This is a genomic window from Aeribacillus sp. FSL K6-3256 (assembly GCF_037965805.1).
In the GTDB taxonomy this organism is placed as follows: Bacteria; Bacillota; Bacilli; order Bacillales; family Aeribacillaceae; genus Aeribacillus; species Aeribacillus composti.
On the sequence record NZ_CP150188.1, the window covers coordinates 1,946,045 to 2,003,715 of the forward strand.

General features: G+C 37.1%; 46 protein-coding genes, 4 pseudogenes and 2 CRISPR repeat arrays (1 of these 52 cut by a window edge). Of the genes and pseudogenes, 15 read left to right on the plus strand and 35 right to left on the minus strand.

What is annotated here, in order from left to right:
* Window positions 1–68 precede the first annotated feature (68 nt).
* Window positions 69–455, minus strand: coding sequence for a hypothetical protein (locus NSQ84_RS09325; protein ID WP_117017335.1), 387 nt, complete (start codon window positions 453–455; stop codon window positions 69–71).
* 167 nt (window positions 456–622) lie between these two features.
* On the opposite strand from NSQ84_RS09325, the gene NSQ84_RS09330 reads away from it, so the two are divergent.
* The 5 genes from NSQ84_RS09330 to NSQ84_RS09350 all read left to right on the plus strand — a co-directional run bounded on the left by NSQ84_RS09330 (window position 623) and on the right by NSQ84_RS09350 (window position 4,109).
* On the plus strand, window positions 623–964 hold the full coding sequence (locus tag NSQ84_RS09330; protein ID WP_063387809.1) for a hypothetical protein: 342 nt from the start codon (window positions 623–625) through the stop codon (window positions 962–964).
* A gap of 15 nt (window positions 965–979) precedes the next feature.
* Complete coding sequence (locus NSQ84_RS09335) at window positions 980–1,624, plus strand: PspA/IM30 family protein (RefSeq protein WP_063387808.1); 645 nt, start codon at window positions 980–982, stop codon at window positions 1,622–1,624.
* An 82-nt stretch (window positions 1,625–1,706) separates the two neighbouring features.
* A complete protein-coding gene (gene liaF, locus NSQ84_RS09340) occupies window positions 1,707–2,441 on the plus strand; it encodes a cell wall-active antibiotics response protein LiaF (protein WP_242513859.1) in 735 nt (244 codons plus the stop codon).
* Window positions 2,438–3,484, plus strand: coding sequence for a sensor histidine kinase (locus NSQ84_RS09345; RefSeq protein ID WP_063387806.1), 1,047 nt, complete (start codon window positions 2,438–2,440; stop codon window positions 3,482–3,484). The genes liaF and NSQ84_RS09345 overlap by 4 nt, the downstream gene beginning before the upstream one ends.
* The gene (locus NSQ84_RS09350) at window positions 3,477–4,109 is read left to right on the plus strand and encodes a response regulator transcription factor (RefSeq protein WP_063387805.1); all 633 of its coding nucleotides are present in this window, start codon (window positions 3,477–3,479) and stop codon (window positions 4,107–4,109) included. Before NSQ84_RS09345 ends, NSQ84_RS09350 begins: the two co-directional genes overlap by 8 nt.
* A gap of 552 nt (window positions 4,110–4,661) precedes the next feature.
* Here the strand turns inward: NSQ84_RS09350 and NSQ84_RS09355 are convergent.
* The 3 genes from NSQ84_RS09355 to NSQ84_RS09365 all read right to left on the minus strand — a co-directional run bounded on the left by NSQ84_RS09355 (window position 4,662) and on the right by NSQ84_RS09365 (window position 9,453).
* On the minus strand, window positions 4,662–5,906 hold the full coding sequence (locus NSQ84_RS09355; protein ID WP_327863228.1) for a TIGR01459 family HAD-type hydrolase: 1,245 nt from the start codon (window positions 5,904–5,906) through the stop codon (window positions 4,662–4,664).
* Between the two features lie 687 nt (window positions 5,907–6,593).
* Window positions 6,594–8,342 (minus strand): methyl-accepting chemotaxis protein, encoded by a 1,749-nt coding sequence (locus NSQ84_RS09360; protein ID WP_327873817.1) that lies wholly within the window; start codon window positions 8,340–8,342, stop codon window positions 6,594–6,596.
* Between the two features lie 388 nt (window positions 8,343–8,730).
* Window positions 8,731–9,453, minus strand: a complete 723-nt coding sequence (locus NSQ84_RS09365; RefSeq protein ID WP_082829624.1) for an EAL domain-containing protein — start codon at window positions 9,451–9,453, stop codon at window positions 8,731–8,733.
* A 174-nt stretch (window positions 9,454–9,627) separates the two neighbouring features.
* On the opposite strand from NSQ84_RS09365, the gene NSQ84_RS09370 reads away from it, so the two are divergent.
* Complete coding sequence (locus NSQ84_RS09370) at window positions 9,628–9,966, plus strand: helix-turn-helix transcriptional regulator (protein ID WP_063387802.1); 339 nt, start codon at window positions 9,628–9,630, stop codon at window positions 9,964–9,966.
* 52 nt (window positions 9,967–10,018) lie between these two features.
* On the opposite strand, the gene NSQ84_RS09375 is transcribed toward NSQ84_RS09370, so the two are convergent.
* The 5 genes from NSQ84_RS09375 to NSQ84_RS09395 form a co-directional block, all read right to left on the minus strand.
* Window positions 10,019–11,266: a restriction endonuclease subunit S gene (locus NSQ84_RS09375; protein ID WP_327874193.1), complete on the minus strand. Its 1,248-nt coding sequence runs from the start codon at window positions 11,264–11,266 to the stop codon at window positions 10,019–10,021.
* Between the two features lie 301 nt (window positions 11,267–11,567).
* Entirely contained in the window at window positions 11,568–12,110 is a 543-nt protein-coding gene (locus NSQ84_RS09380; RefSeq protein WP_117017341.1) for a helix-turn-helix domain-containing protein, read from the minus strand.
* Window positions 12,107–13,063: an alpha/beta fold hydrolase gene (locus NSQ84_RS09385; protein WP_327873789.1), complete on the minus strand. Its 957-nt coding sequence runs from the start codon at window positions 13,061–13,063 to the stop codon at window positions 12,107–12,109. The genes NSQ84_RS09380 and NSQ84_RS09385 overlap by 4 nt, the downstream gene beginning before the upstream one ends.
* A 295-nt stretch (window positions 13,064–13,358) precedes the next feature.
* On the minus strand, window positions 13,359–13,637 hold the full coding sequence (locus tag NSQ84_RS09390; protein WP_066251612.1) for a YciI family protein: 279 nt from the start codon (window positions 13,635–13,637) through the stop codon (window positions 13,359–13,361).
* Window positions 13,638–13,729: 92 nt separating this feature from the next.
* Window positions 13,730–14,875, minus strand: a complete 1,146-nt coding sequence (locus NSQ84_RS09395) for an AbrB family transcriptional regulator (protein ID WP_327873788.1) — start codon at window positions 14,873–14,875, stop codon at window positions 13,730–13,732.
* Between the two features lie 144 nt (window positions 14,876–15,019).
* On the opposite strand from NSQ84_RS09395, the gene NSQ84_RS09400 reads away from it, so the two are divergent.
* Window positions 15,020–15,892 carry a LysR family transcriptional regulator gene (locus NSQ84_RS09400; RefSeq protein ID WP_327873787.1) on the plus strand — a complete coding sequence of 291 codons (873 nt, stop codon included), beginning with the start codon at window positions 15,020–15,022 and terminating at the stop codon, window positions 15,890–15,892.
* Between the two features lie 79 nt (window positions 15,893–15,971).
* Here the strand turns inward: NSQ84_RS09400 and NSQ84_RS09405 are convergent, their stop codons facing one another.
* The 5 genes from NSQ84_RS09405 to NSQ84_RS09425 all read right to left on the minus strand — a co-directional run bounded on the left by NSQ84_RS09405 (window position 15,972) and on the right by NSQ84_RS09425 (window position 21,260).
* Window positions 15,972–16,499 carry a nitroreductase family protein gene (locus NSQ84_RS09405; protein ID WP_327873786.1) on the minus strand — a complete coding sequence of 176 codons (528 nt, stop codon included), beginning with the start codon at window positions 16,497–16,499 and terminating at the stop codon, window positions 15,972–15,974.
* Window positions 16,500–16,793: 294 nt separating this feature from the next.
* Window positions 16,794–17,006 (minus strand): hypothetical protein, encoded by a 213-nt coding sequence (locus tag NSQ84_RS09410; protein ID WP_066251603.1) that lies wholly within the window; start codon window positions 17,004–17,006, stop codon window positions 16,794–16,796.
* 525 nt (window positions 17,007–17,531) lie between these two features.
* Window positions 17,532–18,992 (minus strand): aldehyde dehydrogenase family protein, encoded by a 1,461-nt coding sequence (locus NSQ84_RS09415; RefSeq protein WP_094245888.1) that lies wholly within the window; start codon window positions 18,990–18,992, stop codon window positions 17,532–17,534.
* 223 nt (window positions 18,993–19,215) lie between these two features.
* The gene (locus NSQ84_RS09420; RefSeq protein ID WP_327873785.1) at window positions 19,216–19,887 is read right to left on the minus strand and encodes a response regulator transcription factor; all 672 of its coding nucleotides are present in this window, start codon (window positions 19,885–19,887) and stop codon (window positions 19,216–19,218) included.
* 2 nt (window positions 19,888–19,889) lie between these two features.
* On the minus strand, window positions 19,890–21,260 hold the full coding sequence (locus tag NSQ84_RS09425; RefSeq protein ID WP_327856336.1) for an ATP-binding protein: 1,371 nt from the start codon (window positions 21,258–21,260) through the stop codon (window positions 19,890–19,892).
* A 300-nt stretch (window positions 21,261–21,560) separates the two neighbouring features.
* Here NSQ84_RS09425 and NSQ84_RS09430 point away from each other — a divergent pair, with 300 nt between their 5' ends.
* Together NSQ84_RS09430 and NSQ84_RS09435 are read left to right on the plus strand one after the other, a co-directional pair.
* Window positions 21,561–22,868 (plus strand): cell wall-binding repeat-containing protein, encoded by a 1,308-nt coding sequence (locus NSQ84_RS09430; protein WP_327856335.1) that lies wholly within the window; start codon window positions 21,561–21,563, stop codon window positions 22,866–22,868.
* 464 nt (window positions 22,869–23,332) lie between these two features.
* A pseudogene (locus NSQ84_RS09435) lies at window positions 23,333–23,512 on the plus strand (energy-coupling factor ABC transporter permease); the annotation flags it as partial.
* A 185-nt stretch (window positions 23,513–23,697) separates the two neighbouring features.
* Here NSQ84_RS09435 and NSQ84_RS09440 read toward each other — a convergent pair.
* From NSQ84_RS09440 to NSQ84_RS09455, 4 genes are all read right to left on the minus strand, one after another.
* Window positions 23,698–24,519 carry a hypothetical protein gene (locus tag NSQ84_RS09440; RefSeq protein WP_327873784.1) on the minus strand — a complete coding sequence of 274 codons (822 nt, stop codon included), beginning with the start codon at window positions 24,517–24,519 and terminating at the stop codon, window positions 23,698–23,700.
* 308 nt (window positions 24,520–24,827) lie between these two features.
* Complete coding sequence (locus NSQ84_RS09445; protein ID WP_327856334.1) at window positions 24,828–26,027, minus strand: CoA transferase; 1,200 nt, start codon at window positions 26,025–26,027, stop codon at window positions 24,828–24,830.
* A 1-nt stretch (window position 26,028) separates the two neighbouring features.
* Entirely contained in the window at window positions 26,029–26,826 is a 798-nt protein-coding gene (locus NSQ84_RS09450) for an enoyl-CoA hydratase-related protein (RefSeq protein ID WP_130158631.1), read from the minus strand.
* A gap of 351 nt (window positions 26,827–27,177) precedes the next feature.
* Entirely contained in the window at window positions 27,178–27,843 is a 666-nt protein-coding gene (locus NSQ84_RS09455; RefSeq protein WP_063387781.1) for a GntR family transcriptional regulator, read from the minus strand.
* Between the two features lie 750 nt (window positions 27,844–28,593).
* Between NSQ84_RS09455 and NSQ84_RS09460 the strand changes: the two genes are divergently transcribed.
* Window positions 28,594–29,877, plus strand: coding sequence for an SLC13 family permease (locus NSQ84_RS09460; protein WP_327856332.1), 1,284 nt, complete (start codon window positions 28,594–28,596; stop codon window positions 29,875–29,877).
* A 261-nt stretch (window positions 29,878–30,138) separates the two neighbouring features.
* Here NSQ84_RS09460 and NSQ84_RS09465 read toward each other — a convergent pair whose 3' ends face one another.
* Window positions 30,139–31,152: an iron ABC transporter permease gene (locus tag NSQ84_RS09465; RefSeq protein WP_327873783.1), complete on the minus strand. Its 1,014-nt coding sequence runs from the start codon at window positions 31,150–31,152 to the stop codon at window positions 30,139–30,141.
* A 1-nt stretch (window position 31,153) separates the two neighbouring features.
* Complete coding sequence (locus tag NSQ84_RS09470) at window positions 31,154–32,197, minus strand: iron ABC transporter permease (protein WP_327873782.1); 1,044 nt, start codon at window positions 32,195–32,197, stop codon at window positions 31,154–31,156.
* Between the two features lie 127 nt (window positions 32,198–32,324).
* Here NSQ84_RS09470 and NSQ84_RS09475 point away from each other — a divergent pair, with 127 nt between their 5' ends.
* Window positions 32,325–33,302, plus strand: coding sequence for an ABC transporter substrate-binding protein (locus NSQ84_RS09475; RefSeq protein ID WP_066251568.1), 978 nt, complete (start codon window positions 32,325–32,327; stop codon window positions 33,300–33,302).
* Window positions 33,303–34,414: 1,112 nt separating this feature from the next.
* Here NSQ84_RS09475 and NSQ84_RS09480 read toward each other — a convergent pair.
* Complete coding sequence (locus NSQ84_RS09480) at window positions 34,415–34,618, minus strand: Fur-regulated basic protein FbpA (RefSeq protein WP_339211839.1); 204 nt, start codon at window positions 34,616–34,618, stop codon at window positions 34,415–34,417.
* A gap of 1,155 nt (window positions 34,619–35,773) precedes the next feature.
* Between NSQ84_RS09480 and NSQ84_RS09485 the strand changes: the two genes are divergently transcribed.
* Window positions 35,774–35,971 carry a hypothetical protein gene (locus NSQ84_RS09485; protein ID WP_082829623.1) on the plus strand — a complete coding sequence of 66 codons (198 nt, stop codon included), beginning with the start codon at window positions 35,774–35,776 and terminating at the stop codon, window positions 35,969–35,971.
* A gap of 925 nt (window positions 35,972–36,896) precedes the next feature.
* Here NSQ84_RS09485 and NSQ84_RS09490 read toward each other — a convergent pair.
* Both NSQ84_RS09490 and NSQ84_RS09495 read right to left on the minus strand, forming a co-directional pair.
* Window positions 36,897–37,172, minus strand: coding sequence for a 2TM domain-containing protein (locus tag NSQ84_RS09490; RefSeq protein WP_094245893.1), 276 nt, complete (start codon window positions 37,170–37,172; stop codon window positions 36,897–36,899).
* A 472-nt stretch (window positions 37,173–37,644) separates the two neighbouring features.
* A pseudogene (locus tag NSQ84_RS09495) lies at window positions 37,645–37,728 on the minus strand (hypothetical protein); the annotation flags it as partial.
* Between the two features lie 311 nt (window positions 37,729–38,039).
* Window positions 38,040–38,394: a CRISPR direct-repeat array (repeat unit 30 nt; unit sequence GTTTCAATTCCTTATAGTTAAGATAAAAAC).
* A 715-nt stretch (window positions 38,395–39,109) separates the two neighbouring features.
* On the opposite strand from NSQ84_RS09495, the gene NSQ84_RS09500 reads away from it, so the two are divergent.
* Entirely contained in the window at window positions 39,110–40,912 is a 1,803-nt protein-coding gene (locus NSQ84_RS09500) for an IS1182 family transposase (RefSeq protein ID WP_339211841.1), read from the plus strand.
* Between the two features lie 7 nt (window positions 40,913–40,919).
* Here NSQ84_RS09500 and NSQ84_RS09505 read toward each other — a convergent pair whose 3' ends face one another.
* From NSQ84_RS09505 to NSQ84_RS09520, 4 genes and pseudogenes are all read right to left on the minus strand, one after another.
* A complete protein-coding gene (locus NSQ84_RS09505; protein ID WP_339211843.1) occupies window positions 40,920–42,038 on the minus strand; it encodes a hypothetical protein in 1,119 nt (372 codons plus the stop codon).
* Complete coding sequence (locus tag NSQ84_RS09510; protein ID WP_339211844.1) at window positions 42,032–42,718, minus strand: ABC transporter ATP-binding protein; 687 nt, start codon at window positions 42,716–42,718, stop codon at window positions 42,032–42,034. Before NSQ84_RS09510 ends, NSQ84_RS09505 begins: the two co-directional genes overlap by 7 nt.
* On the minus strand, window positions 42,699–44,168 hold the full coding sequence (locus NSQ84_RS09515; RefSeq protein ID WP_339211845.1) for a hypothetical protein: 1,470 nt from the start codon (window positions 44,166–44,168) through the stop codon (window positions 42,699–42,701). The genes NSQ84_RS09510 and NSQ84_RS09515 overlap by 20 nt, the downstream gene beginning before the upstream one ends.
* Before the next feature lie 1,092 nt (window positions 44,169–45,260).
* Window positions 45,261–46,007: direct repeats of the CRISPR family, unit length 16 nt; unit sequence TAGTTAAGATAAAAAC.
* A gap of 743 nt (window positions 46,008–46,750) precedes the next feature.
* Window positions 46,751–47,086, minus strand: a pseudogene (locus tag NSQ84_RS09520) (PTS sugar transporter subunit IIA); the annotation flags it as partial.
* Window positions 47,087–47,228: 142 nt separating this feature from the next.
* Here NSQ84_RS09520 and istA point away from each other — a divergent pair.
* Together istA and istB are read left to right on the plus strand one after the other, a co-directional pair.
* Window positions 47,229–48,728, plus strand: a complete 1,500-nt coding sequence (gene istA / locus NSQ84_RS09525) for an IS21 family transposase (protein WP_327848831.1) — start codon at window positions 47,229–47,231, stop codon at window positions 48,726–48,728.
* A 2-nt stretch (window positions 48,729–48,730) separates the two neighbouring features.
* Window positions 48,731–49,468 (plus strand): IS21-like element helper ATPase IstB, encoded by a 738-nt coding sequence (gene istB, locus NSQ84_RS09530; RefSeq protein ID WP_327848832.1) that lies wholly within the window; start codon window positions 48,731–48,733, stop codon window positions 49,466–49,468.
* Between the two features lie 23 nt (window positions 49,469–49,491).
* Here istB and NSQ84_RS09535 read toward each other — a convergent pair whose 3' ends face one another.
* The 8 genes and pseudogenes from NSQ84_RS09535 to NSQ84_RS09570 all read right to left on the minus strand — a co-directional run.
* Window positions 49,492–49,644: a hypothetical protein gene (locus NSQ84_RS09535; protein WP_339211848.1), complete on the minus strand. Its 153-nt coding sequence runs from the start codon at window positions 49,642–49,644 to the stop codon at window positions 49,492–49,494.
* Between the two features lie 533 nt (window positions 49,645–50,177).
* Window positions 50,178–53,057 (minus strand): nuclease domain-containing protein, encoded by a 2,880-nt coding sequence (locus NSQ84_RS09540; RefSeq protein ID WP_339211850.1) that lies wholly within the window; start codon window positions 53,055–53,057, stop codon window positions 50,178–50,180.
* Between the two features lie 5 nt (window positions 53,058–53,062).
* A complete protein-coding gene (locus NSQ84_RS09545; RefSeq protein WP_339211852.1) occupies window positions 53,063–54,934 on the minus strand; it encodes an AAA family ATPase in 1,872 nt (623 codons plus the stop codon).
* A gap of 386 nt (window positions 54,935–55,320) precedes the next feature.
* Window positions 55,321–55,562: pseudogene (locus tag NSQ84_RS09550) on the minus strand (hypothetical protein); the annotation flags it as partial.
* Window positions 55,563–55,982: 420 nt separating this feature from the next.
* Window positions 55,983–56,255: a hypothetical protein gene (locus NSQ84_RS09555; protein WP_327874074.1), complete on the minus strand. Its 273-nt coding sequence runs from the start codon at window positions 56,253–56,255 to the stop codon at window positions 55,983–55,985.
* Complete coding sequence (locus NSQ84_RS09560; protein ID WP_339211854.1) at window positions 56,201–56,425, minus strand: hypothetical protein; 225 nt, start codon at window positions 56,423–56,425, stop codon at window positions 56,201–56,203. The genes NSQ84_RS09555 and NSQ84_RS09560 overlap by 55 nt, the downstream gene beginning before the upstream one ends.
* Window positions 56,426–56,466: 41 nt before the next feature.
* Complete coding sequence (locus NSQ84_RS09565) at window positions 56,467–56,814, minus strand: Rpn family recombination-promoting nuclease/putative transposase (protein ID WP_327874070.1); 348 nt, start codon at window positions 56,812–56,814, stop codon at window positions 56,467–56,469.
* A gap of 293 nt (window positions 56,815–57,107) precedes the next feature.
* Window positions 57,108–57,671 carry the 3' portion of a hypothetical protein gene (locus tag NSQ84_RS09570; protein ID WP_327874068.1) on the minus strand. The gene runs 228 nt beyond the window's last position, so the window shows 564 of its 792 coding nt (coding positions 229–792); the start codon falls outside the window, past its right edge; the stop codon is at window positions 57,108–57,110.

Consider the following 57,671-nt stretch of genomic DNA (forward strand, 5'->3'; position numbering starts at 1 on the left):
TTGCATAGCAATGAAAATCCTTAAAATTGGAGTGTTATTTCCCCAAACCGCTTTTTAAAACAATTTTCCTACTCCGTTAATTTTCTTCTTATCAGCAAGCTTGCGATCACGATGCTCAAAATATTTGCTGCATAAACAAACGCTTCATTTCCGTCAACCATCGAGTTGAATTTGTAAAAAAAGTGCGGCCATGGTATAAGTTCGCCGTTTGTCACGTATTCGACAACCGTATAAATGGCAATGAATCCGAACGCCATTTCTACATTTTTGACCAATAAAATCAATAACGCACCAATCAGCAAAAAATTCAACCCGAGCAGCAAGGCGAATAAAATTAAATGCCAAGGCACATCCGCTAGATTACGGAAGAAAAACAACAAGATCATTAACAGATTCATCACGGTGTAATATCGCATTAAATCAATAACGGCGTGCTTTTTATACAGATTGATCAATGTTTCCCATGCCCCGTCCTCCCTTCTAACCATGATCCGAAGCAGAACATAATCATTGAAAGGAAATCGAAATACGCCTCAAGTCGTAGTTCAAAATATGCCTCAGGTTCGTTATGAGCAGCGACGACAAAAGGTAAGATGAAAATTGAAAGGAGGTCATTCAAATTATGAAAAAAATCGGTTTGTTCATCGCAGGTGCAATAGCCGCAATAGTTTTAATCGCCAATCTCGGCTCAATCGTCGGACTTCTTATCAGTTTGCTTGTTCTATACTTTTCGTTTAAACAATTTGTGAAATCCGACAAAAAATCAAAAAAATGGTTTTGGGGGATTGTCGGGCTGATTGCACTATCTGTTTCAGCTGCAAATGTCCCAGCTATTCTCGGTTTAATCGCCGCATATGTGCTTTATCTCATATTTAATAATTGGAAAAAATCGAATGATCCGTATGTGTCAGACGATCCATTCACCAATTTTGAAAAACAATGGGAATCACTAAAACGACAATAAATGGAGGGGAAAAAAATGAGCATATTTACGAGATTAAAAAATGTGATTATGGCCGATTTACATGATTTATTGAATGAACAGGAACAAAGGAATCCAATTGCGCTATTAAATGAATATTTGCGCCAATGTGAAAAGGAAGTTGAAAAGGTTCAAAAACTAATCGAACGCCAACGATTATTAAAACAAGAGCTGTTAAGAGAATACAACCATGCTGAACACTTAAAAGAAAAAAGAAAATATCAAGCCGAAATTGCGTTGAAAGCGCAAGAAGAAGAATTGCATCAATTTGCCATCAACGAGCAGCAGCAGTATGAGGAGCGTGCATCAAAATTAAAACAAGCGCTTGAACAAGCAACGAAACAGCTCATTGACTTAGAACATAAATATGAAGAAATGAAACATAAATTAAAAGATATGCATATAAAGCGCATGGAGCTGATGGGACGAGAAAATATTGCACGCGCCTACTCCCGGATCAACCAAGTTCTTGAGCAGCATAATTCCGAAAAGAACCATTTTGTTCGCTTTGCTGAAATAGAGAATTACCTTGATGAACTGGAAAATCGAATCAACAACAGATACGATACATTAACATTTGATGCAAGAATCGCAAAGCTTGAAAAAGAATTAAAAAATCAAGAAACGGATTCAAATTCTTAACGTAAATTGTTATGCTATAAGGGCGTAGTTCTCTACGCCTTTCCATATTTATGTTCACACTAATAGGAAGGAGAGGAGCCTCGTGTTTCATCAATCGAAAATAGATTTTACAAAATGGATTTTCGTCATTGGCATCATCTTATTCATCGCAGAGCTTTTATTTTTCAATGGTGAGGCCCTTTTCTTCCTAATGATGATGATTTTTTGCGTATATATTGGAAGAAAAAGAATGCCGAAAAAATCAGGATTATTGTTATTTTGGATCGGAATAATTGGCGGCGTTCTATCTTTTTTCAATATGTTTACATTCCGACTGCTTCTATTTGCTGTTTTCATTTACTTTATTTTTCACTATGTTCAAAACAAGCAGGTAGCTGCTAAAAAGTCTCCTAAAATTGAAGAAGCAGATCCAATCCTCTCGCAAGAAGAGAAATTTTCCAAAACGCCTCTTTTTCAAAACAGATTGTTCGGAACGCAGCGAACCGAAGAACAAATATACAAATGGAACGATGTCAACATTCAAACAGGCATCGGCGATACAGTAATAGATTTAAACTATACGATTCTTCCGAAAGGTGAAGCGGTGATTGTCATCCGAAAGCTTATCGGCAATATCGAAATAATTGTTCCTTACGAGCTGGAAGTGTCCGTCCACCATTCCGGTTTCATCGGCTCCTACTCCATTTTTGATTATAGTGAACCGAATGTATGGAACGAAACAATTCGATATGAGTCCAAAAACTATCATGAATCTGCCCAAAAAGTGAAAATCATCACCTCTATAACCTTTGGCAGAATAGAGGTGAAAAGAACATGAATGTATTGCAAAGACAAATTATTATCTGCTTAGTAACATCAGTAGTCACTTTTTTATTTTTCACTGTTTCGCTTTTGCTTACGTTCCTGTTTCCTAATTGGACATTATTATGGAAACAAAAAATTCTTGATATTCCGTTTATCCTCTTCACGTTCGTAATCAGCAGCGCCATCGGCTTGCTTTTCGGCATTCTATTCGGACTTCCTTTTAAAGATAAACTACACAAGATTGAAGACAAACTAAAAAAAATAACAAAAGGAGAAACGGTTGAACAAAATGAACATATAAACATTAAAGAATTAGATGAAATCAACCTTCGAATTGACCAAGTGCAGCATCATCTCATTGAACAGACGAAATTAACGCAAAAACTTGCAGGTGAAAACGCAAAAGAACAAGAAAAAAGATTGGAAGAAATCATTTCACAAGAAAGGCAAAGGCTGGCACGCGAGCTGCATGACTCTGTCAGTCAAAACTTGTTTGCAGCCTCGATGCTCATTTCTGCTGTTAAAGGAAACAAGGAAAAAATCGATGAAGGAACGAGCAAACAAATCCATTTAGTTGAAGAAATTATTCAGCAGTCCCAGCTTGAAATGCGCGCTCTTCTTTTGCATTTGCGGCCTGTCCCTTTAAAAGGTAAATCTTTGCAAACTGGAATTGAAGAACTGCTCACAGAGCTGCGGCAAAAGGTGCCGATGAACATCCAATGGAAGACAGAGCAATTTCCTCTAGATAAAGGGATTGAAGACCATTTATTCCGCATTTTGCAAGAATCGGTGTCAAACACTCTTCGCCACGCCAAAGCGAATACACTTGAAGTATTGCTGATCAAACGGAAAAATATGGCCATTTTACGGATTGTCGACGATGGTGTAGGATTTGATGTTCAATCGGCAAAATCAGGAGCATATGGTTTGCAAAACATGTATGAACGTGCAGCCGAAATCGGCGGAACATTGCAAATTGTCAGTGTCCCTCATGAAGGAACTAGATTGGAAATAAAAGTACCGTTGTTAACAGATGAAGGTGATAAAAATGATTAAAGTATTACTAGTTGATGATCATGAAATGGTAAGAATCGGCGTTTCGGCTTTTTTATCGTCCCAGCCTGACATAGAAATCGTCGGCGAGGCTGATAATGGCAAAAAATGCATTGAACTAGCTTTACAATTAAAGCCTGATATTATTTTAATGGACCTCGTCATGCCGGAAATGGACGGGATTGAAGCGACAAAAGAAATACTTCATCAATGGCCAGAGGCAAAAATCATTATTGTCACAAGCTTTCTCGATGATGAAAAAGTCTACCCTGCCCTTGAAGCCGGTGCTGTCAGCTATATGTTAAAAACTTCAAAAGCAGACGAAATCGCCGATGCGATCCGTTCAACATATCAGGGACAATCTGTCTTAGAGCCTGAAGTGACAACGAAAATGATGGCAAGAATGAATAAAAAACAAAACCGCCATCCTCATGAAGAATTAACAAACCGAGAAATGGAAGTGCTGCTTTTAATGGCTCAAGGGAAATCAAATCAAGAAATTGCAGATGAGTTGTTCATTTCATTAAAAACCGTCAAAGTTCACGTCAGCAACATTTTAAGCAAACTGGGCGTTCAAGACCGCACCCAAGCCGTCATTTATGCGTTCAAGCATTCGCTAATCAAGTAAAATTGGCAATAAGCGAAGAAAAGAGAAAGTGGAATGGTTTTTCACCGAAGCACAAATACAGGAAATTTCATTCGAAATTTATTTATCATTTTACATATATAATCAAAACAAAAAAATTGCTAGTTTTCCCAACCTAATAGAAGATCACATACGTAAGCGATGTTATTCATCTCCCAAATGGATGCATATTCGTCGACAAAAGCAAATATAAACATGTTAACGCTTGATAAAATCGGCTAAAAATAACTCAAAAATCTCAAGCGAAACGATGGCGGAAATCGAAATAATCGGTAAAATCGGTAAAAGAAATCAGAAATCCTCCTATTCGTTTTCCGCCAAAAACTAGTTTTCTCTTTAAAAAACAATAGATGAACAAAAGTCCTAGCATGACTATCTAGGCTGCCGAAAAATAGCAACCTTTCCTTGCAGATAGCACATCTAATAAGCCTTTTGTTTCTAGCTTTAGGAACAGTGTAAAATGAAATTCATAATAAGGTTCTTCTGCTCGAAACTTGAAAAAGACGTAATTTTCCCCCAACAGTATTCCGGCTTTTATCGTATATATGGAGCATGCTCTTTTTCCAATGCATCCTGCAGCCATCTCGGATGCATCGTTAAAAGGTTTTCCGGCAGATCGTTTGGAGCGAAAAACCGTGCATCAAGCGTTTCATCTGTTTTTTGACGCAGCGTGCCTCCAATGATTTTGCACTCAAAGCAGGTTGTAATAAAGTGGCTGATTTCGCCATTTGGGTATAAAAAAATTTGTGAATCCGGATCTGAGTAAATGCCGATCAACCGGGTTACCTTCACTTCAAGACCTGTTTCTTCATAAATTTCTCTTATAATTGCTTCTTCCACCTTTTCTCCCGGCTCTACATGCCCTGATGGAATGCCCCATAGTCCGTTATCCGACCGTTTTAATAGGAGAACTTGCTGCTGTTCATTAAAAATAATTCCCGCCACTCCTGCTTCGATCCGCTCCGGCCATGCAAAATCACGCGTATTCCATTGTTTAATTTTGACACGATCATCAAATAAAGACTGCAAATTGCCGATCACCGCATCCGGATTGCGGTAATCCCCGGGAGATGGAAACGGTGCATTCTTCCCGTTGGAAATTAAAATCGCTTGAATCCCTGCTTGATGAGCACCTAATATATCAGTTAACGGGTTATCGCCGATCATAACCACTTTTGCTTTAGACGAAATCGATTCAATCGCTTTCTGGAACATAAATGGATTCGGTTTGCCAACAATGTACGGTTTTTTCCCGGTTGATGCTCGTATCATTTCAGCAACAGCTCCTGTTGCAGGCAAAGGACCTTTCGAAGTAGGGAAACTCATATCGGCATTCGTTGCAATAAACTTCGCACCATTATGTATTTGTTTTACCGCTTCCTGAATATCGTACAAAGATACATTGCCGCTCCAGCCGACAACAACGGCTTCTGCCTCCTCTTCACCCTTTACAACCATTACTCCTGCTTGACTGCACTCGTGCTTTAAATGATCGTCCCCCAGCACATAGGCACTGCGAATATTTTGTTTTCGCAAATATTGAGCTGTCAACCAAGCGGATGTAATGATTTCCTCTGGACTTGCTGTAATCCCCATTCGCTTGAGCCGTCCGGCAATTTTTTCTCTCGTTGTACAAGGATCATTTGTAAGAAACCGAATCATTTTCTTTTCTTGACGCAAGCGCCGCAAAGATTCAACTGCCCCAGGAAGCGGATTTTCTCCTATGTAAATCACTCCGTCCAGGTCAAATAAAAACACGTCAAATTCATCTATGATCATGAAATCATCCTTCCTTAGTGAACCATTTTCGCATGAAACAAACTGATTGAAAAAACCTCCTCATCACCAAGCTAATTCAAATTAAAGTGATCGTTTTCTCGAAAAGATTTGAACTTATTTAAAGTACCTCAAAACTAACTCGTGTTAAAACAATCGTTTTCTCAATTAACCATTTCTTAAACTGGCGCAAAACTTTTAGAAAGTTTTTTGTTAAACCAAAAGATGTTTCAATGAAACGATTTGCCTTGCTTGAAAGTTTGCATGAGCTTGTATGAGGAGAATCTTCTCTCTTTATTTCCACTTCTACATATGATTATAATAGATTTATCGTTCACGCAGCAAAAAGGCGGTTTAAATGAAGAAAATGTGATGTGGAATATTGGGAATTTGAGCAATAAGACAAAAGTTTTTTCAAAAAGACTGTGCAATTCGTGCACACTAAGAACTAATCTCTAATCAAATGTATGCTTTTACGACTGATCTCCTTTCTAATAAAGAAAGGTCTGTATTTGATCTGACATTTATGCAAGTTGTCTTCCCCCTCTAAATGCCAGCAATACTGAACATTTATCCCCCTTTTTGCAGGGAGCTGGTCTATGTATCGCTCAAAAGTTTAAGGTGAGGACATTTATCCCCACCCAAATACATCTTCTGATATCAAAAAAATCAAACACATTCTTCTATTTTCTAAAGCTTAAATTGCCGTACAAATTCATTCAGCTCTTCGGCTAGCTTCGCTAGTTGTTCGGAGCTGTTCGCCACTTCTTCCATAGAACTGCTTGTTTGTTCGGCTGCCGCAGAGGTTTGCTCAATACCTGCTGCTGATTGCTCGGAGATCGAGGCTATTTCCTCGATGGAACGGTTCATTTCCCGGCTGTTGGAAGCGATTTCCGTCAAGTTGTTCGCAATCGTTTGAATATGATGAACCATGTCCGTAACAGCTTTGTTGATCGTTTGAAATGTTGCGCCTGTATTTTTAATTTGCTCTGTTCCTTGTTCAACCTCCTGATAGCCGCTCTTTAAAGCATCAACTACATTCTTTGATTCATTTTGGATATTGTCGACAATGCTTGTTATGTCTGAGATTGAGACGGAAACTTGTTCAGCGAGCTTTCTTACTTCATCTGCAACTACTGCAAAGCCTTTTCCGTTTTCGCCTGCTCTTGCCGCTTCAATCGCTGCGTTTAATGCTAGAAGATTCGTTTGGTCCGCAATTCCTTGTATGACTGATACGAGTTTTGTAATTTTTTGCAAATGTCCGTTTAAACCGAGCACTTTATCAACAGATTGTTGAAAAATTTCGTCAATTTTCGACATTTGTTCGATAGAAGACATCATTAGTTTATTTCCTTTGCCGGCAATTTCAAGCACCTCTCTGGAGACTGATTCAATATGCTCCCCTTTTTCGCTGGCATCTTGAACTTTTTCGACAAATACCTCCATCTTTGCTGCCATGTCGCTCGCGCTGCTTGCTTGCGTTTCAGCGCCTGATGCCAATTCCTGCATGGTGGTTGAAACCTGCTCTGATCCGGCCTTCACTTCATTTGCAGAGTGGGTCATCTCCTCGCTGTGGCTTGTCAGTACTTCAGAAGCATTCGAAATGTTTGTAATCATTTCTTTCAGTTTATTTTGTAGCTGATTTATGGCATGTGCCAGATTTTGTGTTTCATCTTTCGAACGGATTTTTATTTCACCTTGTGTTAAATCTCCATTAGCCAGCAAATGCATGCGCTCAGATACGGCGTGTATTGGTTTGGAAATGCTGTTTGAAAACAGCCATACGATGAAAAATCCAATCACAATCGTTGCGCCAATGACAATCATTAAAAAAACGAGAAGATCTTTAGCCGGCTGATTGAAATCCATTAAATACGTGCCCGCACATACAACCCATCCCCAATGAGGATCAGTTTTTGAATAGGCGACTTTTTTTTCAATTCGATTTTCGTTGTCAGGCAAAGCCCATTCGTAATAAGTTAAACCGCCACCTTCATTTCCGGTTTTAATCATTTTTTGATTGAATTTTACGCCTTTGGAATCTTCGTCATTCCAGCCTTGTCTGCCTTCTACAACTGGATGTGCAATAAGAGTTCCTTTTTGATCGATAATATACAGGTAGCCGTTTTCACCTAAATCAAAATTTTTATTAATTGGCCGTTTGCCGTCAGCATTCTTTTCCCCCAATATCGCAACTTTTACCTGTTCCTGCGCTTCTTCTAAAGACAATGTTCCCTTTTCAACCTCTTTATTTAACGCATCGATTAACTCAATGGTCATTTCGACGCTATTTTTTAAGTTCTTTTCCCCCAGCTTGTTTAAACTGGAAGTTGTTTTCTGATAGCTTAACAAGCCTAAAATGACTAACGGAATCGTTAATAATAGAAATGAAATGGTCATTAGCTTCATACGTATCGTGAATTGAAATTTCTTTTTCATGAAAATCATTACCCCTTTGTTATGCCATAATTTTTTTAAAGACTTAGTTCTTTCCTCTTAGAAAAGCGTTACGAACTCATTTCCATCCATTTTCACTCCCCAAATCCGAAATTGGTTGCTTGACATTTTAATTATCGGCCTCTAAACATACTTTTTTTAGTTAATTAATCATTTATTGTCAAATATGTATTTTTTTAGCTAACATCGAACGTATATGGTCAAAAATATAATGAACCGATAATCCTTTATTTAAGCGTTTTCATTAATTTTATCGTTCATTTAGTGCGGTTCTTTTACGTCAATGAAGCAAAAATAATCTGAAAATAGTCTATATGTTCGATCCGATAAAATTTATTTTTCTAATTCATTTACTATGAATAAGCAGCAATTATTTTTTTGTATTTTCCCTCATCGGCTTCGGCTCGCCTAATAAATATCCTTGAGCGTAATGAACCCCCAATGCTTTAGCCATGTCTAAATCTTCTTTTTTCTCAATTCCTTCTAAAACTAGTTTCATATTGGTACGTTCGCAAAGAAATAAAAGCTTTTTAATAACATCTTGATTTTTGCCCGAATTATATAAATTTTGGCCTAAAGAACGATCGACTTTAATATAATGCGGGTTTAAATCGACAATGGTTTCTAACGATATTTCACCTTTTCCGAAATCATCAACGGCAACTTTATACCCTTCATCTTTTAAAAATTGAATATTTTTTTTCAACAATTCAATATTTTCGATTTTTTCACTTTCATTTATTTCAAAAACTACTTTTTCGGTCGACTGAAAAAAAAGGTTTATTTTTTTTATAAATTGGGTAAAAGAATGATGAACAATCGTCGATGGAAATACGTTAATAAACAGCTTTTGCTGCAGGTCTCCCATCGATGTTATTGCATTGTGAATGGAGCAAGTATCCAGTTCATATAAAAAACCGCATTCACGGGCGATTTGAAACAAAATTTCCGGATCGGAAAAATATTTGCAGCGAAGCAAAGCTTCGTATCCATATATTTTTGATTCTTTTAATTCATAAATAGGTTGAAAAAAATGACAAAATGATTTGTTATCTATAATTTCTTTTATCCTTCTAATTTCCCATTTAACCAATGGAAGAACCTCCTAGACGTCTATCTATAGACCTATTTCGGATAATGTCTAATGTTATATTTCATATTTTTAGTATATATTTTAATACTTTTAATATCAATAGTCTCTTGGGGGCTTAACTCTCATAGTAGATTGTAAAAAGGAATCACTATTATCCCCAAGGAGTGACGGTTCATGACTAAAATACAGCAAATAATCGGAGAAAGAATCCGAAATTTTCGCAAGCAGAAAGGGTGGAGTCAAGAAGAATTAGCAGATATAGCAAATCTACATGCTACTTATATTGGACAATTAGAAAGAGGTGAAAAAAACGCAACATTGGAAAGCATTAACAAAATCGCAACGGCGCTTGAGGTTTCTTTAGAGGAATTATTTAAATCTATTCAACCAAATTCAAAAAAACCAGATTATACTTTGTCGCAAATTATTACAAAACTTCAGGCAAGGCCGGTTGAAGATCAAAAATTCATACTAAACATGCTGGATCTCCTATTGAACTGGAAAGATAAGTAGCAGTATTCCAAAAGGGGGAACAATCCCCCTCTTTTGGAACTTATTTATCATTTTACAGCATGTTAGCAACATGCTTTTCAGCATCTAAAACATCCATCTCCCCTGATAAAAGCCGGGGCAGCAAAGCGTTTTGCAATTTTTTGAGCCGGTCATTTTCATTGGCATTATGTATCATCATCGCATAATAATTGCTGGTGAAACGTATAAATTTTTTTAAAATATCATCCGGCGGAAGCACAATTTTCATTTTTTTTATCTCATCCGCGCTGACATTCGGCTGTGCAGATCCAGTAGACCGATCTAAAATTTTTTGGCGGAAATCCGGCAATTTAGTTATGGCATAGACAAATGGCAATGTGTTCATTTCGTGCACGCTAGAATAAAATTTGCCGACACGTTGATTTAATAATGCGGGTTCTTCAAAATAGTAAATGCCGCATTTCCCGATTTCAGCGCCTGTTAGCCCAATGAGCAGATCTCCTTGTGTAATTTTGAAACGATCTAATCGATGGAATAAAGATGGATCTACATATGCTGCATCTTCTTTGTTGATGAAAGGCGGGACAATATTTTTTATTTTTATTACTGGTATGCCTTCACATTTCCATTCCTTGCTTTTAAAAGCATATCCATTTTGTAATTCTATAACTTCACCTAATGTTCCTGCCTTCCATCCTTTCGGAATCATTCCCAATTCAGAAACTTCGAATCCTCTATCTTTAAAAGGCCCAAACTCTATGAACCAGTATTTGTAAAGTGTCATGATCGTTTCATCGATCGTTTTATTTATCTTGATATTCAGTTCAATTTTATCATCAATTGTTCCTAATATGTCCGCAATCTTCTCTTGCGTCCGCATGTCCGGCAGCAATACGAGCGCATTTTTAATAGAATCCATGCTGACAGCCGGATACGCAGCTCCCTGTTCCTGAGAAACTAAATAATCTGTAAAAGATTGATTGGAAATAAGGTAATACACATACCTCGGATGAATATGCTCCGTAGGCCGAAGAACCGCAAAACCGGTCGATACAACTTGATTTTCTTTCGGATTTTTTAAAAACAAAAAGGATCTTCGATTAGGACGGACGGTCGAAAGAATTGTATCGCCTGCTCGAACCAGCCTTTTTGCTCTGCTGGGCGCTTCATGAATCAAATATTGCGATGTCTCCCTCAGTTCGCCTGTTCCAACAGACGAAATATCGATGTAATCGATCATTTGAAAGGGAAATTGTTTCGTTAATGATTCAGGATTTATTTGAACAATCTCACCAAGCCGAACTTTCTTCCAGCTCGCCACATAAATTCCTCCACATGCATTAATTTTGAAACTTTATGGGGCAGTCTAATAAGTCGATTTTCCGGCTTATAGACGCCCCTTTAATGTTTTAGAAACGTTGATCCGTTGATATATCAATGCTTATGATGTTTCGTTTTCAGTGGATTTTGACTTTCTGGACAGCCCCATGACAATTCCGAAGCAACAATCAGATCGCTTCCCCAATTTTTCTAGTTATAGCTCGTTCAGAACATAATCCTCCTGTTTTGATCCATATTGATTAGCTTTTCATTTTCAATCAAAGCGGATAAAAAAGACTGCACTATTTTAATTTTTCTTCTGCTTCCGGCATGATGATAGATGTAAAAATTCTTTTTTTTCGGTTAGGAGCAGGCTGGTTTTCCATTAGCTTTTTCATCGCCCGGTTGACAGTTTCAGCAAATTGAAAAAACTCTTCGTCGCTTGCATAAAAGCGAACCTGCCGAAATCCCACCCCATCTTTTAGGAGATCGATTTGTTCTTGTCGTAAATATCTCTCATAATCCGCTAAAATATTGGCGATAAATCTCATAAATATGTTCAAATGTTCATCTCTGCTTATATGCTGCAAATCGCTGTCTTCGAGCCCAATCGTTTCATCCGGCAAGGCATAAACTTTTTCTATTGTTCCCCTTATCTTTCTTTTCTCAACGATTTCAATCAGCTTTGCTTCTTCAAGTTTTTTTAAATGTCTGTACAAGGATGCTTGCGGAACTTCCGGCAGAAACTCCATTATTTCCTGCACAGTCAAGCGTTTTCCGATCAATGTTTGAATGATCCGAATCCGTACCGGATGCAAGATTAAAGCAGCTTTTGATTCAATCATGAAAACACCTCATTGTACCGTTTGTTCAACCATTTTTGCAAATGGTCGCAAAGCTCTTCGTGAAGCGGTTGATCCGCATTTTTGATATAATTATTTTTCATTTTCAACATATTAATCTCATCTTCTTGTTTTTTCAATAAATGATCCATATTTTGAATCATATAATATTCCAACTCCCCTTTCACTATAGCGGGAAGGCGGTTGAGCTTTTCCGGATCAGCTTGAACGTCCTTGTCACCGGTAATGGCCAAAACAGGGCATTCTATTTTTTTTAAATCTTCGAGCACATCGTATTGCAAATGCTCCCGAAACCATTTAGCATTTATTTTTTGAAAACCAACTTTGATCACATCTTGATCAGATTGCATGATTTTTTCAAAAAGGGCATTCGCCTTTTTTTCGTTTTTTTGCTCGATGTTAAACATGCGGATCATTTTTCCTTTTAAACCTGTTACATTGCTTAAAGCTTCATACACAAGCTTTCTCTGTCTTGTTAAAGCTTCTTCCAGCCTCTCCCCTGCCCCTGAGAGAAGAATGAGCCCATCCATTTTCTCCAAGGTGTTTAAAGCAACTGCCAATGTTGTTCCTTCACTGTGCCCCAAGGCAATGATCCGATTTTCATCAACAAGCGGATGTTGTTTTAAAAATTGTACAGCGCTAGCTGCATCCCGGACGAAATCCCACATTCCTGCAGATAAATAATCGCCGCCGCTTTCACCAACTCCCCTTTTATCATATCGCAACACGATAAATCCTAAAGAAGTAAGAAATGATGCCAATTGCTTATATATATTCAACTGGAATTTTCCTTTTGCATCATTGCCGTCGCGATTCAACGGACCAGAACCGGAAAGAATGAGAATAGCCGGCTTTTTTTGGCTGTTCTGTAACACGGATAACGTTCCTTTTAACTCATATCCGCAGCTTTGAAAGCTGATAAATTGTTCAATCATGTTAATTTCTCCTTTATTTATGTTATTATTATCATTATCGATAATAATAACAAATAAGTCAAGAAAATTCTGATGATTGTTTTTTGCATATAAATGTTATCAGAATTGTGCCTTCAGCCCACAGCATATTGAAAGCAGCCGGCATCTGCGAACTGTTTTTTTGAGAAAAATCGTAAACATACAAAAGCCCTTAGAGAAAAACAGCTCTTTTTCTCTAAGGGCTTTATTTTAGAGACTAACGGACAGCACCGATTCAAATGTTCTATCATTCTACAACGGCTTTCCTATCAAAATCTTAATTTGGGAGCACTGCGTCGCTGACCATTTCCCATTCGTGAATCTCATACCCTCTAGCGCCAGTCACAACATATGGATCTTCTTTCGCAAGCTTTTCGGCCTCTTCAAAAGAGCCGGCGCGATAAATCACCATACCGCCTGTGCCGTCGGTAAATCTGCCTTTTGCAAATATTTTTCCTTCTTTTCCTTTCTGCTCTAAATAATTCAAGTGATCATTCCGAAACGCTTTGCTTTTTTCTTCATCTTTCATCGGCAATAATACGACAAAATATTTCATCTCAACCACTCTTTCTATTAGATTCATCGCTTACCATTTTACTTGAAGCTGTCAGTCTTGAAAAGCTTCATGTCTTAAGTTCCTAATGTCAATCAAATATTTCTTGCTGCATGCGAATGTGCTCTATTGCGCAATCTTCTTTGATGGAGCAGTTTGATCAACGGAGGTACTGCGATGCATACTAACACAATGCGCAGTACTTGAACGACCACAACAAATGTTGAATCTTCATGAAGTACAGCGGCTGTTGTAGCCATCTCCGTAATACCGCCCGGCGCAAATGCAAGAACTGCTGTGACAAAGGTTATTCCAGTCAGCTTTGAAACAATAAAAGCGCAAATAAACAAGGAAAGAATTAAACCAATCGTGCTGAATAAAGCAACCGCCATTGTTTTCCCTAGCCCTGTAAACATCTTTTTATGAAATTTCGAGCCGATGCTTGCAGCGATGAAAACTTGCGCCGCTATGATCAAAATGTTCGGCCACCATGGAGTCAAGTTGTGGCCTGCAAATGATGAGCCGGCTGCTTGAATACTAGCAGCACCAAGCATTCCGCCAACGAGCCAAGGTGCAGGGAACTTCAGCCGCTTTCCAATGTGATACCCTGCCAATGCCCCTAGTGCCAATACTGCCGTCCAAATCATTTCGTCCATTTCCAAGCTAGGAAACATGAACGCTGATTGGTTGTTCGAAACTTCAAGCTTCTCAGAATGGACCGCAAATGAAGAAACAAGAAACGGGATCACAAGCACTACTAAAAATACCCGCATCGTTTGTATAATGCTGACGACACCAATGTTGCCCCCGACTTCTTCTGCTATGCCTGGTATAACAGACAAGCCCCCGGGCACCGTTCCGAACAAACTAGTCAATAAATCTGTATGACTGAACTTCCACAAAACGAGTCCAGACAGCAGCGAGAAAACAATGGACAAGAGAAGCATTGTCATGATGGACATCCAATGATCTCTAAAAATATCTATAACCGTTAAATTGATTTTTTGCCCTAATTCAATCGCCAAAATAAATTGCCCAGCATTCATCCAAAATCGAGGCAAAACATACTTGTCATCGGACGATGTTGAATTGGTATGGCTCCAAAATGAAAAAGCCCCTGCCATCATCAATGTTCCGAGCATCCAGCCGATGGAAAGGCCTGTTAGAGATAAAAGCAATCCTCCAATACTGCTGAATAAAATAAACGAAACATTGCGCAAGAAACCTTTCGTTCGTATCATGTCAATCCTTCTTTCTAAACAAAATATCTTGCGGCATTCGAACTTGCTACAAACATATTGTATACTTTTTTTAGATATAAATAAAATATCAATAATCTATGCATGATTATAAAAATTATTGATGGAAAAAGAGAGGTAATGACGATGGATGATCGAGACTGGCTTATTTTGAAAGTTCTCTACAACGAAAAAAACATTACAAAAGCTGCAAAAAATTTATATATTTCTCAACCAGCTTTAACAAACCGGCTTCAGCAAATTGAAAAGGAATTCGGTGTACAGATTGTTCATCGAGGAAGGCGGGGAGTTGAATTTACCCCGCAAGGAGAATATTTAGCGAAATGTGCGAATCAAATGCTGCTGAAAATACAAAAAATAAAAGAAAATGTTGTGAACATGGAGAACCGAGTAACCGGCACATTAAGATTAGGGGTTTCCAATTACTTTACAGATTATAAACTCCCCGGTCTTTTAAAGCTTTTTAAAAACGAGTATCCCGACATTGAATTTAAGGTCCTGACAGGCTCGAGCAGCGAGATAGCCCATTTGATCCACAGCCACGAAGTCCATGTCGCTTTCGTAAAAGGAGCTTACAGCTGGAACGATCAAAAACGATTACTATTTGAGGAATCCATTTGTATTGCTTCTAAAGACAAAATAGATCTCCGGGAGCTTCCAAATTTGCCGAGAATTGATTACCGGACGGATCCCTTGCTAAAAACGGCAGTGGACAATTGGTGGTTTGAGAATTACTCCCAACCACCATTGATCAGCATCGAAGTCGATAAAGCAGATACGTGCAAAAACATGGTGTTGAACGGATTAGGTTACGCTATTTTGCCAAGCTTGATTTTAGATGATGCCGACGATATTTATAAAATCGATCTGAAATCGAAAAATGGGAAGCCCATTTTAAGAAAAACTTGGATGTTTTATCACAAGGAATCGATCCAACTGAAATTTGTGAAAGCGTTTGTCGAGTTTATGGAAAAGCTCGATTTTCAAAAAATTCCATAAAATGCTATGACACTCGTATAACCTTTTTCCTTACATATGTTGCTTGGAAAAAGGTTTTTCAAAATTTCCGCAAACGTAATTACGTTTGAAACCGTTCATAATGAATAATAGATTCCTTCCGAACCATTTCTTTTGCGGGCGGTTCCTTTTCAGGATAACCTAAACCTAATATTGCAACTACGCGGCGGTCTGATGGAATGTTTAAGGCTGTCCGGACAAAGTCTTCCCGTTTTTTTGATTCTGCTTGATCCTGTGAGTGATATATCGCACCAAAAGCAGCCCCTAAACCTAATTCAGTTGCAGTCAGCCATATAAAACCGCATGCGATCGAGGCGTCCTGCAGCCAATATTTGCTCACTTCCGGGCAGCCTGTAACGGCTATGGCCGCTTTCGCCTCTTTCAACCAAGAAACAAAAGGCGTGGCGTTTGCCAATTCATCAAGCTTTTCACGATTTGTTATAAGTATAAACTCCCTGGAAGGAAGATTGTTCCCAGAAGGGGCTAAATAAGCTGCTTCTAAAATTTGCTCCAACCGTTCATATGGTATAGGCTGATCTAGAAACTTTGTCATTTCACGTCTTTTCTGTATAGCTTCAAAAACGTTCATGCACCTTCATCCTTCTTTCTATTTTTTCGCCTATTTTGCTTTCGTATGAATGTACCTTTTCATAAACGATTTTTTCCCTCTCCTGTTCAATACATGATATGGAATCATTATATCGATTCATATGGATCCACAAAAGAATCATTTTAGCCAAAACTTAGGAAGTTTAATTCCGAAAAATTAAAATATAGGAATGGACGAACAGCGTTATTATTTAGATGCTGCTGTCTATAATGGCAGCTTTATGATACCGACAGAGCCATTCACTTTACTTTTTAATTATTTCACAGTTTGAAGTTAATTTTTTTTATTTATAAATAAAAATCCTAGTTTTGACACTAAATACAAGATAAAAAGAATTACTAAAGTTCTAGCAATTACATAACCATCAACAGCCAGCTTATATGCTTCAGGCACTAGTGAATTGGGTTCAATTAACAAATAAATTGAAATTATCAAAACAATAGAAATAAGTATATACCCTAAAGCTGAAACAGATTCTTTTGACATACATGTTTCTCCTTTTTATCCAATAATAACATTTTTTTGTTGGTACTGGAACATTAGAGATTTCTAAACAATGATAATTAAAATAATTGGAACAATACGCTAAAGCCGGATTGAAAGTGAAATCGGATAATAAGCAGCTAGTATTCACCCGTTATTATCCAATAGAGTATAAATGAAAATATTTAACGACAAGTTGGAAAGCTTCTTGAGTCGTAATCCATCGCTGCCTAAGAAAACGAGACACACGCTTCATCGTTTTTTGAAGCCGGATTGAATATTAAAAAGATGCAGAAATAGTGACAGTAAAACTATCTATGCTCATATCACGAGATTAGAAAAGATCATCCTGCTCATTTCTAGATTTTTAAAAATGCACAACATAAAAAAACTTTCCCAAAAATCGCGGGAAAGAGTTTGGAAACGTCATGATTATTTGCCAAGCAAAAATGATACACAAATTCATTTTCAGTTAACCATTAACTGTTCGTTCAAAAATCCCTTATTGTTTGGCAGGTCGGGATGTTGTTAAAAAGGATATTTTCGATATTCTTTTTGAATCGAAATCCATTTTGTCATCGTAAATTCTTCTACCACCCAAGGATTTCCAAATCTTCCCATTCCGCTCGACTTTGTTCCGCCAAACGGAATTGTCGGGCTGTCGTTGACTGTTTGATCATTGATATGAGTCATTCCGCTTTCAATTTGAAGTCCTAGTTGTTCACCTTCACTTAAATCCTCTGTAAAAATCGCAGAGCTTAAACCATATTCTGTATTATTCGCCATTTCAATGGCATGATCGTCTGATTCCGCTTTCATGATCGTAGCAATTGGTGAAAATAACTCAGTTTGAGCAAGCTTGCTGTTGTTATCAACATCCACAAATACTGTCGGAGTTAAAATATTTCCGATACGCTTCCCTTCCAACGCAATTTTTGCTCCTTCTTTTTTTGCTTCATTTATAATATTTAAAGCTTTTTCAATTTGTGTTTCGTTTATAAGCGGTCCAATAATTGTTTTCGGGTCAGACGGGTCTCCGTAAGGCAACGATTTGGCTTTTTCCACAAATTTTTGTACAAATTCATCATATTTATTTTTATGGACAATAATTCTGTTTACAATCATACAAATTTGACCTTGATGTATAAACTTTCCAAAAATAGCTGCATCAACAGCACGGTCTACATTTGCATCTGCCAGAACAATGAACGGGTTATTTCCGCCTAGTTCAAGGGCAACCCTTTTCAGCATGCTGCCGGCAATTTTTCCGATATGCTTGCCAACTGGCGTTGAACCAGTAAAGCTAATAAGCTGTGAATGCGGAGAAGTGAGCATGTCATCGCCAATTTCATCAATATCCGTTAAAATACATTGAAAAACACCTTTTGGCAGTCCTGCATATTCAAATGCCCTTGCAATGATTGATCCTCCTGTCAAGGCTGTTTGAATATCAGGTTTATGAACGACACTGTTTCCAAGTGCAATAGCAGGAGCAATTGTCCGAATGGATAAATTCATCGGAAAATTAAAAGGCGAGATGGATGTTATAACTCCTAAAGGAAGACGATAAACACGATTCACTTTCCCCTTTATATCGGCTTCAATTTCCCTCACTTCATCTAATTTCTTGGCCATTTTCACAGCTTCTTCCACAAGCCCTACCGTCAAGTCAAGTTCAACGTTAGCCTTTATGAAGCTTCCGCCTGTTTCACGAGAGATCACTTTTATGATTTCGTCGCGATTTTTTTTGAAAAATTCCGCTGCTTTCCGTAGCACTTCTTCTCGCTCACAAGAAGACGTTTTTCCCCATTCTTTTTGAGCTTCTTTTGCGTTTAAAAAAGCTTGTTCAAGTTGCTGTGAGGTCGCTAGCCGAATCGTTTGAATGACAGTTCCATCATAAGGATTCAAATTTTCATATGTTCTCTTACTTAATCCCTCGACCCATTCACCATTAATATAACTTTTGTTCAATTCCTCAAAGCGCTCCATATCGTTCCCCCTTTTACAATTTATTTATTTTAGTGTAGTTTTTTATAGTTCGCACAAAATTATTCTTGCTAAAGGCCGGAAAGCAAATGACAGATGAACTGTAAATTGGTTCCAAAAACAAAAAAAGAGCCGGACATAAGCTGGCTCTCATCTTCCTTTCAACAATATAAAAGATGCATACAATCCCGCTCAGCAGACATTGAAACCTAATCTGCTAATATAGCTATTTCCCCCATTTATACCCTACTCCCCAAACAGTGTGAAGAAATTGATCGATTGGAAAACCGGCTTGTCTCAGTTTTTCGCGAATATTTTTTATATGAGAGTCGATGGTTCGCTCTTCGGTCTCGGCATCGTATCCCCATAAGGACACAATGATTTCTTCCCTGCTGAACGCTCTGTTCGGGTGCTTTAAAAGCAGCCCTAAAATATCGAATTCTTTCGGCGTTAATAATATGTCTTCGTTTTGAAAATGGACTTTATGTTCTTCTTGATCCCACACCAATCCTTGAACATCAATAATTGAACGCTTTCCTGCGGAACGACGCAGCACCGCTTCGATGCGAGCAAGCAGTTCAGCTTCGTCAAACGGTTTTGTTATATAGTCGTCCGCACCGAGTTTGAGGCCTTTAACAATGTCGAATGTTTGGTCTCTTGCTGTTACCATTATAATAGGAACGTTTGAAAATTCTCTTATTTTCCGGCAGGTTTCCCAGCCATCCATTTCCACCATCATAATATCGAGCAGGACAAGTTCAGCTTTGTTGTTTTCTAAATATCGGATGGCTGATAATCCTGATTCGCACTTGACGCAATGATATCCTTGAGGGGAAAGATAAAGATCCAGCAAGTCCAACATTTTTCTTTCATCATCAACGAGCAAAATCGTGTACATCCTTATACCTCCGGCAGCGTGATAACAACGTTTGTTCCTTTTCCGTATTCACTGGCGGCGTAAACCGTTCCTCCGTGCGCTTCGACGATCTCCTTAACAATGGCCAATCCGAGACCAGTACCGCCGCTTGTTCTTGATCTTGATTTATCCACTCGGTAAAATCGTTCAAAAATATGATGCAAATCTTCCTCTGGAATTCCGATTCCATTGTCTGAAACAATGATCACTATGCTGTTTTTCTCCGCTCTTGCTTCAATCGATACAACTGAGCCTTTATCGGAATATTTTAAAGCATTGTCCAACAAATTGATCATCACCTGCTCAAATCGCTTTTGGTCAATTTGGACGGTAATGTTTTTTTCACATTTATAGATAAGTGACATGTTTTTCTCATGAAACGCAGGTAGCATTTTGTCATGTAATTTCTTTAAGAAATCACACAGGTTGGCCGGTTCCTTATGGATTTGAAATGAATGTTGATCCATCTTTGCTAATTCAAACAGTTCCTTTACAAGCTTTTGCATATTCTCCGCTTCTTCATAAATAATGGACAAATAGCGGTTCCTCTCCTCTTCTTTTAGATTCGGCCTTCTTGCGATATCTGCATACCCTTTTACATATGTAAGAGGGGTTCGGAGCTCATGAGAAATGCTGGCAAGAAATTCTTTTCTTTCTTTTTTTAAATATTCCAAATCTCTCGCCAATGTTTGAATCGCTTCCCCCAGCTCCGCCAATTCGTCCTCCCCTTTCACTTGCAAGCGAACAGAAAAATCGCCTTTGCTCAATTTTTCGGTTGCCTGTTTCATACGAATAAGGGGATTTGTTATCACTTTTGATAAAAAAGCGATCGTCAAAATGGTTAAAAATACCGAAAGAAATCCAACCAAAACGAAATGATGCTTTAACTTATAGATCATTTTTTGAATAGCATCGGTATTTTGAAACATATAGACATACCCTTTGATCTTGCCGTCAATACGTATCGGGCTTACTGTCGCTATATGCGACTCTTTTTGCCAATTTCTTTGCACGATTATTCCGTCATGCGGAATCGTTCTGTCCATTGTATTTACAATTTTTTTGGCAAAAGGCAATATGTCATCGGAATAATACAATATATCGCCTTTCTCATTTGTAATCACTACATCCGTCACCGCTTCCGATTCCATCATCGTCACATGCTCCAGCGTGGAATGGTCAAAGTTTTTTTCCAGCACATCGCGATGGTTATTTCCTCTCGCCAATAGATGCTCAAACTCCTCCTCAATTCTTGAATTGACCAAAGTTATGTACAATGAGACAAATAAAATGATTTCGACTCCCAAAACAAACACGAAAAATAGCAGTCCTAATTTAAACGAAATTTTTTTCACTTTTTGTCCCTTCCTTATCAGCCAACTAGCTTCCTCTTCAAAAAGGAAAGCTCTTCGCCGCCTTTAACCGAACGTTCTGTTCTCATTTTTTCATTATATCATTTTCATCCAACGCTTATCTGTTCTCCCCCGTCCGAACTTTAAAACAGCGAGCGGATGCCAAATGCGGGCACACCTTTTGGCGAGTAAATAATTTTCGCATAAAAAAATTTACAGGATCAAAAATGGACCGTCTCCATCATTTTTGCACATTTTTTTGTTAAAACAGATGCAAAGAAAATGTTAGGAGGAGGAATTAGAATGAAAAAAAATAGTAAGCTGCTGATTTTTCTTACCGTTTTAACAGCTTTCATGCTCTTTTCTGCATCATGTTCCAACGGAAGCAGCAACGACCATACAGGAGAACATACAGAAGGCATGAATCATGAAAAAATGGACCACAAAAATATGAATGATCATGCCAAACATAACGGAAAAGACAGTCAGAGCACAAAAAATCAAGCCTTTTCCAAAGCGCCTGCACAATTCAATCCAAATGCTGAGGAAAGCTTAATTGTTCAAAACACGAAAAATATAACGAGAATTCCTGTTGCCGATCCAATTCGTGCATCCATTTACGTATCCCAAACCATTTGGCCTGCCACACATAAAGAAAATCAACCCGGAGCCGTTATTCTGTCGCCTGTTGGTCAATGGCAAACAACATTAGCCGGAGCTGACTTAATCCATCATCCAAATAACGGCCCGATCTTACTGATTCATCAAGATAACATTCCCGATAAAGTGTTGAGTGAAATCAAACGGTTAAATCCGACTGGGAACCGGAACGGCACTCAAATTGTTGTGTTAGGAGATGTTTCAAACAATGTCATCAACCAGTTGTCAGGTTATAAAATAGAACAGATCAAAGGAAAAAATCCCGCAGAATTCGCAAGAAATGTCGATCAAGCTTATGCAGAAGTATCCGAAGGCTATCCAGAAAGCGTGATCATCGTTTCTTCAGAGGATCAACATAAACTATATTCCATACCAGCCGTTAATTGGATTTCCCATATGCCTGAGCCTATACTGTTTGCTGCTGAACACGAGCTTCCTAAAGAAACGAAAGATGCGCTTAAGAAACGGAACAAGAAAGCAAACATTTATATTTTAGGACCAGAGAAGGTTATTTCTAAAGATGTAGAAAATCAATTGAAAGAATACGGGACTGTTCATCGAATAGCTGGAAATGACCCTGTAACCACTTCGATTGAATTTGCCAAATTTAAAGATAAAGACACTCAATTCGGATGGGGTATAACGGAACCGGGCCATGGTGTTTCTTTTATTTCAACAGATTCACCAGAGCTTGCTTTAGCTGCCGCGCCGTTTTCACATCTCGGCAAACATGCACCGATGATTTGGTTAAACAAAGGACAGCTTCAACAAGAAACATATGATTTCTTGGCAAGCATCAAGCCAACCTTTCAAGATGACCCGACAACAGGTCCTTACAATCATGGTTTTATCATCGGAGATCAAAAACAAATTTCCTTTCAAACACAAGGAATTCTAGATGACAAGCTTGAAATTGCTCAGGAAGACGGACACGGGCATGGAGGGCATTAAGGAAAACCGGGCGTGAAAATTGAACGCCCGGTTTTCCTTAACTTTTTAAAGTAAATAAACAGCTTCATATGGTAAGTGTGAAAGGTCGCTTCCATTTAGCTTCCTGCTGTTTGAGGAGTTTTATATTCTTTCTGCCCCCCGAGGACAAAGTCAATTTTTTTCATTTTCCAAAATAACAAAAAGTGCAAAACTAAGAATCGTACAAGCCACATCATCTGTTTTAAATTGTATATTTCCCTATTTATTGAAAACATTGAGTATTCTTCATGATGAATAAACTGGCGTTTTCAATTAACTAAAAATGTTTGAAAATGGCGGATTAACAAGAGATAAATTTGTGTAAATAATGATTGGAAAAAGAGAACAATAAATCCAACAACACTCATCGCTGTTGGGCCGAAAAGGAAGCTCCCAATCATTTCTATTCGTTTTTATCCCGGAACAGGCCATCGCCATGCATATTCATGCATATTATGGAAGGTTTTCTGCCGATTGAATGGGCTTTATTTTGGTGGGGGGTTACTTTACCTTCTTTAATTATAGGCTTACTTTCTATTAAAAAGAAGCTTCAGGAGCATCCTGAATTCAAAATGATGCTAGGTTTATCTGGAGCATTTGCATTTGTGCTGTCAGCATTAAAAATATAATACTTGCTCTATATGAATTTATTTTTTCAATATGCCTTTTACTGTATAATCCGTTCTTTTACATTTGCCATTTTTATAATAATGACTGACTTTTTGATCATATGGCACCCCTTTGCTCAGCTACGATTACCTAATTTTGCATAACTTATCAGCCCAAATCATATGCGCGCAGTCCGGATCATTTATGCAGGATAAGAGTGTTCCATCGACAATTTACTGATATGAATAGTAATGCTATTTAACTCTATATTTAAAAACTTTAAAAAATCTTCAGCAACTTTTTGTTGAATCTTTTCTGCGATGACGGGTAATGCTTCATCCAATGGATAAAATATGGTGAGGGTGATTTTTATATTCGGCAGCTCGTTTAATGCAATATCTATCCGATGGCATTTTTTTACTGCTTCTACCGAAGTGCAGGCATGGGAAATGATTTGTTTTAAAACGTGTTCAGAAATGTGGATGGTTCCTTGATGAAACCGTGGTCTGATAATCGTTGTTTCGCCAATCTCTTCTTTTTGGGTAGAAAAAATTTTCTTTCCCTTCATAATGATCTTCTTTAAAATATTTTGTTCGACTTGTACATATGGAATCGGAATAATATGTTTCCCCTCTGTTTTTCTCACATATAATGCCATGTTGATTTCCTTTGACGATCTAATTTCTTCAATTTTGTAATATTTGGTGATTTTTCCTAATTGCAATGTTTCCGCAATTTGATCAACCATTTTTGTAGACGTACCAATAATAAGAATCGAATGAATATCAAGTGCTTTAATAGCATTTTGGACTTCTTTTCGGTGATCCTCATAAAAAAAGACAGCCCGTTTAATAGCGGTTATATAGTTCTTTTCATATTTCGCTGAACTCCCTGCAGCTTTTCGCCCTTTATAAATTAACAATCCATCATCAATCATAGCCGGTATGTTTTTACTATGTGCGAAAGAAAGTGCGCTGGTGCTTTTTCCCGTGCCGCTGCGGCCAACAAGAGCGAATACGCGCATTGGGTGAATACCCCTTTCTTAAAAATCTTTCAACCTGAAGGAAAATGCCCGTAAAACTTAAAGGCGGGCCGGATCCGGCAAACCGGAAACTCTATTCTGTCTATTTACAGGAAAATTCAGTTCGTATGATAGCAAATGTTTGTTTCGGGACTCCGATTGTTATGAGGGATATTAATATTCATGAATTTCAAAAAAATAGGCTTTGGATCGAGCATCATACACAATAAAACAGAGGAAGCTTTTTTACTTGAAAAAACTAGCAAATTATTAAAATATTTTTAGTCGATTGTCGACTGAATTTTATCGAATTATACACATTTTTGTTGAGGAATAATAATCCCCTCTTTTATAAATGTTTCTATCTCTTCTTTACTGTAGCCCATTTGCTTTAGAACGGTTTCACTATGCTCCCCCTGAGCTGGAGGGACCGTTTTGATCCTGCCCGGTGTGCGCGATAATTTTACAGGTACACCAAGCATTTTTAAGATTCCGAGGGAAGGATGCTCCATTTCAACGACCATTTCCCTTTCCTTGATATGGACATCATTTAAAATGTCCGAAAGCTTATTAACCGGTCCGCATGGAATTTTCGCAGATTCCAACATGTCAACCCATTCATCTCTCGTTTTTCTTTTAAATATTTCTTCAAGTATGGAAATCAGTTCATCTCTATTTTGAACCCGGTCCGGATTCGTTTTAAATTTCCGGTCTCTAAGAGCTTCCACATCCAATACGTCAACCAGCGAATTCCAAAGGCTGTCATTTCCTACTGCAAGAATAAAGTGGCCGTCCGAAGCTTCAAAAACCTGGTAAGGCACAATATTCGGATGGGCTCCTCCCAGCGGCTTTGGATCATTGTTTGTCGCAAAATAGTTGCCGGCAAGGTACGTTTGCCAAGAAACCATCGTGTCGAGCAAGGAGACATCGATCCATTGTCCTTGACCTGAACGCTCTCTTTCCCAAAGTGCTGACAGAATGCCGATTGTTGCCCACATTCCTGCTCCGATGTCTGCCAAAGAATATCCAGCTTTAACTGGTGTACCGTCTGGTTCGCCTGTAACGGACATTAACCCGCCCATTCCTTGAGCCAGGACATCATAGCCAGGCTTTTTTGAATACGGTCCTGTTTGACCGAAGCCGGAAATCGAAGCAAGAATGACTCCGCGGTTATGCTGCTTTAAGATGTCATAATCAATTCCGAGCTTTTTTAATGTGCCGGGTCGAAAGTTTTCAACAACAACATCCGCTTCTTCTACCATTTTCAGTAAAATTTCTTTTCCTTTTGGATCTTTTAAATTTAAAACAACACTTTTCTTATTGCGGTTGACACTTAGAAAGTACGCGCTTTCATTTTTAATGAACGGAGGACCCCATTGTCTTGTATCATCCCCTTGTGGACTTTCAATTTTTATCACCTCGGCGCCTAAATCAGCTAATGTCATTGTGCAAAAAGGGCCGCTCAATATTCTCGTTAAGTCAATAATTTTAATTCCTGCAAGTGGCAGCATGTCAACCTCTCCCTTTAAAATTCGGTTTTCTTTTTTCTACAAAGGAACGAACACCTTCAGGAAAATCATTTGCGTCAATACTGGACGCCGTACCTGTATCCCACGGAAATGAAAGTGCCGGCTTATTGTAGGCGACAGATCTTTTAACAGCAAGAAGAGACGCCGGTGACTGCTCCATAACTTTTTTCGCCAAACGTAATGTAAAATGATCCACATCCTCATCATCCGGAACCATGTAATTAACTAATCCCAATTGACAGCATTCTGAAGCGTCTAGCAGTCGACCTGTATAAACTAAATCCATCGTCCGGCTCCCTCCGATCAGATCTGCAATCCGTTTTACAAACATTTGGTTTAACGTAATTCCCAGCCGTCCGACTGGGATTCCCATTTTAGCTTTAGAGGTCCCAACCCGAAGATCACATGCTAAAGATAGAACAAATCCTGCACCTAATGCCGGACCATTTATAGCGGCAATGGTTGGCAACGGAAGTTTTTCAAACGTCGAAATGGCTTGTTCCATTAAGCGGAAAGCTTCGTGCGCTTCGTTAATCGACATTTGGTTAAATTCTTTCAAATCAGAACCTGAACAAAATTGATCCTTGCTTCCGCGCAGGATCACCACTCGTGTTTTCGGGTTTTCAGGAATCAGCCTTCCGATTTCCGCCAGCTCCCTCCACATCCCCGATGTTATAGCATTTTTTAGGCGTGGACGTTGGATCGTTACAATGGCAAGCCCGGCACTTTCCTGAAGTATAATTTTCCCATCCGCCTCGACCTGACTAATCGTTACCCTCATTAAAAATCACCTATCTCTTGTCTTCATATTTTTTAACAAAACCATCAGGATTCAAAAAATGCTCTTCCTAGAAGATGGACGACTGTCGACAATCATCTTGTTACAACCATGATATCCCCTCATGTTATAAAAGTCAATAAAAATTCTAAAAATTTTAAATTTTCATTTTGTATTTGCTGAGGAAAACCTACTTATGTCATGTTTTGATTATGACCCGGTCAATAAGCTGAAAAATAAAAAAAGGAGCTTATATGAAAAGGGCTTCACTCCTTCATATGAACTCCCTAAAATCATGTATATGTTGTTCGTTTCAAGACATTTACAGCGCTCGTTGTTTTCCCTTTTTTGCTGCTAGTACGATTGTTTATTTTTCGTTTTGTTTTCGACCCTTTTAATTACGCTATGATTATGATTTTCAAGCAAAACAAGCGCTTCATCGATCAGGTTTTCCTTTAACAAATCTAAAATAATGCGGTGTTCCTTCAAAGACTTTTTTATATGCTCCTCTTCAAGAAACGATATTCTTTGAAGTACAAGCAAAGGACGTCCTAATCTCCAATACATTTCTTTAATAATTTCGCTTTTGCTCATTTCAATGATGAGCATATGAAACTCTTGGTTCAGATTGGCATACTGTTTTTCGTCATCAACCTCTGACATCTTTTGTACCAATTGCTCCATTTTCTTAAGAATTTCTTCATTTATCCCGCGGACTTTAATTCTTTTCATCGCAAGGCTTTCCAATACGATTCTCATTTCAAGAAGATCATAAACTTCATCTTCCGTATAGCCTTTCACAACAGCGCCTTTTCTAGGAATTCGCTCTATTAGCCCTTCATTTTCCAGCAAATAGAGCGACTCTCGAATAGGCGCCCGGCTCGTTCCAAACTCTTCTGCGTAAGTGGACTCAATAATTTTTTCTCCGGGCTTCAGCTCCCCCGCCATAATTTGGTTTGTTATTTTTTCCGCTATTTTGTGGGACAACGAATGATTGTAAAATAATTGATTATTTTTCATTCCCGCTCTTCCTCTCTATAATGTCGACTGTCTATTTTTTATAATCCTATTATAACTTGTTTATAAATACAAATCGAAAAATTCTGTAAAGTCGGCATTGTATTGGAAGATTTTCCGCAAATCTTTCGTTTGCTGCACTGTTCTAATTTATTCGAAATTTATAGAAGTTCTCCTTCCTCCATATATAAAAATTAATGTGATCCCTTTCATTATAAATGACTTCATAAATAAGAATATTCAAATTTTTATTACGAATATTTCATCGCTTCGTACATCCTGTCGACAATTGACAAAGATGCATATTTTTCATTTTGCTTTCGTAAACATTTTTGTAAATGAATAAATAGCTGTAAACAATCTGTGATGAATGGAAAACGGAGAAAAGGAGGGAATGTGCGAAAAACACTTTATCTTAATCTTATAAATGCTGTTTCTCTCTTTATTTTGCCCTTGGACCGCCTTCTAACAAATAGGATAAGCAGCCGATTTCCTTGTGAAGTCGCCGAAATGTTCAGGTATGTCATTCAAAATAAAAGCATACATTTCAATTATTTTTTCGAGAGGTGCCGATTTATGATTTGAAATTATATTTTTCAGAATATTCAAATAAAACGTCACCTTTATTCTAGTCATTCATATTCTTATAATGCATTGTCGATCGTCGATTTTGTAAGCTGGGGTTTTTAGAAAGCGGTTTCAAATTTTTGGGATTTTCTATTTTCATTCCAAAGCTTAGGAGGAAAAATCAATATGAGTATTGAGCTCATTGGAATTATTGTGCTTCTGTTGATGTTTATTGTAGGTTCAGTTTTGCCAATTAACCTCGGTGTTTTAGGGTTCGTAGCTGCTTTTATCGTCGGAGTTGTATTCAGCGGATTAAATATTGACGACATTTACAGCGGTTTTCCGGCTGAATTGTTCGTCACTCTTGCTGGAGTGACTTATCTGTTTTCAATTGTTGAGAAAAACGGGACAGTTGATTTGATTACCGGATGGGGTCTTCGCCTAGTCAGAGGTAATCTAGGTCTCGTGCCATGGATAATGTTTTTGCTTTGCGCTATTTTAACTAGCGTCGGCACTTTGGGACCTGCTGCTATTGCGATCCTAGCGCCGATTGCGCTGCGTTTTGCCGCACGATACAACATTAATCCTCTCTTGATGGGGTTATTGTTAGTGATTGGTTCCACAGCGGGATCCTTCTCACTGCTTAATCCTTATGGAGTGATTGTTAACGGCGTTATGCAGGCAAGAGATCTTCCTCATTCGCCGGGGTTGCTTTTCATAAACGCTTTTATCTTCAGTGTATTTGCTTCTGTGATTGTGTTCATCGTTTTGGGAGGACTTCGGCTGCTAAAAAAACGAACTGCTGCCGAAGAAGATGCAGCGTCTAGAGCTGAAGGGTCCTCCGCAAATGAGAACAATAAATCACAAGAAAATGGATTAACTTTTTACAGAGGCATCACACTTTTAGGGATCATCACACTCGTCGTCCTCGCTCTTATGTTCGATATCGATATTGGCTTTGCAGCGCTTGGAGTAGGATTAGTGCTAGCATTAATTGCTCCAAAGCAGCAAAAGGGCGTTCTATCACGGATGCCTTGGTCTGTGATTCTCTTAATAACTGGTATTGTCACATACGTAGGCGTTTTAGAAACAATTGGAACGATTGATTACATGACTGACTTAATCGCAAAAGTAGGAAATCCGGTAATCGCAGCCCTTGCATCGTCATACGTAGGAGGCATCGTTTCAGCTTTTGCCTCGACAACAGGGTTTCTGGCAGCTATCATCCCGCTGGCAGCGCCCATTTTACAGGACCCGACCATTTCTTCCGTCGGTGTCGTTTCAGCCATTGCCATTTCTTCAAGCATCGTCGATATAAGCCCCTTCTCCACTAACGGTGCATTGCTGCTCGCAAACGTACAAGGGGTAAAAGAGAATGTATTTTTTAAACAGCTTTTACTTTCTGCTGTTGTAGTCGTAGCGCTTGGACCTGGGCTCGCCTGGCTTGCTTTTGTATTAATTGCGGGATAGCATGGCAAACGATCATCCTTTCGCCGGCAGAAAACAGTTTTTTATAACGAACAAGCACAGCTTCAAGCTGCAATAATGAAAAAAACGTTGACCGCTTGATCTTTTGGATAAAACAAACACCTCCATTCATCGAATTTATTTGATGCATTCGACACTGGAGGTGTTTGTCCCTTCCCTCATTTAACCGGGCCGCTTTTAGACAAATTCGTATAGTTTTTTTTTGAGACGAAGCGGTGCAATGAAATCTTGCTGTATATAGCGTCAAATTGATTTTATTAGCAAATATATAAAATAAGGCGCCCCCAAAATGGAAACAACGATCCCGACAGGCAGCTCTGAAGGAGCCATGATAACCCGTCCTAATGTATCTGCAGCCAAAAGAATGAAGCTTCCTAAAGCGGCAGTAAGGGGCAAGCATTTCGAATGCTTTGGCCCGACTAGTTGTCTTGTAATATGAGGGGCAAGCAAGCCAAGGAACGTAATCCCTCCGCCAACCGCTACACAAACTCCTGCCAGTGTAACGGCAATGATTAATAAAATCTTGCGTTCTCTTGCAACGTTTATTCCTACCCCTGTTGCTGTTGAATCACCTAAAAGCAATATATCGAGAACCTTTGATTTATAAATCGCGATCGGAATAAGGATCAATAACCATGGTAACAGCGCCCACACATAGTTCCAGTTCGCACCCCAGATGGCTCCCGACAGCCAAGTAAGTGCTCTTGTAAAATCATTCGGTTCCATTTTCATTTGGAAGATGAGGATGCCGGCATTGAATGCCGCATTCATCCCTATTCCCATTAATAAAAGTCTTATCGGTGTAGTATGTCCATTTTTTCGAGATAAAAAATAGATTAAGACGGCGGTAAGAAAAGCGCCTGCTAAAGCCGTTATGGGCAAAACATACACGGAAGCCCAGCCGTTCAAAAAGGAAGCTCCTTGGAAAAAGAACATATATAATACAACGGCAAACCCTGCTCCTGAATTAATCCCCAATATTCCCGGATCCGCTAACGGATTTTGCGTAACCCCTTGGAGGATAGCCCCTGAAAGGGAGACTCCCATCCCTACGAGCAATGCCATGAATATTCTAGGCAAACGGAATTGGAATATGGTCAATTCATTTTGATCTGTTCCATTTCCTAATAGGGCGGCAATGACCTCATGAAGAGGTATTTGTATATAGCCGGCATTAATACTTATGATTGCGGTTATAATGATGAAAAAAATAGTTGAAAAAAACAATGTTTTGAAGTTTATTAATCTTTTTGACATGTTACACCCTCCCCTCTTTACGGGCTAAATAGAGGAAGAAGGGAACCCCTACAACGGCAGTTATCGCTCCAACAGGAGTTTCAAACGGAGCATTCACCATGCGTCCGACAATATCAGCCGCAATTAATAAAATCCCGCCTAAAACGGCAGAACAAGGAATAATCCAACGGTAATCCGTTCCGACTAAAAACCGTGCAATATGAGGAACGATGAGTCCGACAAAGCCAATCACTCCAGCAATTGAAACAGCTGCCCCTGTTAAAAGCAGCACCGTGACCGCTCCTAAAAATTTTACCACATTTGTATTTTGCCCGAGACTTTTGGCAGCTTCTTCGCCCAAGTTAAGGACGGTAATAGAGCGCGACAGTAAGATGGCCAGCAAAAGTCCGGAAATGACGAACGGCAAAAGAAAATGGACTTGGGTTGGTTGGACAGCTGAAACTCCTCCCGCAAAAAAATAGCTGATATCCTTTGCAATATTAAATTTAATTCCTATCGCAGTCGATAAGGAGGTTAGGAGTGATGTAATCGCTGACCCGGCCAAAGCCAGCTTCACAGGCGTCATTCCTCCGCGAGAAAGGGAGCTAATGCCGAACACAAGACAAGCGCCAAGACCTGAACCTATAAAAGAAAAGATTGATAGACCGAAATAAGAGATTCCCGGTAAAAATGCCAGCGCAATGGCAATGAGAAAGGACGATCCTGCCGTTACACCCATAATAGAAGGAGAGGCTAATGGATTCCTAGTCATTCCTTGCATAATAGCACCGGAAACAGCCAAGGCAGAACCGACGAGAATGGCTGCGACTGCACGGGGCAAACGCAATTCCCTGACAATGACATGAGCTTGATTGTCCTCTTCAAAGGCAAAAAACGCACCAAGAACATCCCGATAACTCAAATCCGCAGCACCAAAACGAATCGATATGACAACTGACAGAAATAAGCCAATGATGCCTATGAAAAGAACGATAAGAGCAATCCATCTATTTTTGCTTTTATGTAAAGATTCTGAAGCAGGTTTCGTATGTATCGTTGAATCCATAAACCATTTTTCCTCCAAATGATAAAAATTAAGATTGACAAAGTGGCAGAGATATATTTTAATTGAAAATGGTTATCATTATTGCTTCCCAAAAATTTATTTTATCATATGAGTTGGAGGTTTAGAAATGGTATTTCAGAAAAAGTTATTTTCTCTAATAGGAGCTGCGCTATTAGCTCTATCACTAACCGCTTGCGGCGGACAAGGAACCGACTCCTCTTCCGGATCGGATCAAGCTTCAAATGAGAATGAAAAGTCAGCAGAAACAAGAACATTAACAGATGGAATGGGAAATAAAGTGGAAGTTCCTGCTAATCCAAAAAGAATTATTGCCAGCTATCTTGAAGATCATCTTGTTGCCCTTGGCGTAAAACCTGTCGCACAATGGAGTGTAAACGACGGGAAAACCGTACAAGATTATCTGCAAGATGAGCTGAAAGGAATTCCAACCATTCCTCATGATCTTCCGTTTGAAGCAGTTCAAAAAATGAATCCGGACTTAATTATAATGGACTCCGCTAGCATGGTAGAAGGCGGAAAATATGAACAATATAATCAAATCGCCCCTACTTTTGTTATTGGTGAAGAAGATAACAGCGATTGGCGCAAAGAATTGAAGCTTATTGGCGAAGTATTAGGAAAGGAAAAAGAAGCGGAAAAAGCTCTAGAAGAATATGACGCCAAAGTAGCCGAAGCGAAAGAGACAATTAAAGAAAAAGTAGGAAATCCTTCAGTCGCAGCAGTCTGGTTAGTAGGCGGACAATTCTTTATCGTAAATGAAAAACTTTCAAGCGGTGCCGTCATGTACGGAGACTTAGGATTAAAAGTGCCAAAAGTTGTAAAAGAAATTTCAGCAAACTCAGCAGATAACTGGAGCTCTATCTCTTTAGAGAAATTAGTAGAATTGGATGCTGACTATTTGTTCTTAATTAATAGTGACGGTTCCAATGCAGCACCTTTAAGTGATGCTCTATGGAAAAGCATTCCGGCTGTAAAAGCAGGCAACGTTTTTGAATTTTCTCCTGAAAAAAGCTGGTTGTACACAGGCTCTATTGCCAATTCGCAAATCATCGATGATATTCTAGATTCTTTAGTACAAAAATAATGAAAAAGGGTATCCATCACGGATGCCTTTTTTTGTTGGAAATTTCAACTGAGCGGTTTTTTCCGTTACGCCTTTCCGTAATGGCGAGCTGTCACAAACTTCAATGTTGTAAGAATTTTAAACGTCTAATTCATATAAACAGCAGGCCATACAGCTGCTAGAAGATCAAATGAACTTTGTTTTTTGTTTTGCTATTTTCTGTCAAAACCGGACTAGATAGATCACATCTCAGTGTGCTGATCTGAAAACGAAGCAAAAACCGAACTTGATTGATCACAAGTTTATCCTTTTCTCAATGTCTGGCCAATAAAGCCAAAACTGTAAGGTTGAAATTCATGGTTTTTGCCGGAAAATTCCCCTATTTTTTATGTAATGGTTGACACTTCATTACATTAGTCGTTGAAAGTTCTTGTTTGCTATTTTCTATGTAATAACGCGCGTTTACGATTTTTTATTGTTCATTTTCAAACTCAAGCTGATCTGCATTTGATTCAGGCTGCCGATGATGAAAACGGATTCCCCTCTCAGTTGTACAAAATCTTTAAACCGTTTGAGGACGCTATTTTGTGCTTTGCAATAGCCTTTGAAGCCTTATTCTCCCCTTCTGCATAACCGAGCTCCATATGTACATATTTTCTATTTTTCCTATGGCACAATCGGCATCTATATATGTTAAATATTTAAAGGCGGATTTAGCGAAAATGAAGAACGCTGTTTCAATCGGCATCTATAATCCTTACACTAAAATGAAAAGCTAAGAGGCTCTTAAATCAAGATTTCCTCCTATCTCGAATCAAGAGCCTCAAATAATTCAGCTGGTAGTTTATTAAATCATATTAATACTATCTATATAGTAGTATTTTAGGGTGCAAATGCAGATAGAAATTTTTACTAAAATCCATTGCGTAAAATTTCGTTTTCGATAAATCCTCATTCAAAATTTTTGGAATTTGCCACAGCGTTTTGATCTGCAAATCACTAGCAGATAATTGAGAAGGGTTGAAGACCTTTTAGTAAATTCAGTTCACTTACCCATGCTTTGATGAGAATTCACTGTCCTTCCCTTTCCAATGTACAGGTTTAAAAGAATCATGCGTATTTTTTGATGAAAATTATAATTTTTTGCTCGTCCAACGAATCAACCCTGTTTCACTATGCGGATGGGAATCCCTTTTGGTTTTTTTATATTCATATTCTAATTCTGATAACGTTAATTTGCAAAGCTGCTCCTCATTCTTAAATGCATTTAAGACAATCAGTTTGTTGATCAATTTTTTTCTTCTGATTTCTACAGCCTGACGAAGAAGGTTACTCATGTGATCCTCTCCTTATCATAAAATTTTTACGTTTTTTTAAATGGTTATCCGATTTCGCTGCACCAGCTTTCTTAGTGCAAGTCTGATCTTGTTAAGACTATTTCATCCTCTGTGCCTTACACGGATCATTTATATTCCTGCTGCGAATTTAAAAACTAAGAGGCTCCCAAATCAAGAAAATCCATCTTGAATGGAGCCTCTAGTGAACCAGTCGGCGTTTTTAATTTTCCAGTAAATTTAACATTATATTAAAACATATTAATCCTACCTGTCAAGTAGAAATTTATGTTTTTATGAATATAGGCAAAAAAATTCTCCCTCACCGGTCGTTGATTTGTTAATGCCAAAGTACAGATTGATTTCAATTATACAGTCCCGATCCACCCCGAGAAACAGTCCCTTTTGAATGTGCAGTAACATGCTAAAATGTGAAGGGTTCAGGGTTGGCCCGGACGTCCATCCTGACGAATGTACGGTAACATGTTAAAACCCTATTTCACAACTTGTATAGGTTGTTTCAGCAGGCAAAAAATAAAGCAGCTTACCGTTTTCTTAACAGAAGAAATGTCGTTTTTTAGACGATAGCTTTTTTCTCTAAGCAATTATTTGAAAGAGGTGGAATTCCAATGCTGCTGTTAAAAAGTTGGGAAGTCACTATAGCAATTTTTTGCATTATATGGCATAAAAGCGTTGGATCCGTGCTTTTGTAGAACAAAGAAATGAGCCGTTCACATTTAGCAACTTGCCGTTTAAATCATAATACCCCGCTCTGATGGAGCTGATAAATCGGTTGCACGAAAACTTATAGCCCCTCACTTAATGGGTTTCTCCTGCCCCTAGTAAACATAATAACAGTTCATTTTCTCTTCTGTTGTTGAACTCTTTTTTGTTCCAGCAGCTGGCAAATGGATTTGATCCCGATCATTCCAAATTTAGCTTTCTACATAAAGCGGGATATCTGGACGTCTTTTAACGTCAACACATCGAACAAAAATTTTTCTTCAAATGTGTAACATTGAATGCCCTTCCAATACCAAATATCCCCAATCTTTTACAACTAGATGAATTTTTTATATAACTTGTGATATTTGTCCGTTTCAAAAAGCCCTGCTAATACATTTAATGTATATAGATATTCTAGGAGGTGAGTTTCCAATGTTTGGTCATACTAGACCCATTATATGTCCGCCTAAACATGTGGTTCGCGACCGTTTCATTCCACGTGTAGTTCCTTATATCCATCCAATTGTAAGGATTAATCGTTTCAATATTGTCAATGTTCCTAGACATATTTATAGACCAATTACAAGAAACGTAATTGTTGATCCAGGATACCCTTCTAAGTGCTGCTAAATGACATTACAATGCGCCCCTCTTTTATTAAGGGGGCGTTGTTTTGTTTTAAATTCCCTTAACGCCATAACCTCAAGAGATTCCATCATTATTTCGCATTTCAAAAGTACACTAATGTTCAGATTTTCATTGGAGACACCATAAATTAAGCCGACACAGACCAAGCAACTATTCCTTTGCAAAATGCCGATGCGTTTATTGTGAACAAAGGATTTTTGTGCCCTCTGGATGTTTCAATGTATACAAAAGGAATTTTTCGTCTTCTGATTCGCCATCCTCTGGGATGTTGTCTGCGGCCATCCTCCAAGATCAGACAGCTTTCTTTTTATCAACCCATTCCAACCTGTTTGCCCAACAATATCCATACTTTGAGTTAATCCCCATCAGTTGCAATACATCCATTTATATCCATATGATGAATGAGTCGACACTTTTTTTATATTAGTTTACATAATTATTTTATGGGTTACTAAACTTAATCTTGGCTAATTTATCAGCTGCTGTTCGCTTCAACATTGATTCTGCAGCGGTTTCCAATCGATTTTAGCAGCGCTTTTGGCTCTTGCTCTTACCCGTTGCTTGTGCAGTATTTAACAAAAAGCTCCCTCCTTTGAAGTTGAGTTTTGAAGGAAAAGAAAAAGCACCTTTCAAAAGGTGCCTACACTTTTTTTCTAAATGCCCTTCTTTCCGCATATACTGCACATTCCGGACAAACTTTCATACTATTTCCGTTATGGTCTACATAATGATAGTAAGTTTTTGTTTTTCGCTTACACAAAAAGCACCGCTTATGAAATAGACGAAACATAATTCAACTCTCCATACTGTAATGTTTGAAATGCACCTCACAGGGTGCAGCTTTTAGATGTTCCATTTTAATACTCTCCACAAAAAAACGTTCGATTCCGAACGCTTTTAAAATGTTCTACCTGTCTTTTTCCATATATTTTTTTATCTTTTTTTCTTCCCATTCTTCCCCGAATATGCCAAATGCAAACGTTGAGGCGCCGTGTACTAAAAGCCCAATCCCCCAGCCAAAAAGCGGATATTGAAACCACCAATTACCGGGATCCGAAATTAAATTAAAAACAAAAAGCATAGAATTCACTAAAACATAAGAAATGAAATGCAAATAAAAGGCTTTCAAATTTTCCACTCTTTTTTTCGCCCTTAAATATTTTTCATCTTTTTCGACTTTCAACACCCCCCTATATAGCTTAGTTTTTGAACAGCCTTGTTGCCACTCATAATGCTGAAAATATTTTCCTTCACCGTTTACATTTAGGAATGAGGCACAACAATTTCTAACCTGCTGTTGATTCGGTTTTTCATAAGTCTTGAACCGTAAACGCAACAAATTTGCTTAAGTTTCGGCATTTACCTCTCTTCTTTTACTCCATTCGACAAAGGGGTAATTTTTCCTTCTTTAAACAATAAGGATTAACAAATTTTTTGCAGGAAAAAGGCGAATAAAAGCTTCAAAAAAATATGGGTAACCATTCAATGAAATCGTTTCACAAATGAATTACACACCATAAAGCTCTCAGCAGGATGGATGAAATGAGCTTTTTCATCTAGAGAGGCCAGAACAAGAAGGTTGGAGCTGAATCGCCATTGGCTAACAAGTACATCCAGTAGCATTCTTTTGAACAATCTTTTTCTGTCAAAGCGGCAACCGTACCGTCATCCAAACCTTTAATTTGCAGCGCATCTTTCACTGGAACAGGGTGTGGCGCCTTAAACAGCTCCTTCATCATTAGAATGGGGGTATCCGTCTAATCATGAAGGAAATGACCAATTTTCAAACTTCCCAGCAGGATTTACATCTACAATTATGGGGATCGTGATGCCATGCCTGTATCTAGAAGACAAGGAAACACCTTGATCATATTTCATAAGCAAATACCTGCATCAATTTTACTGTTTTGAACATCATATCGGCACAATATTTTTATATCTCAAATGTATCATATGACCGCCGCAAAGTTTTTTATTCCTTATTTTTTAACAGCAGGGTCTATAAAGGGAGCAATTGGTAGGCATCAAACGTAAAGGCCTTTAGTTTGGTGTTGCAATTCCTTATAGGTAAGATAAAAACGGTATTCCGCGAAAGACATGAACCGGCCAGCAATGTTTCAATTCCTTATAGTTAAGATAAAAACGTCAACACATCGATCGAAGATTCACAAAGTACCGCGTTTCAATTCCTTATAGTTAAGATAAAAACAAAACTTTTTCGCTCATTTTTCGTACCCCTTTCGCTGTTTCAATTCCTTATAGTTAAGATAAAAACGGTGCCGAAGTTGATCAGCGACGTGTTATTTTGGAGTTTCAATTCCTTATAGTTAAGATAAAAACTCGTAGCAAGATGGCAACTTGCTGCCTGATGATGGGTTTCAATTCCTTATAGTTAAGATAAAAACCCCAGAAAATGTTGTTAAATAAGTATTTCGTTTAAAATGGTTAATTGGTTATTTTCATTTTAACGAAGGAGTCAAATTTTATCAATCCTTTGATTTGTGTGGGCTCAATTGAATTTTAAAAGAGTCGTCGATCCCCCGGGATTTTTGCACGATTGGAGGTCGACGACAAATTTTCATTATTTTTATAAAGAAGAATGTCAATGATTCCAGTATTCTTACTGATCAAAGGCTTGTTTTTAGGACTTTTTATTCGGACAGAAATCGAGAAGAGTTGTAAAGAATTAAAGATCCTGATTTAGAAAATAGATAAGTGGATTATTTGACATTACATCATTTACGGTAAAGCCATTGTTGCATTCCTCCTTATGTTTGTCCATTGTAAATTCTACAAAGGAAGGGGAAGCAATGTGGCTCTTTTCTATTTCCCTTTTGACACAATTATATGGACTAATTGGTGACGCAATTTTCTAGTCTGCAACGGTCCAGTTACACACGATTTTCTGTTTCAGATAAATGAAAATTTGCAGCATGTGCTATCAGAAAAAGTGGAATGTTAAAAATTATTGGATTTAAAAAAATGGGGCTGTCCAAAAAGTCAGGGTAACTGACTTTTTGGAGCCCCTCATTTTTCACTTTTTAAAAAAAATGCACAAAAAAATCGTCCTTTCTAGTAAAATGAAGTTACCACACAACATTACAGAAAGGACGATTTTTTATGAGCAATCATATGATTACTCGTGAAAATTATAACACACAAATGACACTTCCTCTAGATGGAAAAGAAGAAAAAACTCCTGCCAAAAGAAATTTAGCCCCTACTTTCAAACCATATAACAACCGTCAAGTTCAAATGATTTATGATATTGAATCTCTCATACCCGAACATCACGTGGCACGTGTCGTGGACGAAATGGTGGAGGCGATACCAGATAAACAATTGTTTTCTCATTATAAAGGCGGCGGCAGAAGTTCCTATCATCCCAAAATGATGCTGAAAATCATTCTGTATGCTTATTCTCAAAAGGTTTATTCCTGCCGAGGAATCGAAAAACTCGTTAAAGAAAATATTCCTGCCATGTGGCTTTCAGCGATGCAACAACCAGATTTTCGCACCATTAATGAGTTCCGAGGGGAACGGATGAAAGCTTTCATGGATGAGCTCTTTGAAGTCATGATTCTCAAATTGATAAAAGAACATTACATCACGATGGAAAACTACTTTTTGGATGGCACTAAGATCGAAGCCAATGCCAATAAGTATTCTTTTGTGTGGAAAAAATCCACTTTGAAATTCGAAGAGAAATTAAAAGAAAAAATCCAAGAAACACTAAAGCACATTCATGAATTAACCCAATTAGAAGCCGGAACAGGGCAAAAGGAAAGCGATCAACATACAGAGATCACCGAACAAAACCTGGAGGAAACCGCAAAAGAAATAGAAGAAAAAGTTGAAACGCTAACGGAAGAAATCGAAAAGGAGACCGATACATCCATTCGGAAAGAGAAGCGAAAAAAACGCAGTCAATTAAAGAAATCGGTGAAACAAATTCGTGAAGATTTCCTGCCCCGAATGGCAAGATACAAGGAACAAAAGGAAATGTTCGGTGACCGTAACAGCTACTCGAAAACAGACAAAGACGCAACCTTCATGCGCATGAAAGAAGACCATATGAAAAACGGTCAGCTCAAGCCCGGATACAACGTGCAAATGGGGACAGAGAATCAGTTTATCTTGTTTTATACTATTCATCAACGACCGACCGATACACGTTGCTTTATCCCACATATGGAGAAGCTAGCCTCCACTTCATTACCGATGCCCCAAACAGTTATTGCGGATGCAGGCTATGGTAGTGAAGAAAACTATGTATATGCAGTTGGTGATGAGAAAGAGCCCCGGTTTGAGTTTCTAATTCCTTATGGGAGCTATGTAAAAGAACAAACACGTACATACAAAAAAGACATTAAAAATGCCAAAAACTGGACCTATTGTGAAGAGGATGATTGTTTTATTTGCCCGAATGGAAGGAGAGTAACGTTTAAAAAATACCAAAACAAAAAGAATCCATCTGGCTATGAACAAAGCTTCAAAATATACGAATGTGAAGATTGTACCGATTGCCCATTGAAAGCGAAATGCACAAAAGCGAAAGGCAACCGACAAGTTCACTGGAATCCCATCTTCGAAGAAATGAAAGCAAAGGCCAAAACAGCCCTTGAATGTGAAGAGAAAGCCGCTATCTACGCTCGACGCAAAGTCGAGGCAGAAAGTGTGTTCGGTCACATCAAGGGCAATCGGTCGTTCCGCAGATTTTCTTTGCGGGGCCTCGACAAGGTACATGTCGAGTTTGGGATTGTGGCATTAGCCCACAACTTCCTGAAAGTAGCCGGCATCCGCCAGCTACTTTCAGATAAAAATCGAAAAAATATAAAAGCAAGTGGAGAGAAACGAATTGTTTTTCTCCACTTGCTTCATTTTAGGGACTTATCGGACAGCCCCATTCTAAATGTTAATTGATTAAAGACTAGTTACGCAGCTGAGAAACAATATTCTCATTTGATAGTTCTTTCGCTAATATGCTGGAAATAACATACTTTACAAACAATTTATTTAGCAAAATGAATAAACTTAATAGTAATAATAAACCAACGGTAATCATCATTAATACTTCATTATTTAGCGCCTTAGAAAGAAGAATAGCAAATAAAATAACCGTTCCATAAGAGAAAATATAAATTTTTTTGTTTCCTGATTCGATTGTTTTATAAAACTGGGATGTGATTTCTTTGCTAGACATTCCGTTTAAATAGAGAGACAGTAAATCACGATTTATTAACTTGATGAGAGAATTTAAGCTGTTTTTATATACAATGACAATTACAATAAGTAAGCTTAGCTGGAAAAACAAAAGCAAATGAAAAGAGACTTTCGAATTTTGTACTAAGTTCTCCAATCCTTCAGATTGATAATATACATAAACTTCATCTTCATTAAACATTTCATGAAAGGATTTGACAAAATCATATATATATTCTGTTTTTTCTAAGTTCACAATAAGTGATTTAACACCTGAATAGTTACTGCTATTAATTGTTGCCAACATTTTATTATATAAAGGTTGAGCGAGATAACATTTATCCTTTAGAAAATATGTGCCTGATCCTTCATAATAATAGTTTGTAGTTTTAACGGGCTTGTGATTCAAATCAGAAATAATTAATGTTTGATTTTTAAAATGTTCTGGCAGCACTAAAGCATTGTCATCAACTTGTTCGTCAAAACTAATAGCTTCTCTAGTAGTTTCATTAAGAGGCAAGCAATCTAAAAACTCTACCTCCTCTTTTTCCGACGAATAAATAAGAGGAATTTCATAATCATAGGTAAGATTTTTAACATGAGGCAAATTTAAAATTAAGTTAGTATCGTACTCAAATTCTCCTGTTTCTGTATATCCATTGATCAGTACCATTGATAATTTATCATTATTTAATATATTATTATGGATGTTCTCAGCAGAAATAAATACTGTAAAGATCGAAAATATAATCAATATTAGTAATAAAAAGTTTAGTATCGCAAGCTTTCTTAAACTTTTTAAATATTTTTGCTTTATATAATAAAAAACCGAATCATGTTTTAACATAGTTCTTTCAATCCTTTATTTAATTGAATAAAATCAAATGATTTGTCTGAATTTTCCACAACAAATTTTGAATGGGTTACTACTATAATGACCCTATCTTTTTTTATACTAGATAAAATATCCATTATGATTTGAATATTCTCTTCATCTAAATTATTCGTTGGCTCATCCAATAAAATAAGCGGATATTCAAATACCAATACTTTTAAAAAAGCTGCTCGTTGTCTTTCACCACCAGAGAGATTATTTACTGGAATATCTAACTTGTTTTCCATTTGTATTTGCCTGCTGTATTTATTTAGTTTTTCGTTATCTAAAGGCTGGCTGTTTATAAGTGAGATAATTTGAAGGTTTTCTCTAATTGTTAAAGTCTCTATTAAATTTAAATCTTGGAAGAAATACGCTATTTTTTTCCGCAAGTCATCAACTAATTCAACATCCTCAAAATTAATTTGTTTATGGAATAAATTAATGGTTCCTGAGTGAGGTTTTTGTATTAAAGATAAAATATTGATAAAAGTGGTTTTCCCACACCCGCTTTTTCCATAAATAGCATATAAACCAGGTTCATTTATCTCAAGAGAGAGATTTCTCAAGATTATTTTTTCGCCGTATTGAAAGTTAATGTTTTTAACACTAACATGAATATCCTCATAGTTGTCAACGGAATTTTTGTGCAAATTCATCACCCTCTAATATATTAAGGATATTATTCAAATACACACTTAGCTCAAAAACATAGTTACCTATTGGTTCACAATATCCTAAATAACATTCATACTGCTCTACCTTTTTTCTAATTAATTCCTTATCTATATCAAGGTTATGCTTTTGAACTAGACTAGTATAAATATTTAATATAATATAGAAGTCTTTACTTTCATTATTTAAAACTTCAGGATATAATTTTTTCATTTCTTCGATATCTTTGGGAGTAGGGTCAATGATATCGTACTTTAGTACCTTTGTAAGTAAGTCATCTGACTCTTCTATAGCAACAGCTTCAGAAGTAGCCATCTCACCAGTTGCCTTATAACAGTAATACATTTCATTAAATAATTTTATGTCTCGGCAGTTTGTATTTTCAGCAGCTTCTTGATTACGAGAGGATTTTCCAATCACTTCTTCTGCATAGTTTAAATAATATGAATATTGGTAATAACTTTGATCTCTATTGTTTTTCAATTCCTGACTAAAACTATCTATGCGATGGCTTAGTACATTTAAATATTTATCGACATCAGAAATTTCTTTACTAGCAAATACATTCGACATTAAATATAGATTTCTTATACTCTCCAATGAATAAAAGTACGTATGAAAAGGTCTTGTTTCTGATAATATATTAGTCATAAACTTTTTGTTCTCAAAGTGTTGCTCTAGTTCTTTTGCGATCATTAAATGAACCCAATAAGTAATTTCATCTCTGAATAATATTGTTATTTGGTTTTCTTTCTTTTCATATATGTCTTTTAAATGGTCCAAATTTACTTCAAGATCATATAGATTGCTTAAAATAATAGAGGCATGAAGAAGAATTGGTTTATTATAGTCTAAGTCTAAAAGGTCTTGTTCAGTAAAACTTGAAATGTTATTTTCAATTTTATCTTTCATATCTGCAACTGTGTTATTTATCTTATAATCCAATATTAGAAAATAATAATACTCCACTTGATCAGCCTTGCCTGGATTCTCTAGCTTCATAAATACTTTTTTTATTTTTTCTAACCCCTCTGAATCACCAATATATTCCATCATATTATAAAGAAAATATAAATCAAAAAATGAACGAACCTTATTAATTTCTTCTATTGAGAATAAACTATCTTTTTTTAACATTGATAATAAAATCCTACAATAAAAATTATTTTGTTCTTGCCTACATTCACTAGGCTGTAATTTATCATTTATTTTGCCAAGATATAATATCGAGCTATTATTTTTCAAATCAGATATTTCCTCAGACTGACTGGTTACTTCAAAAACACTTCCATCATTACTTTCTTTCATATAAGAATTGATTGTATTAATAAAATTATTACTATGAATAGGCCGATTTTTAAAATAAGGTTCACTGCAAGCTGTAAGCAGGAAAAAACATACTATAAGCAAATAGATATTTTGTTTCATATAAACATATCTCCTAACCTATTAGCCTTTATACTGGAAATGAGGTAAAAAGTGTAGATATTCTGCTCTAAATATTAGATTTTTGCAGTAGCTGTGTATGTTCTATTACTATAATCAACTATAGTAGTAGTGTACATGCCAAGATATATTGTTAAACCGCTTCCACAAACATTTCCAGAGCTTTTATAAGATTTTGTAGTTGTGCTTCTTGAATAACCAGGACTAGATCCACTACCACTTGCTCCGGCTCCGCTAAAAGAAACACTTCCTCCAACTGTATAAAACGAAACTTGATGAGTTAACTTCTTAAACCCGGTTCTAGTAGTAGAACTATATGCTTTATAATTTCCGCAACCTTTCGTCAGACAAATAAGGTAAATCGGCTTTCGCTGTTACATTGTTATCGGGATTAACGCTTTGGTTAGAAAAGAACAGGGCGGCGATTTACAGTTTTGGTGGCTCGATAAGCATCATCAGATGGTGAAAATGTAAAAATAAAACATAGTAATATAGAAAAAGATAAAGCAAGCATTTTTCACCTAAATAATTGAATATTATACACTTTTTACCTTAATTATCATTTTATCACATTTATAGGTAATTTGGAGTATTTTTTACATTATTTGTTTATAATGATTGTTTTTTCTTTTTAGTATTTTTTGTGGTTTGGACACAATTAATTTTGGAAATAAAATGAATTTCCTGATCTGATCGCTTATCAGTAAATAAAATGAGCGCCTAGTAAGCGCTCATGTAGACAATATATTAACCAGAAAGTTAATAACCTTCTTCTTGGATGAACCCTTGTTCTTATAAAACTTGTTGATACCGCTTCATCAGATAACGTCACCATGATCGGAATGAAGAATGGGCTTCTTCATTTCTTTCTATCGTTTGCAAGCAAAAAATACAGAGACGTGCAAGCTGTTTCACCGCACATAAATAAGGAGCGGTCAATACAAATGTTTCAACAAAGGCATCAGCATCGCTGGCTCATGGATGTTTCAGCACTACATCCGTTTCCTTGACCATAAAAATTGATTAAGCACGACCGCATAGGCCGTGCTTTTTGGTTTAAAATTTTTCTTCATCGTTAAGATAAAAACGCACCTAGCTGAAACAGGAAACGCCGATCTAAGAGGTTTTCAATTTCTAATAGTTAAGATAAAAACAGTGCTACTTGTTTGTACAATTGCTTGCCCCATTTTGTTTTAATTCCTTCTAGTTAAGATAAAAACGTTCATGACTGATACGATCATGACGGATATCTACAAGTTTCAATTCCTTCTAGTTAAGATAAAAACGTACCAACAGCGTTTTTGTAGTTCAGTATCACGCATGTTTCAATTCCTCGTAGTTAAGATAAAAACACGTTTTGTAGGTATTTCAACTGAGCAACGTGATGGCAGTTTCAATTCCTCGTAGTTAAGATAAAAACTTTATTTCGGCTGGGACAGTCGCTACGGCGTCATACAGTTTCAATTCCTCGTAGTTAAGATAAAAACGGACATTCGCGATCGATCCGTACCGCGCATTCATGGTTTCAATTCCTCGTAGTTAAGATAAAAACAAAAAGCGTTCCTGCGCTGCGTGTTCTGACACTCCTGTTTCAATTCCTCGTAGTTAAGATAAAAACGGAACTTGCCCCACCAGTGGTTACGGGTGAAGCGGAATTGTTTCAATTCCTCGTAGTTAAGATAAAAACGCGGAAAATAGTTCCCCGCCTCGTCTATTACAACGAGAGTTTCAATTCCTCGTAGTTAAGATAAAAACGCTAAAGGTGATAAAAATGGCCAAGATCGTTTTGGAGTTTCAATTCCTCGTAGTTAAGATAAAAACCCCACAAATTGTTGTTAGATAAGTATTTGGTTTTAAATGGTTTATTGGTTATTTTCATTTTAGCGAAGGTGTTACATTTAATCAATCCTTTGATTTGTCAAGGTTCAACGAAGATTTGAAAGAGTCGTCGATCCCCTAGGATTTTTGCACGATTGGAGGTCGACGACAAATTTCCATTATTTTTTGAAGAAGATGTAAATGATCTTAGTAGTTTAATTGATCAAAGATTGTTGCAAGACTTTTTGTTCCAATACAAGACAGGAATCCGGAAGAGGCGTTGTTAAAAATCGAAGATCCTTGATTAAAAATAAATTTAGAAAAAGACTATTTTAATAGGAGACTTTTTGCTGCTTGAGTATCCGAATTAATACAAAAATTTATTTAATACCATAAGATCTTTTACTTGCTTTTCTTGTTCGAGAATCGCGAACATAAGAGGTCATAAACCCGCAATAGGTCCACCGTTCTTCATAACAGACATTTTTAACATTAATGAAATAATTTCATAAATCTCTTGTTTAGTAACCTAAAATGTTCGGCACTGAAAACACTTACGAACCTCCTGTAATGTTTTGTATAATAGCTAACATTTTACCAGGACTTCGTAAGTGTTTTCTACTTTTTTTGACTGAATCTCAAAATATGGTAATGAATCACAAAAATAAACAACTAATTGGTACCCTGATATAAACGATGAATCTCAGTGTTTGAATGACTTTGACGATCACATTGGGTGAAAAACTCTAATTTATCGCTTCAAAGAAGGAAAGGATCTCTTCCTTAGAAGTAGCTTTAACCATTTTAAGAACGTTTTCTTCTTCCGAACAATAAATAGCGATTTTAGATAAAATATCCAAATGTTCATTGTCTACTGCTGTAATACCTATCAAAATATGAACGATATTTCCATTTCCAAAATCAACTCCCTCGGGGAGCTGTATCACGCAAATTCCTGAAGATTTTACAGATGTTTTTGCTTCTTCCGTTCCATGCGGAACCGCAACATAGTTGCCCATATATGTAGAGCTCAATTCTTCTCTTTCTAGCATTTTACTAATGTACTCTTCTTCTACATAACCGTTATGTTTATTGCAAAATAAAAGTACATAGTTTTGCAAGAAATTTGTGCAGAATAGCTGCATAAAAAAAGGCTTGCCAGCTCACCCAATAACCTCTACTGTTGAGATTGAGCAGAACTTAACAGTAGGAGGATAAGAAAGGATGCTAGCAATGCCTGAAGTTAATTATATCAAACATTTAAGAGAAGTCGAAGATATGTCAATCTCTGAGATCGCTAAAAAGACAGGTAAAAATTGGAGAACAGCAAAAAAATACGCTGACGGTGAAGTACCAGTAGAATCTCTTCCCTTCCGTCGAAGGGGAATGATGTACGAGGAAGAGTACGGAGAAATCGTAGATTGTTGGCTTGAGGAGGACATGAAGCTTAAGAAAAAAGAAAGACGAACAAACAAGAAGATGTTTGAACAACTTAAAGAAGAGCACGGGTTTAAAGGTTCTTATCGAACCGTTTGTGAGTACATTCAGCATCGCAGACCACAAATAAAAGAAGAAAAAACCACAAGATACGAACGTCTGGAGCACCCTCCGGGCGAAGCCCAAGTGGATTTTGGAAATATGACGGCTGTAAAAGACGGCGCATATAAAGACATCAAAACTCTTATTCTCAGTTTTCCATATAGTAATGCCGCCTTTTCTTATCCCCTGCCGGCAGAAAACTCGGAGTGTTTTCTAGAGGGCTTGAAACAGTTATTTCACCAGGCTGGGGGTGTCCCGACATATTTACGAATTGATAACCTGTCGGCAGCGGTTGTAACGGTAGGCAAGGGAGACAAGAGAAGCTATACGGACTCTTTCTTACGCTTCCAGTCCTATTATGGATTTGAAGTACAACCATGCAATCCCGGTAGTGGACATGAAAAAGGGAATGTAGAGAAAAAGGTAGGCTATACAAGAAATAACTTTTTTGTAACAGCCCCAGTAATGGAGGATTTTTCACAACTGGCCCACTGGCTAGAAGAGAAAATGGTAACCGATCGAAAACGCCCTCACTACGAAAAAGGAGTTCCGATAGAAGAATTGTGGGCTGAGGATCAGAAGCAATTAAAAGCTTTGCCAATCAGTGATCTTCCAATCTTTTCAATCGACTCGGCTACTGTAAATAAATATGGCGAGATTCTAGTCGATAGAGAAAAATTCCTTATTCATAAAGCGAGGATCAAACAGACACTAGTTATTAAAAAGGAATGGGACAAATTCACTTGCTTTTCGAATGACGGTGAAATGATCTATCAAGACTCACGTCCCTATATGATGACCACAAGGCCTATACCATGGGACAACATCTTGGCCGACTGGGAGAAAAAGCCACGTGCTGTTAAGTATTCTCGTTTCTTTAAATACCTGCCCGAAAGAGTACAAACTTATCTTACGATAAAACCTGATGAGATTAAGAAACGGGTGGCAGGCTTAAAAAAACTGCTGGAGGTTCATGCCTTACAAGACATCCATAAATGTTTGGAAATGGAGCAACGTATTGAAAAAGAGCCGCACGAATTGGGTTCCTTATTGGAAGCTCAGAAAGCAACTTATCCGGAAAAATTGTCAGAACCCCATACCCCTTCTGTATTACTAGATTATGAAACGGATTTAAGCATGTATGATCAGAGGCTATGTCCGACCTTAGAAGGGAGGGATAACTGATGATCGCTCGTGATCTGAAAGAAGTCTGTAAAACCCTGCACCTTGCTTATATAGCTGATCAGTATGAAGACATTGTCTTTGAGAATAAAGAACAGTTTTTATGTGATGTATTACTGGCCGAAGTCTCATCAAGACAAGCTGCCAAGGTATCGAGACTAATAAAAAAAGCCAAATTTAGAGAACTGAAATGGTTGAAAGATTATGAATGGAACGACCAGTTGCATCTGCCAGCTACCACGACAAAAGAAGAGATTTGTGACCTTCGTTTCTTACATGGGAAACAAAATTTATTGCTTCTTGGCTCACCAGGAACAGGCAAAACCCATTTAGCGACAGCTCTTGGATTAAAAGCCTGCGAAAAAGGGTTTGAGGTTCGTTTCTTTCGTGTCGCAGATTTGGTAGGACAATTAGAGGAGGCGTTAAAAGAAGGTACTTTACAACGAGTAAAACGTCAAATCGATAAGTGCGATTTACTTATACTAGACGAACTGGGATATGTTCCTTTCCAAAAACAAGGATCGGAATTATTGTTTCATATCATAGCCGACTGTTATGAACATAAAAGTGTGATTGTCACATCGAATTTAGAGTTTGGCCAATGGAATCGAGTGTTTGGAGATAACCGCTTAACTTCCGCTTTAGTGGATCGCTTGGTACACCATGCCCATATCATCGCATTCACAGGTGAAAGTTACCGGCTGAAAAATGCTCTTTCTTCTGTGAAATTGAATGGTAATTAATGTAAAAAAATAAAGCTGCAAGCCTATGTATTTTTCGCTGCAATACTCTGCACTTTTTGCTTGCAAAAAACACCGTTATCAACTAGGATTTTCCCTGCCATTTTAATTGCGTCAATTTTATCTTTTGCTTTTTGGTTAAGAACGATATTATTAGTTGTTAAAATTTCTTTTTTCATGTCAAATTCACCTCTTATTTTTTTATAGTTATATGAAATATTGGGGGCTGGGATAGGTTTAGGCTTTGTCATGTATTTTTTTATTATTGGATATTCGAATTGCTTTGAATATTTTCACTTTCTCTTGAAATTCTGTTGAACAATAACAGAATTTAGAATAATCTTTTTAAACAGTACTTCTTCTGTGGTGGCCATATTGTTTTCTAACAATTCATGATGCTTACCAAAATTAAAACCATCATCAGAGTACAGTCTTTTCCCTTTGATTAATCCATCATACCTTCCGCCTATTCGAAAACCAATCAATAATATCTTTAAAAAGATGTAATTGATCAATTAAATTAGATTCAATATTATGTGGATCGTTCGGTATAATTACCGTTATAAACATGTGTGACAATGGTAACACCTCTTACTCAAAATTGAAAGGTTGGTAAATTCAAAGCTTTATGAACCTTCCACGTAAAGTTCTATTGCACTAATAAAAATCATTTAGAACAGAACATTATAAGGAACTGGTTGAAATTAATCAGTCATTCTTCTTTCTCAAACCCATCACCGCATGTTGGACATACCGTATACCAAGAGTAATGGCGATCTATTTGACGATGATAATTATTTGGATGTTTAATAATTTTATGACCATTATGACAGTGTACTTTCACCCAAAACTCACCACATTTTCCACAAGTCAAATAATACTTCGGATAACCACTTTTCGTGAACCTTTCTTCTACTTTCACTTGGTTCGAACATCCACACGACCAGCAAATATTATATACACCAATTCGAAATTCCATTAACATACGGAACCAGTTTTTAAAAGCATGTGTAGCAGAGGGAAGTAAATAAATCGCTCCGTATTTATGTACTTCATCACTATCCGCATTTTGCAACATATTCGGAAAAAGATTTCGATTGTAATAAGCATAATAGTTTTCTCCTAATACCTCTTTAGACATTCCAAAAAAAACATCGGAATGTATTAAAAAAGAAGCTAAAGTTTTTCCATCCCATTCGGTTGGAAGCATTTTCCCGTATTTATTAATCGCTGTTTTTATTAATTCTTTTTTTAGTTCATCTTCCCCTTGATCACTAAAGTTTTTATGCTTGGCATCTAAATAGACATTTCCTATTAAGTTATTATTTTTATAAATACAGAATACGTAGTCTGGTGTTTTATACTGTCTATTATTTGAATTTGAAGAATTAATTATATTCTCTTTTAAGACGTAGATTTTTGGTTCATAAAAAAATTCAATTGTCCAAGACTCAAAGTGAAGTTGCGTTTTAAAACCAGTTAATTCTCCCTTGTTACCTGCACCTAAAAAATGATCAATACAATCGATGACATTATTATAATCTTTAATTGCCCATCCCATTTCTTCGGTAAGTATATGAAGTATTTTAAATAAGCACCAAGTTTCAAATAATTGTTCTACTTTTTTTACCCCTAGACTCCGACTTACCTTCTCTGGAACAAGGGATATACCTATTTCTTCCTCTAATGCTTGCAGTAACCGCCATACAGATTGATAATAAGGATCATGCAAAAATAGCTGCGTCGGTACTAATGGTTCAGGTGTATTTATTTCTATAGAACGGAAGAAGGGTAAATCGAGCCATTCTTCTATTTTTAGCTCTATTTCCTCATAAATCTGAGATTGTTCATTCAACAACAATCTTTCATTTGTTATTTTCTTCATACCTTCTAAAGTATTTAAATCTAATTGTTTTTCCATACATTGATTTTCAAGACGCTCTGCCTGATCACTATGTTCAAGCAAAAAGTCGGCTAACTTAGAATAAATTACTTCTTCATCATTAGGAGATTGTATTTCTTGACCGTTTACTAACACGGTAAAAACCGATGTAAGTTCAAATACATAATCACGCCTATATGAATTTGGTCTTTCCTGTCCAAATATGTCTTGCTCAATCAATGTTGGAGGTCTTGGGATTTTAGCCCACCCTCGAATTTCTACTTGAACTTGAGATTTCAGACCATCCTCAAGTTCCTGAATAGCATAATGAAGTGCTTTCCATATTTTCCAATGATCCCTTAAAGAATTAGACTTATTTTCAATTTTACAAGAGTAGGGATTGATGTTAGGAAAAAAGTGTTTATTTCTCCAAATATACTTATATCCTCTAATTTCTAAATGTGCTCGATTTCTTTCAAAATCCCATCCTGAACTAAAGATTGTTATCAATTGATTTTGATTTAAAATATAATCTTTAGGATATTTTCCCGAATGAACAGAACAAACAATGGCAACCGGAATAGTTTGTACATGATTGTCAACAATTGACTGAAGCTGTTTTAGTCGACTAATCTGGTTTTCTTTCAATTGTTGACGTTCATTCACCAATTCATCTATTTCCTTTTTCATTTGCTCGATAGTATTTTGATAATCATTAAGTTTAAACTCTCCCAAAGAACCGCTAGCCATCATTAACCGTTTTACATTACTGCTACTTTTCTCGTAAATCGACCTTAATTCGTTCAATTTTTGATTTTGATCGGCTCTCGCTAATAGCGATGTCGATTTATAAAAACGACAATATTCCTTTAACCGTTGTAATTCTTGTTTAATGATTTTATTTTCATAGATTGCTTTATTTTCGTAAGTAACAAATGTCCGATATTTGTTCTTACCCGGATTTAATTCTCTTTCCAACTCTGTTCGTAGATGAATTTTTCCACCATCGCTACCTTTACGCTTTTCCCAGCGGAACGAAAGCTCTCCTGCTGGGCTTGCACTAATGGCTCCAATTGGTACTTCAAGTTCCTTTACAATTTTTTGTAATCGCTCAGGAGTACGCATACTTTTGATATTAACAGATACGTTCATTTTATTTTTTCGCACAAGATCTTCTCTTATACGAAATAAATCACTGACCATAATTTCATAATCTTCTATAGGAATACCTGAAGGGAGAAATGCTAATCTTTCTTCTAGTTCAACTTTCCCATCTCTTTCAACTACAATCTTGATGTTTCCCGCATGTACGATTCCAGCTATCCAGCCATCTTTGTCATAACAATACTCTCCTCTCTTGTTCTTTTGTCTACTAAAACGGCTTAATTCAAACCAGACTTTACTCTCTTTGTCATAATATAACTTCCTTTTATTTTTACCATCCGTAGATTCAAAATAAACATCTATCCCTTCTGCTTCTTCTCCTTCAAGAGTTATCCCAACTTGAAATATCTTTTTTGTTACTTTCCCATCGGCGTCAATTACATACCCTCGAAAATAGTTAAATGTATACCAATAATTTCTTTCATAATCATAGTTTACTTTTTCTCCTAACTGTACTTCCATTATTGGCAGAGTTTTATCTGTAAATAATGGAGCATCATGATTATAAAGAACATAAATCATGTATGGCTGTAACCTCATCGCCATAATGATCAACTCCAGTAAGAGAAAATTCTAGTTTTTTTAGAACTCACCAACATATTTAAACCCTTTTTATAACTTAAACTTGATTCTTCTAAAATGTCTTTAAGAAGTTTCACAAATTGTTCGTGACTTGTTTCACTACTGTCTAACAAAAAGTGAATACGTGGTAAAATTTTCATCGTTATTAGCTCATCAGCTAGTTTTTTACCTGTTAATCCAAATGAAGTTGTAGCTAACGTATATAAATCGATATGTTTCTCTACCCTGTTATTGTAATTAGCATTTAATTGGGTAAGAACTTCTTCAAATCTTTTCATTTCTTTCTTCCCTTTATCAGAAACTTTTTGACTTAAATCAAGCGAAAAATGAGAAGCAGGTAAATTAAACACACCTTCTTTCTGCGCTTGTTTAACATTCTCTTCTTGCCGTTCTATTTGAATAACAAAACTGCGATCGATCACTTTCGGACTCAAAGGCCGTACTGTACCATCAACGTTCATGGTCCCGATTAAACGCACATTTTCAGGAATTGAAAATGCCCATCGATATCGCTGTAAATTATGATATCGTTGTACATAAGAATATTGCTCAATATTATTAACTTCTAATTCTTTTTCAATCCAAGTTTCTAAATTTTCCTTATCAGCATGCGGAAACACTTTTTGTACATACCATTCAACCTCCTCCCTATTTTGTTCATACTCATACTTGCTGTATATCTCAATTTGTTCATTCTTCTGCTCACGTATGCTCAATATATCTGCTAAGTAATATTCAATTTGCGCTAAATTCAACTCATCTAAACAAATTAAATATAAAGTATTGGAATTATGTTTAGCCTCTACTAATGTATCCAAAAATACAGAAGGCACATATTGCTTTCTTATTGGATTGTAAAAACCGAGCAAATCTTGTTTATCTGTCCAACTTGGTTGCACCGGAATAATTTTAGCTTTTGCAGAAACTACTTCAGCAAACGCAGACACCAGACTCGTCTTTCCCGTTCCTGATGGACCACTTAAAATAACAAATTGATTTGTTTTTAAAGCGCAATAAAAACGACGAATCGTATCTTTCTCATAGTTTAATCCTCGCAAAGCAATTTGCTGCTGAATAAGTTGTACTAATTCTTTTTCAACTTCTGGTTTTTCCAACGAATTAATATTTTTCGATGAAGCGCTTTTTTCTTCATATCCACGAAAGACATTAAAACCAAGCAACTTAAGTTTTTTACTTTTTTCTTCTACTTCTTGTTGAATCTTTGATAATTGTTCTTCTAGTTTTTTAACCCTTTCTTCTTTATTTTTTAGGAGGTTAAGTTTGTCTTCGATCTCTTTTAGATACTCCTCAGCTTTTGTCTCAATTAAATCTTTATACAACTTGCTTAACTCAGTTACTGGAAAAATAGAAAATTTATCGTTATTATCAACCTCTATTAGTCCTAACACCTTTAAATCTTCAATTGTAATACCTAATTTGCTAAATAATTCACTACAATCCTCTAACTTTACGATACTCTCTTTAATTACATTTAAAATCTCTCCTTTTTCCACTTTCTGAAGATTGTATTGAGGTGTTTGGAACTGAAATAATACCAAATCATCCGGTTCTAGCCCTTTGGCTTCAAGTGCAGCTCCATAACAAATCGCACTCTCCGTCCGTTCTGCATTACTCAATATTTGTCCAATTGGCAGACCCGTATAAGGATTTATTAAGTCTCCTACAAGAAAATAATTAGCTCCTTCACGAGGCGTGAGAATTTTTCCTATTAAATAATTTGTTTTTAAACCTATCGCTTCACATACATATGTAAATTTGTCTTGGACGCTTAAGTTTACATATTCAGAAACACTCTTTAAAGTTTTTGCTTCTGTTATCAAGATTATCTACTCCTTTTATTAAAAATAATATTTTTCAATGATAACGTTTTCATGTATCAATGCATTATTGCTCATCATAGAATCATTTCTGAATAATCCATCCGTAAACAAATTTTGTAGTCACTAATTTTTATTGAACCATACTCTTTGAAAAGCTTGATAATTATGTTTGCCAAAACCATTATTTATTCATCTCTTTTATGTCAACACGAACACCTGCTTTATCAGTTGTTTGTCGTTCATATAACCTTAAACATCCTTTACTATACATAAATTTTATAAAAAATCTTGTCGAATCATGTCACAAAAACAAAAAACAGAAGCACAAACGGCTTCTGTTGTAAGTAACATAATACTATCTATCGCCTTAACACCCGTAACATAAATTAATCCATGTCACTCTCTGGCCCGATCAAAGCGATATTTGTACCGGTTGCTAAAAATGTTTGCAGGCAAATTCGATTTTTTCTTGTTCTTCTGGATGTAAAAATTCTTCAATTTTTTGTTTCGAGAACGAAGTATAGTCTTTCTTCGCCGTCGTTGTCGATGGAGGGGCCCAGTCTGGGTTGTACGAACCGATTGGGATGTCGATTTTGAACCAGCTTGGCAGTTTGACGTATACTTTTACGATTCCTCTCCTACTCGACTCGATAATTTTTAGTTTTTGTTAATCTCAGCCTACTCAGATTGTAGGATAATGTAGATAATAGTACTTGATATAAACAATTGTTTTTAACATCGAAATGAAATTGGTATGTTTCTCTGGGTGAAAAGACCTTTTCTTTTATCTTAAATTATTTTTATAAAAAATTTGTCAAATCAGGTCATAAAAACAAAAAAGACATAAGCAATAACAACTTCTGTATTTATTGATTTATTATCGGCTTATTGCCCGCAGCAGAAATTGATTGATGTCTTTCTCCAGTCCAGTAAATTCGATGTTGGTGCCGATGGCTTCGAAGTGTTTGCGGGGGAAGTCGATTTTAGCGGATTCTTCTGGGCGGAGTGCGCCTTCCTGTTCTATTTCTGTTGTTTCGAGAAGGCACAGTTAATCTTTCAAGATTTTATGGATTTCTTCTTCTGCCAGATCGAGCATATGTGCAATTTCCGTTATACTCATTCCTTTTGCCATCATTTTACGAATAAGCTCACGTTCTTTTTGCTTCATTCCTTGTTCCAATCCTTGCTTTAGTCCTTGTTTCAGCCCTTCTTCCAACCCCGCCCGCCGTTCGCCGCGGATGTTGGAAAGCTGGTCGCGCAGCCATTTTAACCGCATTTCATACGCATAGCGATTTCCGGACCGACGCTTAGTTTTTCCCATTCCTCCAGCGCTTCGCGGATTTCCTGCTCATTCATCGCCAACACCTCCAGTTCGTTTAAAATCCTTTCATCAACCTCTCTTTTCCGCACATCAACCGCCGACAACATCATTAACCACGGCCATTCCGAGGATCGTTTCAGTTCTCTCCTGTATTTCTCCCATTTTACCATAACTGTGACAAATCAATCGCATGGAATTCAAGGTGCGCACTCTAAAGGAAATGTTCTTCGTCTTCCCGGATGTGGAATACAGTATGGAAACGGTCGGTTTCGTGTGGGAAAAGTGGGTAATTGAGGTTCGTGAGCATAATGGTCGGAGGCAGTTCACTATATTCTTGGCCTTTGGAAAGAGAGGACGAAAACAGTCGGGCCCAATAATACAACACGCGCTCAGGCATATCATGCTGGTGCACAACCTGAATTTCAAAATTGATCCGCTCGCCAAGGTCCGTAAACACAAGTACATCCAACCGGCTCATCTTGCCATCTTCCGTCTCTTTCGGAAGTTCCGTGTTTTCGTACTGGACATCGACGATGCGATCACGTCCCGTTTTTAGCAAAATAAAGAGCCATACTTTCTCTGGAATGTGTTAGCCAACTCAGAGAATACCCTACCTCTTTTCTTTTTATCTAGTGATTTGCTTACACAAAATTTTATACATCATCCAACAATCTTTTAAGAATAGCCAAAAATAAAAACCCCAGCCTTAAGCTGGAGGTACTTTGCTTATGGTTAGGATGACTGGGAGCTTTTTCGCAACCATATGGACGGTGATGAGACATCTTCCAACTCTTCTTCACTGAGTTTCGCCAGTCTAATGCAACCATATTCGAATCGTGACAAGTACTGAGCCTAAAAAATAATATCGTAAGATTCATTGCCTTTTAACAGCTGTAAAAAATCTTCCGTCTCCATCACGGTATCGACCGGAACAACGGTACTATCATTATTTCTAACGATGCAGATGACTCTTTTTCGATGCGTACTTTTTCGCAGATAAATAAGTTCTGTTTCTCCAATCATTCCCATCCGAAAAGCTCTCGCCAAAAGGACATCTGTACTTAAAAAGCTGATTGGATTGATAGTGGGCACGTTTAACAAGTTATGTTTAGATGAATAATCCATAATTTTTTTCTTTATTTCCACAACCGCAAAATCACTTGTGCTAATGGAAATTTGTTTAATTTTATTTCCATAATGGTGAACAAGCAAGAAAGCCAATGCAAGAATAGAAGTTTCTCCAGCGTTTTTCTTTATCTTCCCTTCTTCCTTGCTGTCAAAGCCGTTTTCATAATAATTCCCAATCCATTCATCATCAATATCTACTCTGCCTGATTCCGCTTCTTGAATCTGTTTTTTTGAATATCGATGCGGCTTCGATCCGGGAGAAGAAGCATTGGCAAACACTTTCATGAG

Excerpts from the sequence above, each read along its gene's own strand:
- NSQ84_RS09410 (WP_066251603.1), bottom strand. The coding sequence starts at position 17,006 with ATGTCAAAAGAATCTGTTTCAGCTTTAGGGTATATACTTATTTCTATT.
- NSQ84_RS09475 (WP_066251568.1), top strand. The coding sequence starts at position 32,325 with ATGGTATTTCAGAAAAAGTTATTTTCTCTAATAGGAGCTGCGCTATTA.
- NSQ84_RS09345 (WP_063387806.1), top strand. The coding sequence starts at position 2,438 with ATGAATGTATTGCAAAGACAAATTATTATCTGCTTAGTAACATCAGTA.
- NSQ84_RS09400 (WP_327873787.1), top strand. The coding sequence starts at position 15,020 with ATGGATGATCGAGACTGGCTTATTTTGAAAGTTCTCTACAACGAAAAA.
- NSQ84_RS09460 (WP_327856332.1), top strand. The coding sequence starts at position 28,594 with ATGAGTATTGAGCTCATTGGAATTATTGTGCTTCTGTTGATGTTTATT.
- NSQ84_RS09415 (WP_094245888.1), bottom strand. The coding sequence starts at position 18,992 with ATGGAGCGCTTTGAGGAATTGAACAAAAGTTATATTAATGGTGAATGG.
- NSQ84_RS09420 (WP_327873785.1), bottom strand. The coding sequence starts at position 19,887 with ATGTACACGATTTTGCTCGTTGATGATGAAAGAAAAATGTTGGACTTG.
- NSQ84_RS09540 (WP_339211850.1), bottom strand. The coding sequence starts at position 53,057 with ATGGCGATGAGGTTACAGCCATACATGATTTATGTTCTTTATAATCAT.
- NSQ84_RS09470 (WP_327873782.1), bottom strand. The coding sequence starts at position 32,197 with ATGGATTCAACGATACATACGAAACCTGCTTCAGAATCTTTACATAAA.
- NSQ84_RS09370 (WP_063387802.1), top strand. The coding sequence starts at position 9,628 with ATGACTAAAATACAGCAAATAATCGGAGAAAGAATCCGAAATTTTCGC.
- NSQ84_RS09535 (WP_339211848.1), bottom strand. The coding sequence starts at position 49,644 with ATGAAAAAAGAAATTTTAACAACTAATAATATCGTTCTTAACCAAAAA.
- NSQ84_RS09360 (WP_327873817.1), bottom strand. The coding sequence starts at position 8,342 with ATGAAAAAGAAATTTCAATTCACGATACGTATGAAGCTAATGACCATT.
- NSQ84_RS09440 (WP_327873784.1), bottom strand. The coding sequence starts at position 24,519 with ATGCGCGTATTCGCTCTTGTTGGCCGCAGCGGCACGGGAAAAAGCACC.
- NSQ84_RS09465 (WP_327873783.1), bottom strand. The coding sequence starts at position 31,152 with ATGTCAAAAAGATTAATAAACTTCAAAACATTGTTTTTTTCAACTATT.
- NSQ84_RS09560 (WP_339211854.1), bottom strand. The coding sequence starts at position 56,425 with ATGGTAAAATGGGAGAAATACAGGAGAGAACTGAAACGATCCTCGGAA.
- NSQ84_RS09485 (WP_082829623.1), top strand. The coding sequence starts at position 35,774 with ATGTTTGGTCATACTAGACCCATTATATGTCCGCCTAAACATGTGGTT.
- NSQ84_RS09430 (WP_327856335.1), top strand. The coding sequence starts at position 21,561 with ATGAAAAAAAATAGTAAGCTGCTGATTTTTCTTACCGTTTTAACAGCT.
- NSQ84_RS09455 (WP_063387781.1), bottom strand. The coding sequence starts at position 27,843 with ATGAAAAATAATCAATTATTTTACAATCATTCGTTGTCCCACAAAATA.
- NSQ84_RS09480 (WP_339211839.1), bottom strand. The coding sequence starts at position 34,618 with ATGAGTAACCTTCTTCGTCAGGCTGTAGAAATCAGAAGAAAAAAATTG.
- NSQ84_RS09380 (WP_117017341.1), bottom strand. The coding sequence starts at position 12,110 with ATGATTGAATCAAAAGCTGCTTTAATCTTGCATCCGGTACGGATTCGG.
- istA (WP_327848831.1), top strand. The coding sequence starts at position 47,229 with ATGCTAGCAATGCCTGAAGTTAATTATATCAAACATTTAAGAGAAGTC.
- NSQ84_RS09350 (WP_063387805.1), top strand. The coding sequence starts at position 3,477 with ATGATTAAAGTATTACTAGTTGATGATCATGAAATGGTAAGAATCGGC.
- NSQ84_RS09445 (WP_327856334.1), bottom strand. The coding sequence starts at position 26,027 with ATGCTGCCACTTGCAGGAATTAAAATTATTGACTTAACGAGAATATTG.
- NSQ84_RS09450 (WP_130158631.1), bottom strand. The coding sequence starts at position 26,826 with ATGAGGGTAACGATTAGTCAGGTCGAGGCGGATGGGAAAATTATACTT.
- NSQ84_RS09555 (WP_327874074.1), bottom strand. The coding sequence starts at position 56,255 with ATGGGAAAAACTAAGCGTCGGTCCGGAAATCGCTATGCGTATGAAATG.
- NSQ84_RS09405 (WP_327873786.1), bottom strand. The coding sequence starts at position 16,499 with ATGAACGTTTTTGAAGCTATACAGAAAAGACGTGAAATGACAAAGTTT.
- NSQ84_RS09395 (WP_327873788.1), bottom strand. The coding sequence starts at position 14,875 with ATGATACGAACGAAAGGTTTCTTGCGCAATGTTTCGTTTATTTTATTC.
- NSQ84_RS09505 (WP_339211843.1), bottom strand. The coding sequence starts at position 42,038 with ATGTTAAAACATGATTCGGTTTTTTATTATATAAAGCAAAAATATTTA.
- NSQ84_RS09335 (WP_063387808.1), top strand. The coding sequence starts at position 980 with ATGAGCATATTTACGAGATTAAAAAATGTGATTATGGCCGATTTACAT.
- NSQ84_RS09330 (WP_063387809.1), top strand. The coding sequence starts at position 623 with ATGAAAAAAATCGGTTTGTTCATCGCAGGTGCAATAGCCGCAATAGTT.
- NSQ84_RS09500 (WP_339211841.1), top strand. The coding sequence starts at position 39,110 with ATGAGCAATCATATGATTACTCGTGAAAATTATAACACACAAATGACA.
- NSQ84_RS09355 (WP_327863228.1), bottom strand. The coding sequence starts at position 5,906 with ATGATCATAGATGAATTTGACGTGTTTTTATTTGACCTGGACGGAGTG.
- NSQ84_RS09385 (WP_327873789.1), bottom strand. The coding sequence starts at position 13,063 with ATGATTGAACAATTTATCAGCTTTCAAAGCTGCGGATATGAGTTAAAA.
- NSQ84_RS09515 (WP_339211845.1), bottom strand. The coding sequence starts at position 44,168 with ATGAAACAAAATATCTATTTGCTTATAGTATGTTTTTTCCTGCTTACA.
- NSQ84_RS09390 (WP_066251612.1), bottom strand. The coding sequence starts at position 13,637 with ATGAAATATTTTGTCGTATTATTGCCGATGAAAGATGAAGAAAAAAGC.